This is a genomic window from Polynucleobacter sp. 31A-FELB (genome assembly GCF_018882405.1).
Taxonomy (GTDB): Bacteria; Pseudomonadota; Gammaproteobacteria; order Burkholderiales; family Burkholderiaceae; genus Polynucleobacter.
Window position 1 is genome coordinate 168,642 of sequence record NZ_JACVOO010000002.1, and the last position, 50,035, is coordinate 218,676.

The following is a 50,035-nucleotide window of genomic DNA, read 5'->3' on the forward strand; positions in this document are numbered from 1 at the left end:
GGCGACGCCAATCATCCGCATGCGGCTCAACAGCCAAAAGCGTTAGAGATTTAAGGAAACCAAATGGCTATTAATTACGGAAATTGGAATTACGGTACAGGTCGTCGCAAGAGCTCTGTAGCACGTGTATTCATTAAATCTGGCAAAGGTGAGATTATCGTTAACGGTAAACCTATCGATGCTTACTTTGCTCGCGAAACATCACGCATGATCGCTCGTCAGCCTTTGGCTCTCACAGCCCACCTAACAACCTTTGATATCAAAGTAAACGTTAGTGGTGGCGGTGAAACTGGCCAAGCTGGTGCAGTTCGTCACGGTGTTACTCGTGCATTGATCGACTACGACAACGCATTGAAGCCAACTCTGTCTAAAGCAGGTTTGGTAACTCGCGATGCTCGTGAAGTTGAGCGTAAAAAAGTTGGTCTGCATGGCGCGCGTCGTCGTAAGCAGTTCAGCAAGCGCTAATTCTTTCAGTCGCTTAAGTTTTATCGAAAGGGTCGCGCAAGCGGCCCTTTTTGTTTCTACAATCTAGGTATTAAAGAAATAAAATTCATCAGTCAGTATTTTGGAGAATGGCATGATTAAAGTTGGCATCGTAGGTGGCACTGGATATACCGGAGTGGAATTGTTGCGTCTATTGGCTCAGCATCCTGAGGTAAAAATTCAGGCAATTACTTCTCGGACAGAAGCTGGCATGCCAGTGGCTGAGATGTTTCCATCTTTACGTGGCCGCATTGATCTGAAATTCACGACACCGGATGAAGCCAAGTTAAATGAATGCGACGTGGTGTTCTTTGCAACACCACATGGCGTAGCAATGGCGCAAGCCAAAGAGTTACTTGCTAACAATGTGAAGATTTTGGATCTCGCTGCTGATTTCCGTTTGAAAGACGTTAAAGAATTTGCTAAGTGGTATGGCATGGAGCATGGCTGCCCAGAAATTTTGGCTGAAGCAGTTTATGGTTTGGCAGAAATTAATCGTGAAGAAATTAAAAAAGCACGCGTAGTAGGTTTAGCTGGTTGCTACCCAACTTCTGTGCAGCTTGGGCTTGCCCCATTGCTTTCACCAAAGTCTACTGGTGGCAAGCAACTGATTGATGGCACGCATATTATTTCTGACTCAAAGTCAGGTACATCTGGTGCTGGACGTAAAGCAGAGATTGGAACCTTGCTGTCAGAGTCTAGCGATAACTTCAAAGCCTACGGTGTTAAAGGTCATCGCCATCTTCCTGAAATCGTCCAAGGCTTGAAAGCGATCGCTGGTCACGATCAGATTGGTTTAACATTTGTGCCGCACTTGACGCCAATGATTAGAGGGATCCATTCAACCTTGTATGTTCGCTTAACTGAAGCTGGCATGAAAGTGGATTTCCAAAAGCTGTATGAGGACTTCTACAAAGGAGAGCCTTTTGTAGATGTAATGCCGGCTGGCAGCCATCCAGAAACGCGCTCTGTGCGGGGGAGCAATGGATTGCGGATTGCAATCCATCGTCCTGGCGATGGTGATACTTTGGTTATTTTGGTGGTTGAGGATAACTTGGTGAAGGGTGCCTCAGGCCAGGGTGTTCAGTGTATGAACCTCATGTTTGGCTTACCTGAGACCACTGGATTAACCCAGATTGCTGTTTCACCATAATCAGGCGTGCTGGAAAGACCCTTCAGCACACTTGGAATTAAAAGCCTAAAATAGATTATTGCCTTTTGAATTAGGAGTAAATCATGACCCAACTAGCTACACAAGAAACTGCGCAACCAGCACAAGACTTAGCCGAACCACCAACTCCTTTGGTGTTTACGGATAGCGCTGCTGCAAAAGTGGCTGACTTGATTGCTGAGGAAGGCAATCCTGAATTAAAACTGCGTGTGTTTGTTCAAGGCGGCGGTTGCTCAGGATTTCAATACGGTTTCACATTTGATGATGCTGTGAATGAAGATGACACACTCTTTGAAAAGAACGGCGTTACTTTGTTGGTTGATTCAATGAGCTTCCAATACTTAGTTGGCGCTGAGATTGATTACAAAGAAGATATCAATGGTTCACAGTTCGTGATTAAGAATCCAAATGCCCAAACTACTTGTGGTTGCGGATCTTCTTTCTCTGCTTAAAGAGAGAAAGCAATTTAATTACGCAGGATAGCAAGCACCTAGAATTCTAGGACCCTTCGCTCCCGTAACGGCTGGCAAATTTGCTGGCCGTTTTTCTTTATGGGCCCAAGCAAGCCATGCGAACGCGAGGCCTTCTACGAGTTGTGGATCAATGCCAAGTGCATCGCTAGTCACAATCTCCAGTGATTTTTTGAATAGGGCTTCAGCTCTGGTTTTAAATAAATCCAGTAAGGCAATATTGCGCGCACCACCACCGCAGATAATCAGGGTCTGGGTTTGCGGGGCATAGCGCTCTAAAGCTTGCAAGGCTGAGTCCACAGTTAATTGCAATAGTGTGGCTTGTACATCTTCGGCGTTGATGTTGTCTGAGCCAATTTGCTTTTGCAACCACTCTAGATGAAAGTCATCACGCCCTGTGCTCTTTGGTGGCGCTTTTGCGAAAAATGCATCACCCATCATTCTTGATAATAGCGCTTGATTGACTTTACCTTGTGATGCCCAAGTACCGTTCTCATCAAAGGCATGACCTTGCTGATCTGCAATCCAAGCATCCATCAGCATATTGCCGGGCCCGCAATCAAATCCTTTTACTTCACCATCTTTGGGTAATAGGGTCAGGTTAGCAATACCGCCAAGGTTGAGTACAGCGATGTTTTTATCTGTAGAAAACTGTTGCGCATGAAAGGCCGGTACTAGAGGTGCGCCATGACCACCAGCAGCAAGGTCACGACTTCTAAAGTCTGCGATGACATCAATCCCAGTCAACTCTGCAAGAAGTGCTGGATTGAGAGTTTGATGGGTATAGGCAAGGTGATGAGCAAGATCAGCTTGGTGACGAATAGTCTGGCCGTGAGCGCCAATCGCGCTGATATCTGTTGCAGAAAGCTTAGCCTGAGTAAGTAATTGCTTGACCGCATCCGCATAGGCTGCGGCTAAGGAGTTGCCAGCTTGGTTTTCCCGGTGAATCTCGTTTGGCCCAGGGGTCTGGAGGTCCAGTAAGGCTTTACGTAATTCGGGGCTAAAGGCGATGCTTACGGAGTCTAGAAGGCATGCCTCCCCTGAGGCTTCAATTTTTGCCAGCACGGCATCTATCCCATCTAGGCTAGTGCCAGACATCAGGCCAATATAGAGAGATTGAGGCTTATTCATGCGGTATCAGGACTTTGTTCTCAGGAATGCGACAATTATGCTTTAGCAATCTAAATACTAATTTAACCGAATCAGTTACCCAATTTCGCATGACGGCTAAACCAGAACAAAAATACCCGCTGACCCCTGAAGTTTTTGCAGCCCTTGAAGTAACTAAAAGGGGTTGTGATGAGTTATTGGTCGAGGCGGATTGGATTCAGAAGCTGGCTAAGAGCCAGGCGACAGGCACGCCTTTGCGTATTAAATTGGGTTTAGATCCAACTGCGCCTGATATTCACTTGGGCCATACGGTTGTTTTAAACAAGTTACGTCAACTGCAAGATTTGGGCCACACTGTCATTTTCTTGATTGGTGACTTCACCAGCATGATTGGCGATCCTTCTGGACGCAATGCAACACGTCCCCCACTGACTGCTGAAGAAATTGCCGTGAATGCACAGACTTATTATCGTCAAGCGAGCATGGTGCTTGATCCTGCTAAAACTGAAGTGCGCTACAACAGTGAGTGGTGCGATCCTCTAGGTGCCCGCGGCATGATTCAGTTGGCGGCACGGTATACCGTTGCGCAAATGTTAGAGCGAGATGACTTTACAAAGCGCTACCGTAGTGGCGTACCGATCTCTGTACATGAGTTCTTATATCCATTGATGCAGGGCTATGACTCTGTTGCCTTGAAGAGTGACCTAGAGCTCGGCGGTACGGATCAGAAATTTAATCTTTTAGTTGGGCGCGAGCTCCAACGTGAGTATGGCCAAGAGCCGCAATGTATTTTGACTATGCCTCTCCTTGTTGGTTTGGATGGCGTAGACAAGATGAGTAAGTCCAAAGGCAATTACATTGGCATCAGCGAGCCTGCTGGCGAGATGTTTGGCAAGCTCTTGAGCATCTCCGATGAATTAATGTGGGATTACTTCACCTTACTCTCATTCCGCCCGATGGCTGAAATTGATTTAATGAAACAAGAAGTGGCTGCCGGCAGAAATCCAAAAGATTGCAAAGTCCTGCTCGCACAAGAAATCGTCGCGCGTTTCCATTCACAAGCTGCTGCAGAAAAAGCATTAGAAGACTTTAATCATCGTGCAAAAGGCGGCATTCCAGATGACATCCCAGAGGTGAATCTCACTGGCGCCCCAATGGGAATTGCTGGTCTTCTGAAAGCTGCTGGTCTGGCGCCATCTACGTCTGAAGCAATGCGCAACATTGAGCAAAACGGTGTGAAGATTGATGGCGTAACCATTACTGATAAGCAATTGAAAGTTGAAGCTGGCGCTTATGTAGTGCAAGTTGGCAAACGTAAGTTCGCTAAGGTAACTCTGAATTAAGTCTTAGGACTCTATTGCGGAGTTGTTTGGTGGAGTAAGTCCAAAGTGCTCGTAAGCTAGCCTTGTAGCCATTCTTCCTCTGGAGGTTCTTTGTAGATAGCCTTGTTGAATCAGGTAAGGCTCTAAGACATCCTCAATGGTGTCACGCTCTTCACCAATCGCTGCAGCCAAGTTATCAATACCTACTGGGCCACCATCAAACTTATGCAAGATGGCTTCAAGTAGTTTTCTGTCCATCACATCAAAACCACTTGGGTCTACATCAAGCATCTTCAATGCTGCATCGGCCATGGCTTTAGTAATAGTGCCAGTGCCTTTAACTTCAGCATAGTCACGTACGCGACGTAATAGGCGATTGGCGATACGTGGAGTGCCTCTAGCACGCTTCGCAATCTCAATTGATCCCTCTGGGTCAATATCGGCCTTGAGTAGGCTGGCAGAGCGCGTAATGATTTTGGTGAGCTCTTCTGTGGTGTAGAACTCGAGTCTTGCCACAATGCCAAAGCGGTCACGTAGAGGATTGGTGAGCATGCCGGCACGAGTGGTTGCGCCAATCAAAGTAAATGGCTTGAGATCAATTTTGACGCTACGTGCTGCGGGACCTTCGCCAATCATGATGTCTAAGCTGTAGTCCTCTAGTGCTGGATACAGAATTTCTTCGACCACAGGAGAGAGGCGATGAATCTCATCAATAAAGAGCACATCGTTTGCTTCTAAATTGGTCAGTAAGGCAGCCAGGTCACCAGGTCTATCGAGAACGGGGCCGCTAGTTTGGCGCAAGTTCACACCAAGCTCTCTAGCAATGATGTGGGCTAAGGTAGTTTTGCCAAGACCGGGAGGACCAAACAAGAGAACGTGATCTAGAGCTTCTTGACGAGCACGAGTTGCAGTAATAAAGATTTCTAGTTGGGCGCGTGCCTTAGTTTGACCAACATACTCATCAAGTTGCTTTGGGCGCAGAGCTCTTTCGAAGACGGCTTCCGAGTTTCCGGCTGCACCGCTAACAATGCGGTCATTGCCTTCCGGTAAATCTTCAGGAATTGAGCTGAGGTCTTCTGTGTGGATTGCCATACTGCAAGTGTAGTGGTGTTTGGGTGACTAGTTATGAAGACTTTGAGAGGTACTTTAGGCCCATGCGGATGCCGTCTGAAACTGTGGTGTCAGGCGGTATTTGTTTGAGGGCAAGATGCGCTTCTTTTTCTGAATAACCCAGTGCCAAGAGGGCCTGCAATACTTCGCTGCTTGCTTCAATCGCCTGTGGTTTGCCACCCACAATTCCTAAATCTGGAGCCAACTTGCCTTTGAGTTCAAGGCAAAGGCGTTCAGCAGTCTTTTTGCCAATGCCAGGGACTTGAGTCAGACTTCCTGCTTCTTGCATAGCAATGGCTTGGGCCAATTCATTGACGCTCATGCCAGAAAGTACGGCAAGGGCAGTGCGTGAACCGACGCCACTAATCTTGATGAGCTGTCTAAATGCCTCACGCTCTGTTTCAGTGGCAAAGCCAAAGAGTTGTTGTGCATCTTCACGAACTTGGAAGTGCGTGAGAAGTGTAATTTTTTGATTGGTCTCTGGAAGTTGATACAAGGTGCTCATTGGCACATCGATCTCATAGCCAACGCCTTGGCAATCTACCAAGAGGCGAGGAGGGTGAACTGAAACGAGAATGCCTTGTATGCGACCAATCATGTAAAGATCTTAACCTGTTTGTATTGTTATTTCTTGCTAGTCTTTTTGGGTGCAAGGGCAGCAGTAATTGCTTTTGGTATTTGGGCGTGATGCGCAGCGCAAATCGCTACTCCCAAAGCATCGGCTGCATCTGCTCCAGGTGCACGGCTTAGACGCAGTAAACGCTTCACCATTTCTTGAACTTGAGGCTTAGTAGCTCTACCAGTTCCCACGATAGACTGCTTCACCCTGAGTGCGCTGAACTCCGCAACGGGAAGATTGTCTGATACCAGGGCTGCAATCACTGCGCCTCGAGCCTGCCCTAGCATCAGGGTAGAGCGAGGATTGACGTTCAGAAATACTTCTTCAATGGCTGCTTGCTCTGGTTGGTAGGTCTCCAGCACTTCTTTAATGCCGGCGTACAAGATTCCCAATCTAACGGGAAGGCCTTGGTCTGGATCACCACTTTCAATCGTCCCAGAGGCTACGTAGCTCAGTTTTTGGCCATCAACATCAATGACACCAAAACCCGTTGTTCGTAGACCTGGGTCGATTCCTATCCAGCGCATGGTTGCTTAGTGACGGAAGTGACGTGTGCCAGTGAAGATCATGGCAATGCCGTGCTCATTAGCTGCTGCGATGATTTCATCATCACGCATGCTGCCACCAGGCTGGATAGCGCAGCTTGCACCACCATTCACAACGACATCTAAACCATCGCGGAATGGGAAGAAGGCATCACTTGCCACTGCAGAACCTTTGAGGCTTAAACCTGCATTCTCGGCCTTAATGCTTGCCATGCGAGCAGAGTCTACGCGGCTCATTTGGCCAGCACCAATGCCGAGAGTCATTCCGTTAGCGCAATACACAATCGCATTGGACTTCACAAACTTGGCAACGCGCCATGCAAACATCATGTCGTGCATTTCGCTTGGGGTCGGAAGACGCTTGCTCACAACACGCATTTCATTTTCAAGGACGTTCTTCGCATCAGGGGACTGAACGAGTAAGCCGCCACCAACACGTTTGAAGTCAAAAGTATTAAATGCGGTGCCTAGAGGAATTTCTAAGAGGCGCACATTTTGCTTGGCAGCAAAAATCGCTTTTGCTTCAGCGCTAAAGCTTGGCGCAATCAATACTTCCACGAACTGCTTAGAAATCGCTTCAGCTGCGGCGCCATCACATGGCACGTTGAAGGCAATAATGCCGCCAAAGGCTGAACTCGGATCTGTTTTGAATGCCTTTTGATACGCCTCGAGGGCGTTGGCAGCAACCGCTACACCGCAAGGGTTTGCATGTTTGATGATGACGCAAGCTGCGGCACCGCCAGCATTACCAGTAAAGCTCTTGACGCATTCCCAAGCAGAGTCAGCATCAGCAATGTTGTTGTAGGAGAGCTCTTTGCCTTGTAATTGTTTGTAGTTGGCAAGCGCACCATCAACTGGATAAATGTCTTTGTAGAAAGCTGCCGATTGGTGTGGGTTCTCGCCATAACGCATCTCTTGTACTTTTTCAAAGGCAAGGTGCAGTGTTTCTGGATAAGCGGAACGCTTCTTGTGATCGAGGTCATCACCTAATGCAGATAAGTAATTTGCAATTGCGCCGTCGTATTGGGCAGTATGCGCAAATACCTTTTTAGCTAGACCCAAATTGGTCTTATAAGAAACTACGTTCTTATTGGCTTTCATTTCTTCGAGTACGGGTGCGTAGTCTTCTGGAGAAATGAGTACTGTCACATCTTGATGATTCTTGGCAGCAGCACGCAACATTGCTGGACCGCCGATATCAATGTTCTCAACCGCATCTTCAAATGAGCAATCTGCTTTAGCAACTGTCTCATTAAATGGGTAGAGGTTAATCACGAGCATATCGATCGTATCGATACCATGCTCTTTTAAAGCAGCCATGTGCTCAGGAAGATCCCTACGAGCCAATAAACCGCCATGCACCATTGGGTGCAATGTCTTTACACGACCATCCAGCATCTCTGGAAACTTAGTGAGTGAAGACACTTCCACTACAGGCAAATTGTTTTCAGCTAAGAGTTTTGCGGTACCGCCAGTAGAGATCAGCTTGACGCCTTGCTCATGAAGGGATTTGGCGAACGGCACAATGCCATTTTTATCGGAAACAGAGAGTAGGGCTGTACGGATCATATTTTTCAGAAGGATTAATTAATAAGGAATGTGTAAATAGGGTCTGGCTTATTTCAGTAACTGGTGTTCAGCCAATTTCTTGTGCAGCGTGTTGCGGTTGATACCCAGGTACTGGGCAGCCAATGATTGATTTTGCTTCGCATGCTGCATCACTAATTCGAGCATCGGCTTTTCGACTACTGCGAGAACCATTTGGTACAAGTCAGATGGGGGTGTTCCTTTGAGATCATCCAAATAACGTTGGAGTTGGGTCTCAATACATTCAGTGATGGGGTGCTTATTGGTCATGGATAAATTAAATAACTAAAAACTAAATTTAGGCTGCTTCTAAAAATAACAAACGATCAGAGTGGGATTTCATTTCATTGAAAAAATCATTCACCATCTGTAATTGGGTTTTGCAATCATCGGCAGTATTCATTCTTTGGCGGAAGGCATGTGAGTCACGTAAGCCTTTGCAATACCAACCGATATGCTTACGCGCTGTGCGCAAGCCGACATATTCGCCATAGAACTCATAGTGATCAATCAGATGGGCGTTCATGATCTCTTGAATCTCATTAATCTGCGGTGTTGGTAATTTGCCGCCCGTTTCCAGAAAGTGATTGATCTCACGAAAGATCCAAGGACGTCCTTGAGCGGCACGGCCAATCATGATGGCATCGGCACCAGTTTCTTTTAAAACAAATTCTGCTTTTTCTGGAGTGGTGATATCACCGTTAGCAACCACCGGAATAGCAACACTGTTCTTTACTGCGGTAATGGTTTCATATTCTGCTTCGCCGTGATACAGGTCAGCTCGCGTGCGACCATGAACAGTCAACATGGAGATGCCTGATTTCTCAGCTAGGCGGGCAATGTCAATTGCATTTTTATGTTCGCGATCCCAGCCTGTCCGAATCTTTAATGTCACCGGAACTGCATCGGGCCCTACACCTACAGCCTGAACTATGGCCTCTAAAATTTGTTGCACTAAGGGCTCGTCTCGCAATAGCGCAGAACCGGCTGCAACATTGCAAACCTTTTTGGCTGGGCAACCCATATTGATATCAATGATCTGGGCACCATGATCGACATTCAGTTTGGCTGCGGCAGCCATCATCTGTGGATCAGCCCCTGCGATTTGCACTGCGATTGGCTTAAATTCACCTTGGTGATTAGCGCGACGCTGGGTTTTTTCACTCTTCCACAGCAATGCGTTCGAGGCAATCATTTCAGATACGGCATAACCAGCACCTAGCTTTTTACAAAGCTGACGAAATGGACGATCTGTTACCCCAGCCATCGGGGCAACAAATAATCTATTTGCGAGCAGGTGTGGGCCAATCTTCATCTGTTTCGGGCTGGGTTCTGGAGGGCTGTAAGCGCTTGGGAAAGGGTGTCACTTTAGCACAAGTCAGCCCAAATCTGCCTAAAAAATAGGCAGATTACGTGATTTAGATCAAACGGGGAATGCTTGTATTTAGAAGGCTATTTAAGCCCCTTAGCGCCTGCCAAACATCATCTGGCGAGCTAAGGCTGTTTTGACTGATGGGACCCATTGGAGGGCCGATAAAGCCAATCCACGACCGATCACAATAGGCAGTAGATTGGAGGTGAAGATTCTGGCCATGAAGTCGGTTAAGCCAATGGTGGCAGACCGGTCAGCCTTACGGCTTTGGGCGTAGTCCTGCAGGGTATTTTCAATGGCTAAAGGGGTTTTTTGATCTTCAGGCTTCGAGAATAAGGCGCTCAGTTTTTCGGCCAAGAGGTAGGCATCCCTCAATCCAAGGTTTAGACCCTGTCCTGCAACGGGATGCAAAGTCTGAGCAGCATTGCCAATCCAAACTTCATTTCCCTGAGTAATTTCTTTGCGGTAATTGAGCCCCAGCTCATAGAGGCGGCGATCTTGGATTTTGAGGAATTGACCAATACGCGAGCCAAACTCGGCTTGCAGGCTTTTCAGAAATTCGGAATCACTTAATGCGAGACGTGCTTGTGAAGAACTTGGGGTTACACACCAAACTAGATTCAGAATATTGGGGCCATAGTGACTTGGCAAAACTGCCAAAGGTCCTTCGGATGTAAATCGCTCCCATGCTTGGTAGGGCGCTGCATTCTCAACCTCAACCAAACCAACTAAAGCGGATTGCTCATAGTCTCTACCAGACTCTACCCAATCCTGAGTTTTAAATAAACCACCTTCAGCATGAACTACACATTTGGCTTGAATATTTAATGCATCTGCTTGCGCATCAATATGCTTCCAAACAAAATTCGGACTTTTTGTTTGGATAGCTCTTAAAGCTTTGCGCAATGTCAGGTGAATATCGCGATAGCGAATGATGTGACCTAAAGCATCTTGTTTCAATTCTTCGCGAGTCATGAGAGCGCGGCCAAAACGACCTGCTTGTGACACGTGCACCCGATGAATATCTGCACACTCAGTGGGCCATGCATTAATAGTGTCGAGCAAGAGTTTGCTACCGTGCGATAAAGCAATTCCTCTGCTATCAGCAGCGGCTAAATCGGCATCGTCTACAGGATTGCGATCGAGTAATACGATTTTGGCTTCTGGAAATTTTTGCAGACACCATGCTGCGCAGGCTAAACCAACTGGCCCGCCACCCTGAATCGCAATATCAAAATTTGTTGCTGACATGCTTGGCAATTTAATTATTCTTCATCAGTGCTTCGATTTCATCGGCTTTGACTGGTACGCCGCGAGAAATCAATTCACATCCAGAGTCGTTGATAACGGCATCATCTTCAATACGAATGCCGATATTCCAAAAGCGTTCATCTACATCGTCTGCTGGACGAACATATAGACCTGGCTCAATAGTGAGAACCATGCCGGCCTTGAGAAGGCGCCAGGGCTTTTCTGAAGAGTCTGTTGATGTGCTTAGTGGTTCGCGATAGGAGCCAACATCATGTACATCCATACCCAACCAGTGTGAGGTGCGGTGCATGTAGAAGCGACGATATGCACCAGTCTCAATTGCATTATCTAGTGAGCCCAATTCAGATAGCTTGAGAAGCTTTTCATCAAGCAATCCTTGAGTCAGGACTTTGAGTGCAGCTTCATGTGGCTGCATAAAAGTATTACCGGGCTTAGTTGCTGCAATAGCTGCCTCTTGCGAAGCCAGCGTGATGTCGTAGAGTGCGCGTTGCGCCCCTGTGAACTTGCCATTCACTGGGAATGTGCGAGTAATGTCGGAGGCATAGCCATCTAGTTCGCAGCCTGCATCTATTAAGCAAAGTTCGCCGCTTCGCAGTTCAGTATCACCAGCGCGGTAATGCAGAATGCAGGAGTTGGCACCACTAGCCACAATGCTGTTGTATGCAACGCTTTGAGCACCGCTATAGCGGAACTCATGAAGAAGTTCGGCTTCGAGATGATATTCACGCATGCCAGGTTTGCAGACTTGCATTGCACGAATATGGGCGCGCGCAGAAATTTGAGCAGCGCGACGCATGATGTCAATTTCATGTGCATCTTTAAAGAGACGCATTTCATGAATCAAGCTCTCTACATCATGAAACTCTGAAGGTGGGTTAACGCCGGTACGGGCCTGAGTTCGCACTTGCTTCATCCAATGACGTAGGCGACGATCTGTCTCTGCACTTTCTGAGAGGCGAATATAGACAGCATCTTGATCCGCCAATAATTGACCCAGCTTCTTGTCTAATTCATGATTGCTATGCGCATACTCCACACCTAAGATTGAAGGTGCTGCATCTGGCCCTAGGCGAATACCATCCCAGATTTCACGCTCTGCGTCTTTGGGTCTGCAAAAAAGATGGGACTCCAGTTGAGCTTGGGATGCTGATCCAGCAATCTTGAGTACCAATGTTGCGCCCGGCTCTTCAAAACCGGTGAGGTAGAAAAAATCACTATCGTGACGATAAGGAAATTCGCTATCTCGATTGCGGGAAGTCTCTGGCGCCGTAGTAATGATGGCAATGCCCCCACCAGTTTTGGCGCAGACCAGTTTTGCTAATTCAATCCGACGTTGTTGGTAAATATTGGACTTATTCATGCGCTGCATTGAGCTCTTGTAATCGTTGGGGCGTACCTACATCGTGCCACGGACCGGTATATTTTTCACCGGACACTCTATTGTCGGACATCGCCTCCCTGAGGAGCGGGGCTAACTTAGTAGGTACATCCCACTCTACATCTTTAAAGAGGTCTCGGTGATATAGCCCAATACCGGAAAAAGTGAGTTTTTCAGCTCCATCAAGCGATTCATTGGCCACTTTGGAGTCCTTGAGATAAAAGTCCCCCTCAGGGTGCTGAACCGGGTTGGGAACCATCAAAAGATGTGCCAAAGGCTGATTTGGCATGCTTCGCAAACTGGAGACTTGTTCCAAAAGCTGCTCAATCGGCAGATTTGGGCTAAAAACATCCCCGTTTATGACTAGGAAGTAATCGCTAGGGTTGAGCAAAGGTAGTGCCTTGCGAATCCCGCCTGCCGTTTCTAGGGCGCTAGTTTCTGGGGAGTAGGTGATGCTGAGATCGAATTGGCTGCCGTTGCCCAAAGCCTTCTCAATCTTGTGGCCAAGCCAGGCATGGTTAATGACGACCTCCTTAATGCCAGCCGCACTCAAGGCTTCTAAATGCCAAGCTAGTAAGGATTTGTTTTTAATGGTGAGGAGTGGCTTAGGTAATTCATCCGTCAGTGGACGCATGCGCTCGCCTCGACCAGCGGCCAGTAAAAAGCACGGAATGAGATTGCGCTTATTCATGACAGTTTGCTGTTATTCCTTAGTAGGGCGCGTCGACTCTAATAAGCGTGCCAAGGGCTTTAATTCGATATAGCGATTTGCAGTGGCAATCGCATACTCCAGCACCAATGGGATATCTTTGAGATAGCCATCTTTGCCATCGCGATGAAACAGCCTTGCAAAAATACCTAAGACTTTGAGATGGCGTTGTAAACCCATCCACTCAAAGTCACGATAGAACTGACCAAAATCATCGGGCATTGGCAATCCTTCTTTGCGGCCAGCTTCCCAAAATTTAATCACCCAATCAATTACGCGTTCTTCTGGCCATGCAATGTAAGCATCACGCCAGAGTGAAGATGCATCATAAGTGATGGGGCCATAAACCGCATCTTGAAAATCGATCACTCCAGGATTATTTTTTGCAGTCACCATCAAGTTGCGTGAGTGATAGTCACGATGAACATAAACTTTTGCTTGTGCAAGATTGTTTTGAATAATGAGTTCAAATGCTTGCTTAACTTGAGAATGTTGAAGTTCAGTTAATTCGATGTGCAAATGTTTCTTGAGATACCACTCAGGAAATAAATCTAACTCACGTTGTAAGAGTGCTTCATCATAGTTTGGCAATACATCTGGCTTGCTAGCTAATTGCATTTGCACTAAAGCATGAGTTGCATCTTTGTACAGATGATCTGCGCTCTCAGAATTGAGTTCTGCAAGATATGTTTTGGTGCCAAGATCGTTGAGTAAAAGAAAGCCTTCGGCTACATTTTTTTCTAAAATTTTCGGGACGTTTAGGCCGGCATTTTCGAGCAATAAATCGACCTTAATGAAGTCATCTAAGGGTTCATGTTGGGGTGGGGCGTCCATCACGATCAAAGTCGGAAAATCCGGGTTTTTGGACTCAATCCGGAAATACCGCCGAAAGCTGGCATCTGCCGAGGCGGGGGCCAAAGTGGGGTGATCTAATTGCCAGCTAGGTTCAAGGCCTTTTAGCCAGTTACGGAGGGTGTTTAAGCGAGAGTCAGTCATGGTCGATTCGTATAATAAGGCGGGTCTGGATCTATGAGTCATTATCGCCGTCGCGCCGGCCTTTGCGCCCCTCTTTTTTTAGCTGTCACCCTGCGCGTAATGATGGGGGTTGGATTGTCACAATTTGCGCTTCCAGGCGCCGCTCAAGCACCCGCACCTTTACCCCCTTCCTCGCAGTCTTTAGGTAGCTCTGCTAACTCCGTTTTAATTCCTGATCGTGGTGATGTCACCGTCTTAAAGTTGGATGATCAATTGCGGGTTGGTAAACCTATCGCTGACGGTAATGCTTTGACTTTTACCTCTAGCGATTCGATTGATGGAATCATCGATCGTGAAATGCGTTTAAAAGGCCGTGCGCAAATTCGTCGTAATGGCGCAGTGATTAAAGCAGATGAAATTAAATACGATCCCGATTCTGATGTGGCGAATTTATCAGGCAATACTGAGTTTTCAAAAGGCAATGCTTCGTTCAAGGGACCAAAAGCGCGCTTCAGAGTGGATGCTCGCGAAGGCGAAATGGAATCTCCGAATTATAAATTGCGTGATAACCGGGCCAGCGGCAATGCAAAAAAATTAACAATCGAAACATCAGATGTATTTGTATTTGATAAAGCAACCTACACAACCTGTACCCCTGAAAATTTGGATTGGTATTTCACAGCAAGCACGCTCGAGATTGATAACGAACAAAAAGAAATGGTGGGTACGCACGGTGTCATGCGCTTCTTTGATGTGCCTATTGCTTATGTCCCTTACTTTACTGCGCCAACATCAAATCAACGCCGCTCTGGAATATTGGCTCCTGTAGCGGGTTACAACTCTAATAATGGTATTGATGTGACGCAGCCTTACTACGTCAACATCGCCCCGAATCGCGATTTGTTGTTGATACCGCGAGTGATGGGTCAACGGGGTGTTCAGATGGGCGCTAAATATCAATTTTTGGATCAGCAATACGCTGGTAGTTTGGGCGGAGACTATCTCCCTTATGACCGTAAAACTGGTACCGATCGCTGGCGCTATGACTGGCAGCAAAGACAGAACTTTAGCGGAGACTTATTGGGGATGGGTGGCATCCCAATTGCTGGCGCATGGACGGGCTATGCCAACGTTGCGCGTGTTTCAGACAGTCTCTACCCCACAGATTTTTCTCAAAGCATTGCGGGTGCTGTAACTAATCAGTTTCGTCAGGAGCTTGGAACAACCAAGAACTTAACCGGGAGTCTGAGTAATTGGATTGTTTCCGCAAAGGCAGTGACTTTTCAGACCTTGCAGCCAGACCTGACTGCACCGGTTCAGTCGCCGTACAACGTATTGCCAAATATCAATGCATCCTACACCAATCGATTAACTCCAACGGTTTCAGATGCTAGTGGTAAGTACCTGACATTGCCCTCTGGGCCAATCACTACGTTCTCAACGGATTACACCCGCTTTGCCTATAACGTAAATAGTAATCTTGCTTATGCTCCAGCAGGCTACCTCTATAGCCAAGCGGATCGCACTGTAATTAAAGGTGCAATGTCTTTGCCACAGATTACTCCTGGCTATTACGTCACCCCTAAGGTGAGCTTCCAGTCGAATACCTATGCTGCTACCGCAGCTGTGACTAGTAATAACCCCTTGGGTGCCGCACCTCCGCCGCAGGGGTTCACTATCCCCACTTTTAGTCTTGACTCAGGTCTTGCTTTTGAAAGAGATGCAGCAGAATTAAAAGGCTTCTTTGGGCGAGATATGCTCCTCACCATGGAGCCGAGAGCCTTTTATGTCTATACCCCTTATCAAAGCCAGGCTATGACGCCTTTGTTCGATACGGCTGATGCAGGCTTTGGTGTAACTCAGATCTTTAGCGAAAATACATTTATTGGTAATGACCGTATTGCCGATAACAATAAATTAACCGGTGGTTTAACTAGCCGCATGATTGAGGCAAGTACTGGTGCTGAGCGTGCAAACGTAACTGTTGCTCAACGTCAGTCTTTTACGGGGCAAAAGGTAGGTCTCAATGGCAATATCGCTAATCCAACAACCTATTCAGACACATTGGGGTCAGCCTCGGTCCGTCTGCTTGGAAACTTTAGCGCCGACATGTTTGGTCAGTACAACACGCAGTTAAATAAATTTGTGCAGACTACAGTTGGTGGAAGTTGGCGCCCTACGCCAGGTAGAAGCTTGAACTTTGGGTATCGAAACGTCTGGTCTCCGCCAACGCAAGCATTTGGTCCCACTCCAGCAACCTTGGCGCAGACGACAACTGACCAATACAACGTTTCAGGCCAGTGGCCAATTACTCGTGAGGTGTCGGTCTTGGGTCGTTGGGGTTATGACGCATTAACTACCAAAACACTCAATACTCTGGTGGCTTTGGAGTGGATGCGGGACTGCTGGACTTTTAGAGGGGCCTACACGCAAATGCTCAATACCTCACAAATAACCACCACTCAGATTTTATTCCAAATAGAATTTAGGGGCTTTGGTAGTGCTGGTAGCAATCCAGTTGATATCATGAAGCTTAATGTTCCCGGATATATGCCTACTTCCAAGCCTATACCACCTTCAACATATGAGAACTATCAATGATGCGTAGGAATCGATTTAACCAAGCCCTTGCAGCCATGATTTTGGCTGGCGCTGCTTTTATGTCTCAATTTGCATTTGCGCAAGATAGCTCAAAAACTTCGGGCGATAGCAAAATTCGTAATATTGATGGTGTTGCAGCAGTCGTTAATACTGGTTACGTAACGCGTAAAGAGATTGATGATCGTATTGCTGCATTGCAAAAGCAGGGTACTAAATTGCCCGATCCCGTCACTTTGCGTAAGACCATTCTCGAGCGCCTCATCATTGAAAAGATTCAACTGCAAAATGCCGCACAAGAGGGAGTGGTTGTTAGTAGTAAAGAGCTCGACAAAATTATTGCTGATATTGCCGCTAAGAATAAATTAACTTTAGCTGAGCTAAAGGTAAAAATCGCTGCAACTGGAAGTAGCTATGAGCGCTATCGTCAGATGTTGCATGATGACGTAGTTATTAGCCGTTATCGTGAGCGCGAAGTAGAAGGCAAGATTAAGATCTCTGATGCGGAAATTGATAACTTCATTACTGATCGTAATCGTGCGGTAGCTGGTGGAGGAAAGCCAACACGTTCTACCCCAGCTGCAAAAGGTGAGCCAGAGGAAATCGATGTGGCGCAGATTTTCATACCAGCTGATGCGGGTGCAGGTGCCCAAGCTGATGCAAAGAGAAAAGCAGAATCATTGTTGCGTGAAGCGCGTGGCGACGTTGATTTCTTGCAATTGGGTGCAATGGCTGCAAAAGAGAATCCAAAGATTAAGTTTCAAGAGATGGGATATCGAACGCCAGATCGCTTACCGCAATTGTTTTACGAGGCCATTAGAAATACCGGTGGCGGACAGGTTGCGAATGCAGTTGTTAAGAGCCCTGCTGGTTATCACGTACTCAAGGTTCTTGACAGACGTGCGCTAGTGGCTGGTGCGCCTGAGCCACAGCAGGCTGCGGCTCAAGAGACTTCATCTACCCCGCAAAATATTATGGTAACGCAGACTTTGTCACGCCACATTTTGTTGCGAAGTCGTGCAGGCCTGACGGATCAGGATGCTGAAAGACGCCTAGCGGGTTACCGTGATCAGGTTCGTGCAAAGACTGCTGATTTTAGTGAGCTGGCTAAAAAGTACTCTGAAGATGGATCTGCTGCAAACGGTGGCGATCTTGGTTGGATGGGCCCTGGCGATCTAGTTCCTGAATTTGATCAGGCTATGAATCGTTTGCAAATTGGCGAGGTGAGCAATCCAGTGAAGTCGGAGTTTGGTTGGCATTTAATTCAAGTGCTGGAGCGTCGTGAAGCTCAGTTGACTGTAGAGAAGCAACGTCAATTTGCTCGTGCGGCAATTCGTGAGCGCAAGTTTGAGCAGGCTTATCAAGATTGGTTGCGTGAGCTACGCGACACGGCTACGGTGAAGATCATTAACGCAGATGATCCAGCAGCCAGCCCTCGTTAACCTAGTCATCAGCTCTGGAGAACCTGCAGGGGTTGGTCCAGAGGTCTCTATTGCAGCTGCACTCGCTTTTTTGCAAGAGCAACCTGCAAGCACGATTACTGTGCTTGGGGATTCAAATTTATTTTCAGCAGTTGATATCCCTAAAGAACTGTCTGCCCGATTGATTGTGGAAGTCATCCCACTTGCTGCCCCGGTAGTTGCTGGTCAGCTAAATCCCGCCAATGCGCAGTATGTGCTCAATATTCTCGATACCGCTGTTAAGGGGTGTCTAGATGGTCGCTTTGATGCCATGGTGACTGCGCCAATACAAAAGAGTGTTATCAACGAGGGGTCAACATCAAGCGATACCTTGTTTACTGGCCATACTGAATACCTAGCGAAGCTTTGCCATCAAGAGCATGTTGTCATGATGTTGTGTGCGACATTGCCAGCAGGATTTTTAGATCTAAACAAAAGCCACGACCTTCGGGTGGCTTTAGTAACAACACACCTGCCTCTAAGCGCAGTTCCAGAGGTGCTCAATTATCAGCATATTCTGGAAACCATTCAGATTGTTGATCAGGATTTGCGGACAAAATTTGGTATTGCTAAACCCGTGATTCGGGTGGCGGGCCTAAACCCACATGCAGGTGAATCCGGTTATCTTGGGCGCGAAGAAATCGATGTGATTGCGCCAGCTATTGAAGCGGCTAAAAATTTAGGTATTCAGGTAAATGGACCCTATCCAGGTGACACGATGTTTGATGCCAAGGTCTTGGATAGCGTGGATGCGTTCATTGCGATGTATCACGATCAAGGTCTTGCGCCATTCAAGTTTGTGAGCTTTGGTGGGGGCGTCAATGTCACCTTAGGTTTGCCGATTATTCGCACCTCGGTGGATCATGGCACAGCGTTAGACATCGCTGGTAAAGGGCTTGCAGACCCAGGCAGCATGTTAGAAGCTTTGCGACTGGCATATCAATTGGTAGAAAATATAAAGAACGTAAAGAATCTCAAGATATGACGCATCGCGCCCGTAAACGATTTGGCCAAAACTTTTTGCAAGACTCTGGAGTAATTTATTCCATCGTTGCAGCCATCAATCCTAGTGAAAATATGCACGTGATTGAAATTGGTCCGGGCCTTGGCGCTTTAACAAAGCCTTTATTAAGCAATCTAGATCACTTAGATCTTTTAGAGATTGATCGAGATTTGGTGGCGTATTGGAATCAAGAGAATCTTAAGGGTTTGAATGTTATCGAGGGTGATGCTCTTAAGTTTGATTTCTTAGAATGGGCAAATGCACGTCCAGCCAATAGTGGGCTATGTAAGGTAGTTGGTAACTTGCCTTACAACATATCTTCGCCATTGCTCTTTCATCTTGTTTCCGCTGCGCATGCGATTGATGAGCAGGTATTTATGCTCCAGGCTGAAGTTGTCGAGCGCATGGTCTCCAAGGCTGGTGGTTCTGAATTCAGCAGACTTTCTGTCATGTTGCAGGCTCGCTATGACATGGAGCAAGTTTTAGAAGTTCCGCCCGAAGCCTTTGATCCGCAGCCTAAGGTCAATTCTGCTGTAGTGCGAATGATTCCGCGACGAGATTTCAGTCTAAGTGATGCTCAGTGGCATGCTTTGGAAAAGGTAGTAGCTGCAGCGTTTTCTCAAAGAAGAAAAATGCTGCGCACTAACTTGTCAGCCTTTGCTGATCGACTTTCTTTATCTGAATCAGAATTAAAAGCGCGTGCCCAAGATATTCCGGTGGAGCGCTATATTGAGTGGGCCAAAACTTTAGCCCAGTAAGCCCGCGGGTCTACTGGTAAGCAGTAGGGTCAATCACTCGCATTTCAGCTTCAATCCACTTTTCTACTTCTTGATGCAGTTGCCCACCGGTTTTTCCGACAGAGGTAATGGCAGGGCCGATTGAGAAGATGATTGTTCCAGGTTGCTTTAGAAAGCTATTCTTGGGCCAGCAACGACCTGCGTTGTGGGCGATTGGGATAACCAGTGCTTCAGTAGCGCTTGCAAGCCTTGCGCCACCCTTGCTGTAAGGCTTATGTGATCCAGTGGGAGTTCTAGTGCCTTCCGGAAACAATAAAATCCATTTACCTTCACTTAAGCGTTTTTTGCCTTGTCCGACTACTGAGAGGGCGGCGGTTTCTTTGCTATTGCGATTAATGTGAATCATCTTGAGTAAAGCCAAAGCCCAGCCAAAGAAAGGAATCCAAAGCAATTCTCTTTTGAAAACGAAGCAGACTTGCTTTGGAAGCTTGGCGATATAAAAAATGGTTTCGTAGGCAGATTGATGTTTACTCAGCACAACAACGGGCTTATCCAATACTGCCATCATGTTTTCCATTCCGCGAATCTCGTAACGAATGCCGCAGAGGGGTTGCAAGATCCAAATTACCACCTTATTCCAGAGTCCGATAAAGCGATAGCGATTCTCGGGATTGAGGAACGGAAATACCAGTATGCAAAGTACCGACCAGATCGGGGTGAATACCAGCAAGAAGAGGGTAAACAGAGCTGAGCGAATAAAAGTCATAGTTGCATTAAACCTTATCTTGTAAGAGTGCATTCGCAAATGCCATCAAATCCGCATGAATCTGGGTACCTTCTGGGAGGCCGCCTTTATCCAAGGTTTTACTACCTTTGCCGGTCAATACTAAATGTGGGCTAGCGCCAAGAGCAACGCCTGCTTGCAGGTCGCGTAAGGAGTCACCCACAATTGGTACTCCCAATAACGGTGTGGCACTCTGATTCTTTTTGTAGCGTAGGGCAATCTCTTTCATCATCCCTGGCAGTGGCTTGCGGCAATCGCATGCATTGGCGTCGGTATGTGGGCAGAAGAAAATACTGTCGATGTGACCACCCAAAGGCTTGAGTAGTTTATCCATCTTGCCATGCATGGCATGAAGATCGTTGATATTGAAATAACCCCGCGCCAAACCAGACTGGTTAGTGGCTATGGCGATTTGGTAACCCGCTTGATTGAGTAGTGCGATTGCTTCAAGGCTGCCGGGTAGCGGAATCCACTCATCGCTCGACTTCACATAATCATCTCGATCTTCATTAATCACGCCATCGCGATCAAGAATAATCAGTTTAGAAGAGCTGATGCTCATGCTAATTTGCCGAGGTCGGCAATGAGATTCATTTTCTGGTGAAGTTGTTGCAGGAGGGCTAAGCGGTTATCGCGTAACTCTGGATTTGGATCCATCACCATGACGTCGGCAAAGAACTGATCAATTGGGGCGCTGAGAGCAACGAGTGCTTTCAGGAGATCCACGAACTGACGTTTTTCGTACGCCGTTGTCAGTGTTGGGGTCAGCTTCTCAAGTGCTTGATGTAGTGCGATTTCAGCAGGAAGCTGCAAGAGTGTGCTGGAGCAATTCGCCGGAATAGCAGTAGCATTCTTTTTCAAGATATTGCTGATGCGCTTATTGGCAGCAGCTAACTGAGCTGCTTCTGCTAAGGCATTAAATTCACGCAAGGCAGTTAAGCGATCAATTAAATCATTGAGCTGGGCTGGTGACTGACTTAATACGGCATCAATCTCTTCGGTAGTAAATGGCTTACCTGCAACGGCTTGGTCGCGCAAGTAAGCGCGTAGACGATCAATAATGAAGGCGTAAATATCTTCCGCCTTAGCTTTTTCTTGAACGTCTTTTTGCGGAAATTGTTTGCGTGCTAGTTCAATTAAGTCAGGCAGGCTTAGGCTAAGATTCTTTTCTAGCAAGAGACGGCAGATTCCGAGAGCATGACGACGTAGAGCATAGGGATCTTTATCACCAGTAGGCGCAAGACCAACACCCCAAATACCGACGAGAGTCTCAAGCTTGTCTGCAATCGCTAGGATGGTACCAGTTTGACTTTGAGGCAAAGCATCACCAGCAAAGCGTGGCATGTAATGTTCGCTGCAAGCGGATGCTACTTCCGCGTTTTCGCCATCATGCGTTGCATAGTAGCGACCCATGATTCCCTGGAGCTCTGGGAACTCGCCAACCATATCGGTTAACAAATCAGTTTTAGCAATTTCAGCAGCACGACTGGCTAGCGCCTCATCAGCTGATAGGGCTTTAGCAATGCCCGCGGCAATTCCTTGAACACGCTTGGTACGGTCCAGTTGATTACCGAGCTGATTGTGATAAACCACTTTTCCAAGATCAGCTACACGGGACGCCAGTGGACGCTTTTGATCTTGTTGAAAGAAGAAGCGTGCATCGGATAGACGTGGGCGAACTACACGCTCGTTACCGGAAATAATTGCTTCTGGTTTATCAGTCTCAATATTAGAAACAATGAGGAAACGATTGCGTAACTTACCTTGCTTATCAGTCAAAGCAAAGTATTTTTGATTAGTCTGCATTGTCAGAATCAAGCATTCTTGTGGAACCTCTAAGAATTCTTGATCAAAATGACACTCATATATTGCTGGCCACTCAACTAAAGCGGTCACTTCATCTAACAGGCTATCTGGCATCAACACTAAATCAGTACCAGCAGCTTTTAATAATGCGGACTCGATAAATTCACGACGTTTGTTAAAGCTTGGCAATACTTTTGCTTTGGTGCTGAGATCGGATTCATATTGATCTGCAGAGGCAATCGTAATGACGCCAGGAGCTAGAAAACGATGACCTTCTGTTTGGTTTTCTGCGTCAATGCCCAGTGCGCTGATATGTAATGTTTGCTTGCCATGCAGGGCGATGATACGGTGTGCAGGACGTGCAAATTCAACGTCTGCCAATTCACCATTTTTCTGCAGCACTTGGTAGTGCATCATTTTGGCAATGGGCAATTTACTCAGCGTCTGCTCGAGCGCTTGTTGTGCCGTTTGTTCTAATGCTGCACCTTTGGCAATGACATTGAGATATAGCGCTTCATTTTTTCCTTCACCAGCTTTTTCTAAGGTGGAGAGGTCGATATCAGCGTAACCCAAGGAAGCTAATTTCTTTTGTAGTGGCGCAGTCGGTTTTCCATCAGCATCAAAAGCAATGCTGGTCGGTAGTAATTTTTCACGTACCGGATAGTCTGGGGCTTGGCTTAAGACATTAGTTACTTGAACAGCAAGGCGACGCGGTGTAGCAAAGCTAGCAGCAACGGAGTTTTCGCTCAAGAGTCCTGCGGACTTCAGTGTGGAAAAAATACCTTCACTAAAAGCATCACCTAAGCGACGCAAAGATTTCGGTGGAAGCTCTTCGGTAAATACTTCAATCAGAAGATTGTCTGATTGAGAGGGGGAATTCGGTGTACTCATAATTAGATCGAGCTACTTAGGCTTTGGATTGACGTTGGCACATCGGGAATCCCAACTTCTCTCGGGACTCAAAGTAAGCCTGTGCTACCGCGCGAGATAAATTGCGGATGCGACCGATATAGGCGGCACGTTCGGTCACTGAGATGGCGCCACGGGCATCCAGTAAATTAAAAGTATGTCCAGCCTTGAGTACCATTTCATAGGCAGGCAAGGCTAATGGCACTTCCATCAAACGTTTGGCTTCACTTTCGTAATTAGTGAAGTTTGCAAACAATAGGTCAGTATTGGAGTGTTCAAAGTTGTAGCAAGACTGCTCCACTTCATTCTGGTGGTACACATCACCATAAGAGATGCCATCCGCCCAAACGAGGTCATATACGTTGGAGCAATTTTGGATGTACATCGCTAGGCGCTCGATACCGTAAGTGATCTCTCCTAAAACTGGTTTGCAGTCAATGCCGCCAACTTGCTGGAAATAGGTGAACTGCGTCACTTCCATGCCGTTAAGCCAGACTTCCCAGCCCAAGCCCCATGCACCCAGGGTTGGGTTTTCCCAGTCGTCCTCAACAAAACGCACATCGTTCTTTTGGAGATCGAGACCTAAAGCAGCAAGTGAGCCTAAGTAAAGCTCAAGAATGTTTTCTGGTGCAGGCTTAAGCACTACCTGGTACTGGTAGTAGTGCTGTAAACGATTCGGGTTCTCTCCATAGCGACCATCTTTTGGTCTGCGTGAAGGTTGAACGTAAGCAGCTTTCCATGGCTCAGGGCCAATGGCCCTCAAGAAAGTGGCTGTATGAGATGTACCGGCACCGACCTCAAGGTCAATAGGTTGCAATAGGGCGCAACCTTGTTGGTCCCAGTAATCTTGGAGTTTGAGAATGATTTGCTGAAAAGTAAGCATGATTTACCTGGCTAAGCCTTTGATTTTACATGGCTAAGCTAGCGAACCATGAAATAGCGATTAGATTCGTTTTTGGCGAATAAGACCTAAGATAAGCAAGAGACAAGAAAGGCTCAAAATGGGTGCATTTCCCCAAATCACATAAGGAGTTGTGCCTGAGTGGGCTTGAATCTTGAGGCTGAGTACGCCCTGGGTAAATTCGCCCAACTGAGACAGTACCTTACCGTCTGGCCCAAGCGCTGCCGTAATACCCGTATTTGTGGCGCGTAGCGCTGGCAGGCCGGTCTCCAGAGATCGAAGTTGGGACAGTCTTAATTGCTGCGCCGGTGCTTGGGAATCTCCAAACCAAGCCAAATTAGTCATATTAATCAATAGGTTGACTGGTTTACTGCTGTGATGAATGCGGGAGGCTAATTCCCCGCCAAAGACATCTTCATAGCAAATAGTGATCGCCGCCTGAATTGCATCTTTGCCTGGGCGAACAATGCTGAAAGGGGCTTGATCTAACTCGCCACGTGCAAAGTCACTCATGGGGACATGAAAGGCATTCACAAACCAATGAAATCCAGGTGGAATAAATTCCCCAAAAGGCACCAAGTGAGACTTGTCATATTGATAGCTCGGCACATTGGGAGAAAGCCCAAGCGCACGATTGGTGTATTTCACTTCGACGGAGTCGTGCGATTCCCCAATGACACCTAGCAAGACATTGCTGGAGGTATTCGTGGAAAACTGTTGGAGAGATCCCAGTAGGCCAGCTGGAAGATTGCTCTGCGGCCAAGGGTAAGCAGTCTCTGGGGTGATGATGAGATCGGCCGATTGACTCTCAATAGCATTGGTATAAAAACTAAATTGTTCTTCAATAGCTTTGGGGTTGAACTTCAGGCTTTGCTCAAAATTGCCTTGAATTATGCGAACACTGAGTGGCTCGCCAATCGGTTTTGTGAAAGTCCAAAAGCTCGCAAGTTGCACAAGTGCGACAGCGGAAATAATGCAGGTAGAGCTAAAGACAATATTTTTCCTTAGCTGAGTAATCTCCCAAGAAATCCACACCACTAAAAATGTGCAGGCTAAGCCGCCGAAGAATGGTGCCGCTGGTGCGAAGGGGCCGTTGAATTGCGCTTCAGCAAATCCCATCCAAGGAAAACCAGTTAGCACCACACTACGTAAATATTCAATGAGCACCCAGGAGGCTGCTAGCACTAGACCTGTTAGATATCTTCTTCTAGGCAGACAAAGGGAAAGTGAGGCGCTTGAGAAAAATAAAGCCATACCAGCGGCCAGTAAAAATACCGCTAAGCAAGAAACCACAGCATGCATTCCACCTACGTCATGCAGGCTAATGTAGATCCACCATAGCCCCAGAATAAAGTAGCCTAGACCAAATGCCATTCCAGAAATAAATTGATTTTTAATCGAGAGAATAGATTGCTGGCTCATTCGCCACCAAATCAAACTTAAGACAGGGATTTGTATCCAGCCACCATAGGGCAGTTCTGCGGCAGCAGCTAGCAATGCCCCCAGAAAAAATAGCGCCAATAAATTGACGCTATTACTTAGCTTTGCTGATTGCTGATCAATCAAGGTAATTCTCAGGAAGATTTTTTCGGGAGTTGGCGTGCGAGCAGAATATGTATCTGTCTTGGGTCAGCGCGCTGAACCTCAAATTCAATTCCGTCGATCTCAATCAACTCACCCATCTTAGGCACCCGGCCAAGGTGTTGAATGACTAAGCCCGCAACTGTTTCAATATCGTCATCATGAAATTGGGTGCCTAGTGCCTCGTTAAATTGTTCGAGCTCAGTAATGCCTTTAACCCGAATATCGCCATTGTCTAAAGAGATGAGATTATCTGCCTCTTCATCAACATCATGCTCGTCTTCAATATCGCCAACAATTTGTTCCAGCACGTCTTCAATCGTAATTACACCAGCAACACCGCTGTATTCATCTACAACAATCGCTAAGTGATTGCGGTTATCTTTGAAGTCACGCAGCAAAACGCTTAAACGTTTAGATTCTGGAATAAATACTGCGGGGCGGAGCCAATCACGCACTTGAAAATCTTTTTCAGTGGAGTGACGCAATAAGTCTTTTGCTAGCAAGGTACCAATGACGTTGTCACGGCTACCCTCAAATACAGGAAAGCGTGAGTGAGCGGCAGTAATCACGCTCTTAATAATTTCTGACAGGGGTTGATTGATATCAATCCAGTCAATCTGAGCCCTGGGAATCAAAATATCACGAGCACACAATTGACCCACTTGGAATACGCCCTCAATCATGGAGAGGGCATCTGCATCAATTAAGCCTTCTGTCTGGGCTTCTCTGAGGGTATCAATCAGTTCTTGGCGACGCTCTGCTGGACTGGTTGGCTGTGGCGTTAAAAATTCAGCCAAGCGTTCTAAAAGGGATTTATTGGGGTCAGGCATATAGCAAGAATATCGCAGAAATCAGTAAATTCAGTGAAGGAAGTCTTAAAGATGCATTAAATAGGCGCGTAGGGATTGGTAAAGCCCAGGGATTTTAGGAGGATGATTTCCTGACCTTCCATCTTCGTCGCTTCTTTATCGTTCTCATGGTCAAAGCCTTGAGCATGCAGGCAGCCATGAATAATCAGGTGAGCCAAATGAGCCTTAACGGCTTTGCTTTGGTCGGACGCCTCTTTTTGAATTACGGGGAGACAAAAAATAATATCGGCAGCTATAGCCTTTTTGCTGAGCTCGTATGGAAAGGTGAGCACATTAGTCGCATAGTCTTTATTGCGAAAAGCAAAGTTCAGTTTTTTACCTTCGGCTGCATTAACAAAGCGTAGGGTGATGAGCCCGTTCAATTGAACTGCTGATTTCACCCATTTTTTAATTAGCGCTAAAGATGCGATCGCAAGAACTTTATCTTCAATAGTGGCGCTAGCAAATTGAATATCGATCTCTAATTTAGAGGGGGATGCTTGCTTAGTTGTCATCTTAATGGGCATGAGTGAGGGTGGATTCACTAATCAGATCGCCTCGGAGGGTGTAGTTCAGTACTTCGGTAATGCGGATATCTACCATTTGGCCGATGAGTAATTCAATATCTTGATCTGGCGCAGTAAAGTGAATGACGCGATTATTGGCAGCGCGACCCTGCAAATTCACGCCATCCTTTGCCAGTCCTTCAACAAGCACTCGTTCAATATTGCCCAACATATTTTTGCTAATCTGATTTGCTTGTGATTCCACTAGAGCTAGCAGTGTTTGCAGGCGCTTGAGTTTGACCTCATAAGGAGTGTCATCACTCAGGTTGGCTGCGGGGGTGCCAGGGCGCGCACTGAAAATAAAGCAAAAGCTGTTATCAAAATTGAGTTCTTCAACCATCTTGAGTAGTTTTGCAAAGTCCTCATCAGTCTCGCCCGGAAAGCCCACAATGAAGTCGCTGGAGAGCGTTAGGTCGGGTCTCACAGCGCGCATTTTGCGAATAATGCTCTTGTATTCTAGGGCGGTATAGCCGCGCTTCATCGCAGACAAAACGGAGTCGGATGCATGCTGTACTGGCAAGTGCAAATGACTTACTAATTTAGGAACTTTTGCATAGACATCTATTAAGCGCTGGGTAAATTCTTTTGGATGGCTAGTAGTAAAACGAATTCTCTCTACGCCGGGGATTTCAGCAATGTATTCGATGAGCAGGGCAAAGTCTGCAATCTCTTCGCTATCACCCATCTTTCCAAGATAAGCATTCACATTCTGACCAAGCAAGACAATTTCTTTGACGCCTTGAGCTGCAAGACCAGCCACTTCAGTCAAAACATCATCAAAAGGGCGCGACACTTCTTCGCCTCGAGTGTACGGAACTACACAGTAGCTGCAATATTTTGAGCAGCCTTCCATGATGGAGACGTAAGCAGAGCCTCGAGTTTGACGTGAGGCAGGAAGGTGGTCAAACTTTTCAATTTCAGGAAAAGAGATGTCTACCTGAGATCTACCGGTCTCGCGACGTTGTGCAATGAGGTCAGATAGGCGATGTAAGGTTTGCGGTCCGAAGACAACATCAACATACGGCGCTCTGCTAATAATTTGTTGACCCTCTTGGCTGGCAACGCACCCACCCACACCAATCAATAAATTGGGTTTAGTTTTCTTGAGCTCCCGCAGACGTCCCAAATCAGAAAATACTTTGTCTTCGGCTTTTTCACGAATAGAGCAGGTGTTCAGAAGAACCACATCTGCATCTTCAGGGGTATCAGTCATGACCATGCCTTCATCGGCATGTAAGAGGTCGGCCATCTTGCCCGAGTCGTACTCGTTCATTTGACAGCCAAAGGTTTTGATATAGAGCTTTTTCATATGCCGTTCTCAGGTTTATAGCTGGGGGCGAAGCTCAGATTTTACGGGATAAGGCTTTTAGAGTAGACGAAGAGCCAGAATTGCAACAATGGTTGGTGGAATGGCAGCGACAAACAGTAATCCTGCAGAAACGGCTGCATTCGGGAAATAACTGCGCAAAATAGCTAGTCCAGCCGGGTTTGGGGCGTTGGCAATGACGGTTAAGCCGCCGCCTGCCACCGCACCGCCAACCAAGGCTAGCTTGAATTCTGGTGAAGTACCTTGTACAAGTGACCCCAAATACGTGAGCGCCGCATTATCTGTAATTGCTGTTAAGGCCAGGCTGCCATAGAAAACCGCAGTAGGGCTCATAGTTTCAAGAATCGGTTGTAGCCACCATCCTTGCAGTGCGCCCAGAACAACCAATCCACCCAAGAAGAATCCCACTAGCAAAGCTTCGCGCAAAATGAGTGGGCTTTGATGTTTTGGATAAGCAGTCGTGTAGCCAATGAAAAATAGCAATAGCCACATGAAGATCACTGGGTCATGTGCGAAGGCCACAATGCCCAGCAAAAAGAGTAAATGAATGGCTGTAATCGTCAGCGGAATGCGAGCCTGATCAGACTTGTCTGTAGGTTCAATGAGTTGCTTATGAAAGAGTAGCGTTGCAATCGTTGCATTGACAAAAATAGCAATCGTTGCTTCGTGCCCAAAGTTGGCAAACATGAATGCGCTATCCCAGCCCCAGGTTGAAGCCACCATCAGTACCGGCGGCGCAGCAAAATTAGTTAGCGTGCCACCAATGGAGATGTTGACGAACAACACCCCTAAAGTACCAAACAAAAGTGGGGTGGAGCATTTATGGCGATAGACCAAGTCTCGCAATAAGAATGCCGCCAGTGTCATTGCTGCAGGCTCAGTAATGAGTGAGCCTAGTAAAGGGGTGATGCTAAGGGTTAGGAAATACAGTGTTGGAGCTTGCTTGGTACGGAATACCAATTGCAATCCCTGGCCTAACTTGTGAAGAATTTGGGTGGCGAAATGCAAAATGGGTTTGCTACCCGCAACAACCATGATGGCAAAAACAAATAGCGGCTCCGTGAAGTTTCGCTTGTTGGCGTACTCTTTTGCTGTGGCTAAATCATTTGCAAGCCACATAAAAATAATCAGTATTGCCGCCCAAAATCCAAAGACGATTTCTACTTCGCCCAGGAGGTGCCATAGACCAGCATGCCTTGGAGATTTTTTGGCAAGCGTTTCAAAATAGGCAGTACAAAAAGTATGCAGTACTGCGACGGCAAAAATAATGCTGGCACCAAGCTCTGTAGGGGTAAAGTTCATGCAGACATATTATCAGGACAAGCCTGTCAGAATATGCATAAAGCTAATTCGGTAGAAGTGTTAGCAATTTAGGAGATTTTGATGAAATTGAAATTAGGGTATCAAGAATTAATTGCAAATGCGATGGCTCAAATTGAGACCATTCCATTAGACCAAGCGCAAAAACTCTTAGATGATGAAAACACGGTTTTCGTGGATATTCGGGATGTGAGGGAGTTGGAGCGTGATGGCATGATCCCCAATGCAATTCATGCACCTCGTGGCATGCTGGAATTTTGGGTTGACCCAGATAGCCCTTATTACAAGCCGGTTTTCGGGGAAGGTAAGCGTTTAGTGCTCTATTGCGCATCCGCATGGCGCTCCGCCCTAGCAACAGAAACCCTCCAAAGGATGGGGGTCCCCGGGATTTGCCATCTAGAGGGCGGCTTTAGCGCTTGGAAAAACGCTGAATTACCTGTGGCGGAGAAGCATTCAAAAGCACATACCGGTTAAATTCCCCATTTCCTGGATCTTGAAATCCATTAAATAGCCCCCAATTACTGGAGGTTATGTTCATTCATTAAGAGGGAATACGCATGTCTGTAGCCAGTAAAGAAACGTTAGGCTTTCAAGCCGAGGTAAAGCAACTTTTACAACTGATGATTCATTCCTTGTATTCCAACAAGGAAATTTTTCTCCGTGAGTTGATCTCTAATGCGTCTGACGCTGCAGATAAGCTCCGCTTTGAGGGAATCGAGCATCCCGATTGGTATGGCGATGATCCTGAACTGAAGATCAAAGTCAGTTTTGATAAGGCCGCCAGAACTATCACCATTTCTGATAATGGGATTGGTATGAGTCGTGATGAAGTAATTTCTAATTTAGGAACTATCGCTCGCTCTGGTACCAAAGAATTTTTCTCTAAGCTCTCTGGCGACCAGCAAAAAGATGCTGCTCTAATTGGGCAGTTTGGCGTGGGTTTTTATTCAGCATTTATTGTGGCTGACCGCATTACCGTTGAGACTCGCCGAGCAGGCTTGCCAGCTGCTGATGGAGTTCGCTGGGAGTCTGATGGCTCTGGTGAATTTACAGTAGAAAGCATTGATCGCCCACAGCGTGGGACATCCATCACGATGCATCTTCGTGAAGGTGAGGATGATTTTCTCTCCACTCATAAACTCAAGTCAATTATTCGCAAGTATTCCGACCACATCTCTTTGCCTATTCAGATGAATAAAGAAGAGTGGGATGCGGATAAAAAAGAGCAAGTTATCAAAGATGAGCTCGAGAGTATTAATCAATCCAGCGCTTTATGGGCTCGCTCAAAGTCTGAAATCACTGAAGAGCAGTACGACGAGTTTTATAAGCACCTGTCACATGACTATGAAAACCCTCTTTGTTACTCGCTAAATCGAGTTGAGGGGCGTAGTGAGTTTACGCAACTATTATATGTACCAGCACGCGCACCATTTGATTTGTGGGATCGCAACAAACGCGGAGGTATCAAGTTATACGTGAAGCGGGTATTCATCATGGATGATGCCGAGCAATTAATGCCGATGTATCTTCGTTTTGTTACTGGTGTGATTGATTCGACAGACTTGCCTTTAAATGTCTCTCGTGAAATTTTGCAGGAATCACGTGATGTCAAAATCATTCGCGAGAGCTCTACCAAGCGTGTGTTGAGCATGCTGGAAGAGTTGGCCAATAGTGATGATGAGGCTAAGATAGAAAAATACCGCACCTTCTGGACTCAGTTTGGACAAGTGCTTAAAGAGGGTGTTGGTGAGGATCAAGCAAATCAAGAGCGCATCTTAAAACTCTTACGTTTTGCGAGTACGCACACTGACTCTGCGGATCAAACCGTTTCCTTGGCTGAATATATTTCTCGTATGAAAGAGGGTCAGGATAAGATTTACTACGTCACTGGCGATACTTTTAATGCTGCTAAAAACAGCCCGCATTTAGAAATCTTCCGCAAGAAGGGTGTTGAAGTCTTGTTACTGTCCGATCGAGTGGACGAGTGGATGCTTTCCTTCTTCACCGAGTTTGATGGCAAGCAAATGACCTCGGTGGCAAAGGGCGGGCTTGATCTTGGCAATCTCAGTGATGAGAAAGAAAAGAAAGAGCATGAAGAGACTGAGAAGAATTTCAAGGACTTGCTTGATCGCATGAAAGCGGCACTGGAAGACAAGGTTAAGGATGTGCGCGTGACTTTCCGCCTAACGGATTCGCCAGCGTGTTTGGTTTCCGATGAGAATGAGCTCTCTGGAAATTTATTGCGGATGCTAAAGGCTGCCGGTCAACAAGCGCCTGATACCAAGCCTATTTTGGAGATCAATCCTGAGCATCCTTTGCTGCAGAAGTTGAAATCAGATGACCAGCATTTTGATGAGTGGGCTCAAGTTTTATTTGATCAGGCTCTTTTGGCTGAGGGCGGACAATTAAATGATCCAGCCGCTTATGTGAAACGCATTAATCAACTCTTACTCTCTTAATTTTCAAGAGCCCAAAGAAAAACCCGACTTGCATGACGCAGGTCGGGTTTTTTATTATTCAGCCGCTAGTGCAGCATCAATGCGCCTGGGGCGCTAGAGATGATTAGTTAGGGGCTTGATTCTTTTGATTGTTTTTTCCAGCGTTGTAACCAGAGTTGTACTCAGAAGCCTGCTCTTTTTTGTAGGCGTCGTATGCGTAACCAGAGGCTGCACCAACTGCTGCGCCACCAACTGCACCCCAGATTGGGTTGCCGTGGAAAATGGCCGTACCAATTGCACCAGCGGCCGCACCGATACCAGCACCCGATAAAGTGCGCTGTTCTGTATTACTCATGTTGGAGCAACCTGCGATTGCTAAAGTTGCAGCGGTAATAGCGATAATTTTTTTCATATCAACCGTTCCTTATGTCTATAGATGATTTAGATAAATAGCTTTGATTATTTTCTGGCGCAAGGAAAGCGTGCCGCCAAGAAGCCCAAGAAAACACCTGCCGCTGGTTTATCTGAAACTTGTTGATTACTTTGTCCAAACTTAACAAATTCACCAATTACTTCGTCACGTGATGGCGCGGGTTGCTTTACGCAGATGTATGGCTTTGCGCGTTGTGGATGGCGTGTAGTCAAATAGGTATCGTAAGCAGCGGTTGTATAACCAATACAAAAGCTACGTGACTCAGGGCTTGCTGGCAATTTACAAACGTTCACGAGCTCTTGTGTGCTCAGTACTTGAACTTTTTCTTGAGCTTGTACTAAGCCAGAAAATGCGCCTAAAGCGGCCAATAGAACTAAAACTTTTTTCATGGGTTCTCCCTTGGGTGTGTGTAAATTTGATAATAAACCATATTAGTGGCATTAAATTGCACTAAATGGGTGCATTTATGCTCAAATTCGGTCTTTACATTCCCCATAATGACGCAAAAAACATAGGGGGTATTTCAGTGGAAACTTTGAAATCAGGCAGCGATGTCTTATTTATTTTGCTCGGCGCCATTATGGTTCTGGCAATGCATGCGGGGTTTGCATTTCTAGAGCTTGGGACCGTTCGTAAAAAGAACCAAGTCAATGCCTTGGTCAAAATCCTGGTCGACTTTGCGGTGTCAACTATTGCGTATTTCTTTATTGGCTACAGCATTGCCTACGGCGTAGACTTTTTCTCGGGTGCAGAATTATTGGCTGAGAAAAATGGCTATGAACTAGTTAAATTCTTTTTCTTACTGACCTTTGCTGCTGCTATTCCAGCAATCATCTCTGGCGGTATTGCTGAGCGTGCGAAGTTCAATCCTCAATTAATTGCCACTTTCATTCTGGTCGGCTTCACCTACCCCTTCTTTGAGGGTATCGCCTGGAATCAACATTACGGTATCCAAGCATGGATCAAATCACTGACTGGTGAAGAGTTTCATGACTTCGCGGGATCGGTTGTAGTGCATGCGGTTGGCGGTTGGATCGCATTGCCAGCAGTCATTCTTTTGGGTGCACGTCGCGGTCGCTATACCAAGGATGGCAACGTTGCAGCCCATCCGCCTTCAAGCATTCCGTTCTTGGCATTGGGTGCTTGGATTTTGGCGGTAGGTTGGTTTGGATTTAACGTCATGAGTGCGCAGACTATCGATAAGGTCAGTGGATTGGTGGCGATGAATTCTTTGATGGCGATGGTTGGCGGCACTTTGGCTGCCTGGGTCATCGGTCGCAACGATCCGGGCTTTACTTATAACGGCCCTTTAGCTGGTTTAGTTGCGGTTTGTGCGGGGTCAGATTTAATGCACCCCATGGGCGCCTTAGCGGTTGGCTTAATTGCTGGCGCTCTCTTTGTATATATGTTTACCTTGGTGCAAAACCGCTGGAAGATTGATGATGTATTGGGTGTGTGGCCTTTGCATGGTCTATGCGGTTTATGGGGTGGACTGGCTGCGGGTATCTTTGGTACCAAGGCGCTCGGCGGTATTGGTGGTGTAACTTTCTTAGGCCAGTTAATTGGAAGTGGCTTGGGAGTTGCTATCGCGCTTGTTAGTGGCTTTGTGGTCTATGGATTGCTTAAGGCTGTTTTAGGTATCCGCATGTCACAAGAGGAAGAGTTTGAAGGTGCTGATTTGAGTATTCACCGGATTTCCTCTACTCCTGATCGTGAGCCTAACTGGTAGGCTTTATTAAATATAGCCATTACCTATAATGGGTCATGGCTATATTTGAACTAGATGGAAATGTGCCCCGCTTAGACGAGGGTGCCTGGGTTGCCGAGAGCGCAGAAGTTATCGGCAGGGTCGAGCTACATAAAAATGCGAGCGTATGGCCCAAGGTAGTTATCCGTGGCGATAACGATCTGATTCAAATTGGCGAGGGCAGTAATGTGCAAGACGCTTCAATTTTGCACACAGACCCTGGCTACCCACTCATCATTGGCAAGAATGTTACCGTTGGTCACCAAGTCATGCTGCATGGTTGTCATGTCGGCGATGGTAGTTTGATTGGTATTGGCGCTGTGATTTTGAATGGGGCCAAAATCGGCAAGAACTGCTTAGTAGGTGCTGGTGCATTGGTTACCGAGGGTAAAGAATTTCCAGATGGCTCAATGATTTTGGGTTCACCCGCTAAGGCGGTGAAGACGCTAAGCCCAGAGCAGATTGCTGGCATTGAAGATATCGCAGGTCGTTATGTCAACAACGCACAGCGCTACCAGCAGACTCTGAAGAAAATTGCTTGATCTAAAAAAGCACCCTTAAATTGTTCTACGTCTTCAACGTTGTCTTTCCAGTATTTGCTCTCATTCTGATTGGCTATGTTTGTGGGCGAACAGGTAAATTAGGCGAAAGTGCATCCGTTGAATTGAATCGCTTTGTGGTGTGGCTCGCCTTGCCTGCGCAACTATTTCAGTTTGCCTCTAGCAGTAGTTGGCAAACACTGTGGCAGCCTGGCTTTATTGCCGCTTTTTTTCTGAGTTGCGTGGCAGTATTTATTCTTGTATTGATACTTACTTGGGTGCGCAGTCGAGATTTAGTGGCTGCAAGTTTTTCTGGCTTGAGTGCGTCTTACTCCAACACGGGGTATATGGGTATTCCGCTCTGTGTTCTAGCGCTTGGTCAGGATGGTTTGGCACCAGCAATTATTTCTACTTTTATTGTGTTTGTGATGTTTGCTATAGCAACCGTCCTGATTGAGGTCGGTATACAGTCTCACAAAAAATCTCATGAAATTGTTCGGAGCGTACTGAAGTCGCTGTGTACCAATCCATTATTACTTGCACCTGTAGCGGGTTTGCTATGGTCATCTACGGATTTGGTTTTGTATGATCCATTGGCACAAGTCATTTCTTTTTTAGCCGCCGCTGCAACACCTTGCGCCTTGGTTTCTATTGGACTTTTTTTGATGCAAAAGGAAAAGTCTGTACCGCAAGAGGCTTGGGGTATTAGTTTTGCAAAATTGATTATTCAGCCTCTAGTTGCCTGGTTGGTAGCTGGGCCAATCTTGGGTCTACCTGCATTGTGGGTAAGTGCAGCGGTAATGCTGGCAGCGCTTCCCACTGGTACGGGGCCATTTATGCTGGCGCAGTACTACAGTGCAGATAGCAGAATAATTTCTCGGGTAGTACTTTTAACCACAATCGGTTCTTTGTTAACGCTGTCTTTATTCTTGTGGTGGAGCAAGGGGGTTTGATCCCTCGGCGTCAATTTGCTTTTCCCAAGAGGCATCAATAAATGCTGGTAGCTTCATGCACTCATTAAATATTTTCATCAGTGTTGGATAGGCTTTCATGTCGAGCTTTGCACTGAGTGCATTAAAAATTTGCGGCACCAAGCAAATATCAATTAAGCCGGGTTGGTTGCCACAGGCAAAGCGACCCAGTCTGGTGTCCGAGCTTAATTGTTTTTCTAAGCTGGTTAAGCCTAAAGTAATCCAGTGTTGGTTCCAATCATCTTTTGCCTCCATGCTGAGACCTAATTGCCTGATTAAGTAGCGCAACACTCTTACATTGCCAAGCGGGTGAACATCAATCGCGATATCCATCGCTAATGAACGTACCCAGGCTCGATCAATTGCGGTCTGGGGTAATAGCGGGGGATTGGGTTGAACCTCTTCGAGATATTCAATGATGGCAAGAGATTGGTGAATGTTGTGAGTGCCATCGGAAAAGAGTGGTACTAAGCGATTGGGATTTTTGTTAGCGTATTCGCCAGCAGTTTGGACGCCTCCACTTTTAACGATATTGACTGGGATCACATCGTAATCAAGCCCTTTTAAGTTAAGAGCAATACGCACCCGAAAGGCTGCCGAGCTGCGCCAAAAACTATAGAGCTGAGTTTTCATGAAGGGTTCCTTAATGAGATTGCCCTCAGTATATTGAGGACTTGATTGATTGGCTGGTGTCGGTGATTTAGACTAGACGCTATGGATCAAATTAATTTCTGGATTGGCATTATTGCCACCATCGCATTTGCGGTAACGGGTGTTCTCGCTATTGCCGATCGAGGCGTGGATCTCTTTGGTGTACTGGTTTTGGGAGTGATTACTGCGATTGGCGGTGGAACCGTGCGTGACATCATCCTAGATGTGCCTGCGTTTTGGTCGATTGCGCAAATTTATATCTGGGTAGCGCTGGGGGCGTGCATTGTTACTTTCGTAGCCGAATCTTTTTTTACACAGCCGCAGATTTATCGCTGGATGCTCTACATCGACGGCCTGGGCGCCGCTTTGTTTGGAATTCAGGGTGCTGATAAGGCCTGGAACATAGGATTTGGGTTGCCTGTAGCTCCAGTGATTTTAGGTGTTATTACTGCGATTGGTGGCGGCTTGTTGCGCGATATTTTGGCAGGTAGAAAAACCTTACTGATGTCGCATGAGCTCTATGCGATCCCAGTGACTTTGGGCTGCTGCATTTACATTTTGATTTTGAATTTCTTTCCCGAGTTCACACTCGAGGGGTCAGTGATTTGCATGCTCGCTATTTTTGGATTACGCGCAGCTGCCATTTACTGGGATCTGCGCGTACCCAAATTATTTATTACTAAAACGCGCTAACGGCACCATCGCTGCGGGGATCCCAGCCACCATGTAGTGTGCCGGATGGATCACGAATAATGCAGCCTGCGTGCCCAACGGTTTCATCAAAGGCATCAAGCATTTCAATTTCATGGCCTAGGGCATAGAGTTCCTTTGCCACCCATGGACTAAAGCGTGACTCTAATTTTAGGCTGTCACTAGTTTGCCCCCAAGTTCTACCTAAGAGCCAGCGTGGTCGACTAATGGCATCTTGTGGATCAAGTCCGTATGTCGCTGTACGCGTGAAGACTGCGCACTGTGTTTGAGGTTGGCCATCACCACCCATCGTGCCGTACACCATGGAGCGACCGTCCTTAAATAAAGCCATTGCTGGGTTCAGTGTATGGAATGGTTTGCGATAGGGCTCAAGGTGATTGAGTGTTTTCGGATCAAGCGAGAAGCTACAGCCTCGGTTCTGCCAGTTCACGCCAGACTTGGGTAGAACAATGCCAGCGCCAAACTCGTGATAAATACTTTGAATGAATGAAACGCAATTTCCATTGCCATCAATCACACCCATCCAAATCGTATCGGCTGGTCCTTTGCCCTGACCCCAAGGCAAAGCTTTTTGAGGGTCAATATTTTTTGCCAACTTCTTTAAGAAGGCGGGGGATAAGAATGATTGCGCATTTCTTTTCATGTAAGCGGGATCGGTCACATATTTATCCCTGACCATGAAGGCTTGCTTGGTAGCTTCAACGCAGTGGTGAACATATTCTGCGCTATCGACTTTGAAGCGCTTGAGATTGAGTTGATCCAGTATTCCGATGATCATTAAAGACACGACACCTTGAGTTGGCGGTGTCATGTTGTAAACATTGCCCATGCTGTGTTTAAGTTCAAGCGGGTCAATCAGTTTTGCTTGGTGACGATGTAGATCTTCGATTCTGAGTGGACTGCCGATATAGGTGAGTTCTTGTGCAATGAGTTCAGCCAAGTCGCCACGGTAGTAATCTTCCGTTCCTTTGCGAGAAATTTGGCGCAAGGTTTTTGCAAGGCGACCTTGTTTAAAGATGCTGCCCACTTCCGGTGCTTTTCCATCCGCCAAGAATGTTTCGGCAAATCCTGGGATGTCTTGCAACTCACCCTGTTTTTTAGCAGTGAGACTCGATTGGCTAAATGTCACGGGTACGCCCGCTTCAGCATAGTGAATCGCATCTGCCAATAAGCGGGAGAGCGGGAGCCTCCCTCCTAAACCTTGTTTTGAAAGTTGTTGTGCTGCACCCCAGCCAGAAATGGTGCCCGCAACTGTATTGGCCGCAACGGCACCTCTGAAGGGAATGGCGGAGGTAATGCCGCGCTCGGCGTACCACTGTTTAGTTGCTAGGCCAGCTGCTGCCCCACAGGCATCAATCCCGCCCATGGCTTTACCAGGAGAGTGAATAACCCAAAAGGAGTCACCACCAATGGAATTCATATGCGGATAGACAACTGCGATTGTTGCGGCAGCAGCGATCATTGCCTCCAATGCATTGCCACCTTCGCGGAGCACTGCTAATGCTGATTCAGATGCGAGTGAGTGGGGCGCTACCGCCATCCCTCGAATTCCCCATTTTTGTTGCATGGTTATTAGTTCCAAATAATGAATGTGTGATGTTGTGTGATGTTTCTATTAGACGCTAGGCCAATAAATGTTGCTTTATCGCCTCTAGTTTGCAGTTTTCTCGGGAAAACCCCGATCCGATTTGATGGGGAATTACCCTAACTAGTGGATTTCTTTGATTTTTTTCAAAGCATAATCGACCCGTTGTTTTTTATTTCAATAAAAATAGTTAGGAGCTACTGATGTCAACATCAACTAAAGCAGCCCCAATGACCGCTGAAGAACGCAAAGTTATTTTTGCTTCATCTTTAGGTACGGTTTTTGAGTGGTACGACTTTTATCTTTACGGTTCATTGGCTGCCGTTATCGCCAAGCAATTCTTCTCAGGTCTAGATGCAGGTTCAGCCTTCATTTTCGCCTTGCTTGCGTTCGCCGCCGGTTTTATCGTTCGCCCATTCGGCGCTTTGGTATTCGGTCGCTTAGGTGACTTGATTGGTCGTAAATACACCTTCTTGGTGACGATCCTGTTGATGGGTGGTGCAACATTCATCGTAGGTATTCTGCCTAACTACGCCACTATCGGTGTTGCTGCTCCTGTGATCTTGATCGCATTGCGTATGCTTCAAGGTTTGGCATTGGGCGGTGAGTACGGTGGTGCTGCAACTTACGTTGCTGAGCATGCTCCTCACGGTCGTCGCGGCGCATACACAGCTTGGATTCAGACAACAGCTACTCTTGGTTTGTTCTTATCCTTGTTAGTGATTTTGTTCACACGTGAATTCACTGGCGCAGACTTTGACGTTTGGGGCTGGCGTGTTCCGTTCATCGTTTCTATCGCTTTGTTGGCTATTTCTGTTTGGATCCGTTTATCAATGAACGAATCCCCAGCTTTCAAGAAGATGAAAGATGAAGGCAAATTGTCTAAAGCTCCTTTGACAGAGTCATTCGGTCAATGGAAGAACTTGAAGATTGTTATCTTGGCATTGTTTGGTCTGGTTGCAGGTCAAGCGGTGGTTTGGTACACAGGTCAGTTCTACGCTTTGTTCTACCTCACACAAGTGTTGAAGGTAGATGCTAAGACTGCGAACTTGTTGATTGCTGCTTCATTAGTAATCGGCACACCATTCTTCGTGATCTTTGGCGCTTGGTCTGACAAGATCGGCCGTAAGGTCATCATCATGGGTGGCTTGTTATTGGCTGTTATTACATACATTCCAAATACACCAGTTTCTGTATTTAATGCCTTGACCCACTTTGCTAACCCAGCGTTAGAAAAGGCAATGGCAACATCACCAGCAACTATTACTGCTGATGTGAATGAATGTACATTCCAGTTCAACCCAACAGGTACAGCTAAGTTCACAAGTTCTTGCGATATCGCAAAACAAGTGATGGCTTCCAACTCTGCTAGCTATAGCACTGTTGCTGGTCCTGCTGGCGGTACAGCTGTTGTGAAGATTGGTGATACAGAAATCACTGGTTACTCTGCAAAAGGCTTGGCACCTGCTGATGCAAAAGCAAAAGATGCTGAGTTCAAAAAGCAAATCCGTGACGCATTGAATGCTGCTGGTTACCCAGCTAAAGCAAACCCAGCTGACATTAACTATGTTGCTGTGTTGCTCTTGTTGGTGTACTTGGTGATTTTGGTAACCATGGTTTATGGCCCAATCGCTGCGATGTTAGTTGAGATGTTCCCAACTCGCATTCGTTACACATCTATGTCCTTGCCATACCACATTGGTAACGGTTGGTTCGGTGGCTTGTTGCCAACGATCTCCTTCGCCTTGGTAGCGCAAAACGGTAATATTTACTACGGTCTCTGGTACCCAATCATCATCGCTGCGATGACATTGGTAATCGGTGTACTGTTTGTTAAAGAAACTAAAGACGTAGATATCTACGCTAAAGACTAAGTTTTACTAGTCTGTTTCAAAAACTAAACCCGACCACTATGTGGTCGGGTTTTTTATTGCTAGAAATTAATTGCAGTGATTAATTAGAGTGATTAATCCCAAAGATTTTTCTGATTACCGCGATTAAAGTGCGCTTGATTTTGATCGGCGATAGATGTGATTCTTTGGCCTGGCAGCACCTGGATTTCAGCGCCTGCTGAAAGCGCGCCAGTTTGATTGACGCGAAGATACCACCCACTAAAGCCCGACTGCAGCATGGCTTTGGCTGCGCCTTTGTAGCCCATCTTGGCATTGAACTTAAAGCAGGGCTCACGTAGCTTGACCACGGTAAATTGAAGATCGCCAATCTGCATTTGATCCCCAACAAATATTTCGGTTTCAAGCAAACCTTCGATCGTGAAGTTTTCACCGAATGCGCCCAAGGGGAGCTCAACTGATTTTTTAGTTTCTCGAGTGAGTAGTTCGCTCCAAAAAGCGTAGTGCTCTATTGGGTAGACGTAAATTGCTTTCTCTATTCCGCCGTGTACCGATGGATCCGCTTGCTCATCGCCTGCAACTCCCAGTCGTGTGATTTCCACAGGTGCGGGGGAGGCAAGGGTACTAATAGCTTGCTTGTTAATTGCTGAGGCTACTGTTGAGTAGTTCGGGTGATGAGACCCAAACAGTGGCATTACTTTGCCTGAAGAGATAGAGAGAAGTCGCATAGGTCCAGATGACTGATAAGATGAAATGGTCGAACTAGGAAAGTAAATGATGCATCTTTATAGATTATTGGTGGTAGCAATTCTTTGTGCGCTTGCCAGCCCAACTGCATTTGCTAAGTGGGATGAGGAGCGGGATGTCACCACCAATGGTAAAGATGAGCTGGTTTACTACTTTAAGACCAATGAACAAGGGCAAAAGCTGGTTTTAGATAAGTACGTGAAACGTCTGATTTTCATTCAGCCCGACCGGTTATATAAGCGCACCATTCGTCTCATTAAGGTGGATGGCCAGTCTATCGAGGTGATGAGCGACCCCTTTTCCCGCTTTCCTGAGCAAACGGCCATTATTTTTGAAAACAAGGATGAGGTTCTGAAAAAGCTCTTTCTAGCTAAGAAAATTGAGGTTTTTGTTCGCTACAACCGTGATGAGGCTGTGAGCGTGTTTCAGATTAAGTAGTTCGAGCCCCTTTGCTTTAGACAGATGACGCCTGATCATTTACAATTACGAGTTCGGCGAATTAGCTCAGCTGGTTAGAGCGACGGAATCATAATCCGCAGGTCCGGGGTTCAAATCCCTGATTCGCCACCATATCAAGAGGCCATTGCCCACCGGCAGTGGCCTTTTTCTTAGGTAATGTGGCTTGGATTCGATCGATGGCTAAATTCTGGAATTTCGTCTTTTTCCAAGCCGGTTGGTTTGCATGTGTTTTGGGTGCAGCCAACAAGCAGGTCTTCTGGGCCGTTTTGGTTACATTGGCTTATATCGCCTTCACTATTTGGCGTGACCACGCTCCCAAGTTAGTACTGAAGCTCCTTGGCAAAGTCTTGGTTTATGGAATAGTTGCCGACACCATCATCATGCACTTGGGATATCTAAATTTTCAGGATGATTGGCCCTCCCCGTACTTATCGCCCCTTTGGATGTGGGTTTTATGGGTGTTGGTTGGCGGCACAATTAATGGCTCCCTGTCATGGTTGAGGGGTAGACCTGTTTTGGGCTTCATTTTGGGGGCTATCTGCGGACCAATGTCCTATGAGGCTGGTATTCGTATGGGTGCTGGGGGCTGGGGTGCTGGCAATCAGACCATGGGTTTTATCTTGGTTGGGCTTATTTGGGGCATCGCCATCCCCCTCTTTTTCTACTGGGATCGCACCTCAATCAATGGTGGCCTAGTAAAAAATCCGTAAATTCCTTTAAAAAGCCGCTTGCAAATAGTACTGTTTTTATATACAGTAACTTCTGAGTTGTTGAAAAGCACGAAAACTACGGGAAATAGCCCAATACATAGCGAAAAGGAATTAAAAAATGGCCTTGGATGATAAGAAAAAATCAGCCTCATCAGAGTTTGACGGCATGAGCGGAGACAAGCAAAAGGCATTAACTGCAGCCTTGGCGCAAATTGAGAAGCAATTTGGCAAGGGCTCAATCATGAGATTGGGCGATGCAGAGATTCATCAAGATATTCAGGTGGTGTCTAGTGGTTCATTGGGTTTAGACATTGCCCTCGGGGTTGGTGGTTTGGCACGTGGGCGCGTGATTGAGATTTACGGCCCAGAGTCTTCAGGCAAGACAACATTAACTTTGCATGCGATTGCAGAGATGCAAAAGATTGGTGGAACTTGCGCCTTTATCGATGCTGAGCACGCTTTAGATGTTCAGTACGCTTCACGCTTGGGTGTAGACGTTAATAACTTGCTGATCTCTCAGCCGGATACCGGTGAGCAAGCTTTGGAAATTGCTGATGCTTTAGTGCGTTCAGGCTCTATTGATTTAATCGTCATTGACTCTGTAGCAGCCTTGGTTCCAAGGGCTGAGATCGAAGGCGATATGGGTGATTCATTGCCAGGCTTACAAGCTCGATTGATGAGTCAAGCTTTGCGTAAGTTGACTGGTGCGATCAAGCGCACCAATACAACCGTGATCTTTATTAATCAAATTCGCATGAAGATTGGTGTGATGTTTGGTTCGCCTGAAACCACTACCGGCGGTAATGCGCTCAAGTTCTATGCTTCTATGCGTTTAGATATTCGTCGTATCGGTAGTATTAAGAAGGGTGATGAAGTTGTTGGTAACGAGACTCGCGTGAAGGTTGTGAAGAACAAGGTATCCCCGCCATTCCGCGAAGCAATTTTTGACATCATGTACGGCGCTGGAATTTCACGAGAGGGTGAAATTATTGATATGGGTGTTGAAGCCGATATCGTTGAAAAATCAGGTTCTTGGTACGCTTACAACGGCGATCGTATTGGCCAAGGAAAAGACAATGTGCGTGAGTTCTTAAAAGAAAATCCTGCCATTGCCCAAGATATTGAAGCCAAGATTCGTGCGAAATTGGGTGTGAAGGCTGGTACAGCGGTAGTGAGCGACGTTTTGAGCGAAGAAGAGGAAGCGTAATTCTTCGATGTCAGAATTAGGCAGCACCATTAAAAAAAGCAAGAAACAAAGCCCGAGTCTCAAAGCTCGGGCTTTGCGCCTTTTATCGATGCGTGAGTACAGCCGTAAGGGTTTGGCAGCAAAGCTCGAAGAATCAGCTGCAAGGATGCTCAAGTTCCAGGCAGTCAATGAGGATTCCGAGGAAGTTATCCCAGCAACTCCGCTGGCTATCGAAATTGAGGCTGTTTTAGATGATTTTGAGGCTCGCGGATGGCTTTCTGATCAGCGCTTTGCAGAGGCGCTGGTACGGCGCCGTAGTGAGCGGTTTGGAACCCGAAAAATACAGGATGAGCTTGCTCAGGCTGGGGTCGATAGCTCAAAGACGGCAGATTTACTCAAAAATCTCAAAGAAACTGAATATCAACGTGCTCACGAGCTGTGGCTGCGCAAGTTTGGTGCACTGGCAACAGAGCAAAAGGAGCGAGCACGTCAATACCGGTTTTTGGCCTCCAAGGGCTTCAGTTCAGATGTCGTATCTAAGGTGGTGGCTGGGCGTCCTGACTAGGGCAATTACGGAGCCAATAGGCGATGTTGCCGCATTGCAGCATGATAGACTTATGGAGTCGGCTAAACCGCTCCCATTTATTCAGATGAACTCCTTTAAGTTGTCCATTGAGTAGATAGGTGATTAAGGTCAAACCGGTTTTACTAATCCTCATCGCTTGCTAAAAAAGATACTGTTTCGGGAGTAATAATGAAAATTCACGAGTACCAAGGCAAAGAATTACTACGCCAATTTAATGTGCCTGTTCCAAATGGCATTCCTGCATTTAGTGTTGATGAGGCAATTAAAGCTGCCGAAAAGCTAGGTGGCCCGGTATGGGTTGTTAAGGCGCAAATTCATGCGGGTGGTCGCGGTAAAGGCGGCGGCGTGAAATTAGCTCGTAGCATGGACGAAGTGAAAAAGTACGCTTCTGAAATTTTGGGCATGCAGTTGAAGACGCATCAAACTGGTCCAGAAGGTCAAAAAGTAAATCGCCTCTTAATCGAAGACGGCGCTGACATCAAAAAAGAGTACTACTTCAGTATCGTTACCGACCGTGGCACACAAAAGAATGTGATCATGGCGTCCAGCGAAGGTGGTATGGACATTGAAGAGGTTGCAGAATCTCACCCAGAAAAAATTATTAAAGTATTTGTTGATCCATTGATTGGTTTGACAGATGCTGATTGCCAGATCATTGCGAAAGGCATTGGAGTTCCAGATGCTTCTATTCCAATGGCAAGTGATGTGTTCAAGAACTTGTACAAGACCTATTGGGAAACTGATGCGTCATTGGTTGAGATCAATCCATTGATTCTTGAAGGCAACGGCAAGATCAAAGCGCTTGATGCTAAATTTAATTTCGATCCAAATGCCCTGTACCGTCATCCAGAAATCGTGGCTTACCGTGATATCGATGAAGAAGATGCCGCTGAAATCGAAGCTTCTAAATTTGACTTGGCTTACATCTCACTCGACGGCAATATTGGTTGCTTGGTGAATGGTGCTGGCTTAGCAATGGCTACGATGGATACCATTAAGTTGTTCGGCGGTGAGCCAGCAAACTTCTTGGACGTTGGTGGTGGTGCAACTGCAGAAAAAGTAACAGAAGCATTCAAGATCATGCTCAAGAACAAGAGTGTTGAAGCGATTTTGGTCAATATTTTCGGCGGCATCATGCGTTGCGACGTGATCGCTGATGGCGTAGTTACTGCATGTAAAGCGGTGAACTTGACTGTACCTTTGGTTGTGCGCATGAAGGGTACCAATGAGGAGTTGGGCAAGAAGATTCTTGCAGACTCTGGCTTGCCAATCATTAGCGCCGATTCAATGGCAGAAGCTGCTACTAAGGTAGTTGCCGCTGTTGCGAAAAACAAATAATCAAGGAACTTCAATATGTCTATTTTGGTAAATAAAAATACTAAAGTAATTACTCAAGGTATTACTGGTAAGACTGGCCAATTCCACACTGAGAAGTGCCAGGAATACGCAAATGGTAAGAACTGCTTTGTAGCTGGTGTAAATCCTAAAAAAGCGGGCGAGTCTATTTTCAATATTCCAATTTATGGAACTGTTAAAGAGGCTGCTCAGCAAACTGGTGCCACCACTTCTGTAATTTATGTTCCGCCTCCTGGCGCTGCTGCTGCGATTTGGGAGGCTGTTGAAGCTGACCTCGATTTTGTGATCTGTATTACTGAAGGCATTCCAGTCAAGGACATGCTGGAAGTACGCAACAAGATGACTGCCAAAGAAGCTGCTGGTGGTAAGAAGACTTTATTGCTTGGCCCAAATTGCCCCGGAATCATTACTCCAGATGAAATTAAGATTGGCATCATGCCTGGCCATATTCATAAAAAGGGTCGTATCGGTGTAGTTAGCCGTTCTGGCACCCTGACTTATGAGGCGGTTGGTCAGTTGACATCAATTGGTCTAGGTCAGTCCACAGCAGTTGGTATTGGTGGCGATCCAATTAATGGCTTGAAGCACATTGATGTGATGCGTATGTTTAACGAAGATCCTGAGACTGATGCAGTCATCATGATTGGTGAAATTGGTGGGCCGGATGAAGCTGAAGCCGCTCGCTGGTGTAAAGACAATATGAAGAAGCCAGTTGTTGGCTTTATCGCTGGTGTAACAGCGCCTCCTGGAAAACGTATGGGCCATGCTGGCGCATTGATTTCTGGTGGTGCTGATACAGCCGATGCCAAGCTTGCCGTTATGGAAGAGTGTGGCTTTAAAGTAACAAGAAATCCTTCAGAAATGGCGGCTTTGCTCAAAGCCATGTTGTAATTACGCTTTAAGAAAAGGATGCCTGATAGCATCCTTTTCTGTAGTACCTGTGGTTAAAACATAAAAATATAAGAGGATGACATGGAGTTTTTAACAATGCTAGATTGGTCTGTCGTTGCGCAGATCATCTTGATCGATATTCTGTTGGGCGGCGATAACGCGGTAGTCATTGCCTTAGCTTGCAGAAATTTACACCCTAATCAGCGCCGTAAGGGCATCTTATGGGGAACAGCTGGCGCAATTATTTTGCGTATTGTGCTGGTTGCCTTCGCAGTCACTTTGCTGCAAATTCCTTTCTTGAAGTTTGTTGGCGCTCTTGCGCTGCTGTGGATTGGTTACAAGCTCATGGTGGACACTGGTGGCGAAGAGGGTCACGACCTTCAAGCGCCTGATAAGTTATTTGCAGCCATTAAGACCATCATCATTGCAGATATCGTCATGAGTCTAGACAACGTTCTAGCGATCGCAGGTGCTGCCGGTCAGGTGGATGATCAAGCTCATCAGCTTGGCTACATCGTTTTCGGTTTATTGGTTTCTGTACCACTCATCATTGGTGGCAGCCGCATCGTTTTGTATCTCATCGATCGTTTCCCAATCATTGTTACAGCAGGTGCTGGCTTACTAGGCTGGATAGCTGGCGGCATGATGCTTTCCGACCCTGGCGTGATTAAGTTCTTTGGGGCTGGAGTGGAGTCTTATAGCTTGTTAGCAGGTGCTGTAGGCGCTATTGGTGTGATGGCTCTTGGAGAGATTGCAAAGCGGAGCAGTAAAAAAGCCTAATTATTCTCTCTCGCATTAATCAGAAAAGCCGGCCTTTAACGCCGGCTTTTCTTACATTTGGACATCTTGAGTGTGTTGGGTATAGACTGGATGATGAGGGATTTAACCCTCAGGAGCCAATCAATATGTCTACACAAGATCAGCAGCAAGAATCTGGATTTACCTTAATTGAGGTGATGGTTGTGGTTGCCATCATTGGTATTTTGGTGGCAGTCGCCGTTCCTCAATATCAAGATTACATTGCACGTAGCCGCATCGTAGAGGGTATGAATTTATCCTCCAGTGCTAAGCTGGCAGTGACCGAGGCTTTTGCTAGCGGAGGCACGGTGCCAATGGATAAAGCAACTAGTGGTTCATTTACCTTTGTACCAACACGCAGTGTAAAGTTAATTGAGATCACGCCTTCTGGTGCTATTGCCATAGACTTTCAGAATAACGTTGCGCCGGAAGATAAAAACACATTGCATCTCATTCCGACGAATGACCCAGACGCCAATGTACCTAAAGCGATTGATTTATCCAAGCCCGAGGGATCAACCTGGGCTGGCGGTTGGTCTTGCCGTTCTACTGAAACCAATCTATTGCCTCAGTTACTTCCCTCAGAGTGTCGGATTGCTAAATAAGCAGTAAAAATTCATTCTTTTGCTTGGGGTAAGAAGGGGGTTAAGTTTCTGAACATGTTGGGCTTAATCCCCGTGGCTTTATATAGCAACAGTTTTGGTGATCGATGTGCTTAGGTTGGCGCCAATTAAATCCTGAAATGATGATATTTCATTTATATGCTTATGCTTTTTCAACTCTTCTGATTTTGGCTCTATCGCAAAAGCCTTGTCAGCCAAAAGTAACATACCTAAGTCATTCAAGTTATCACCAATAGCCCAAATCTCTTTAAATCTTGGATTATTGGATTTAGATAAAAATCGACTAATGACGTTGCTTTTGCATGGTTGAGCACTGGATTGATTGGAATCGGGATAAAAGTCAGGACTAATTTTTAGCTCCCCAATGCAAATATCATTTTGAAATTTCAAGGTGTGGGCGATCGCAAAATCTGCAAATATCCTTTTTCTCAAAACTTCTGCTGCTATGAAATAGCTATCGGATATGAGGCCAACCATGAATCCATCCCGCTTCATTTGATTTACAAACTCTACGACTCCATCTCTGATTGGCATAGACATAGCAACCTTTTCAAAGTGACTTCGGTGAGTGAATTTAAAAATTTCAGCAATTTTCTGACTACGGGTCGCTGCATCGTTTAGGTGGGATTCCAAAAGAGCATGCAATGTTTCTTCTGTATGTGTGAATCGAGCCAAATCGGTGACAAAGCGATTGGGGGTAACTGTTCCGTCCATGTCCAAAAGGACAACTTTGTGACGGTTTTTCTGTCTATTGATGATGTAGTCAAAGGAAGCTGTTGCAAGACGCTGCTCTTCATACATCTCTGAGATTTGCTCTACATGTAATCGTCCTGCTTGGCGGGAGTAGTGGTGAATTACTCTAGCAACTTCATTTGCCATTGTGGTCAAATCGATCAATGGTTGGCTGTCATGCTCTAGAGTGCCAATATCCACTTCACAAATACGCGCTCCTTTTAGATGGGCATCAATCAATAAGCCCACATCGACGCCATAACCTGGCTCAAAAGTTAATTTTTTTAAAAGCGATGTCTTGCACGCTAGGATGCCACCCAAAGGCTGCGATATGCTTGCTAGCTCAGGAAAAAAGACTTTAAGCATAGGTTTAGCGGTTAATTCAGTGACTCTGCCGCCACCCCTACCAAATTTCGCCTTAACGAAATCCGCACTATTGTTAATTAACGGTGCAACTAATTTTGAAATGATCCCACTCTGTAAACCTGATAAATCACCATCTAAAAAAACAATATATTCAAACTTAGCAAGTAGTGCACCATCCTGCATAGACGCGCCTTTGCCAAGCATTGAGCTTGTGATGACTCTTGCACCAACTTTCCTAGAAATGTTTGCCGTTTCGTCAATTGAGCTGTCATCAACGACAATTACTTCACCAGTTGAAGCGTCATTTTGCGCATATTGAATAACCGATCCAATGGCTTTCTCTTCATTAAGAGCCGGAATGATTACGGAACATAAGCCTGAATCATGACCGCCATCTTTTAGATCAGCAGAATTCTTCCGAAAAAGCTCTTTACTCGATTGTGTGGCGGCTTTTGATTTAATGCGAAGAAAGTGTTTTATTTTTCTCCATAGACGCATCAGTAGAGTCTGCATGCTTTTCTCCTTGGGGAGATGGGTGAAGCAAAAGTATACCTATGGTGAAGTGACCTCCTCCCAATAAATTGGACACCCTAAATTAGAAAAAATCGGCGATATTATCCCTAAGGAGGGGTGCGCCATGAAGAGGTCAAAGTTCACAGAAGAGCAGATTGCTTTTGCATTGCATCAAGT

The 50,035-nt window shown here is 46.4% G+C and carries 50 protein-coding genes and 1 tRNA gene (1 of these 51 running past the window's edge); 25 read left to right on the forward strand and 26 right to left on the reverse strand.

Annotated elements, in window-relative coordinates; all coding sequences use genetic code 11:
- The 4 genes from rplM to erpA all read left to right on the forward strand — a co-directional run.
- Positions 1–54, forward strand: partial view of a 50S ribosomal protein L13 gene (gene rplM, locus ICN30_RS02450; protein ID WP_011903721.1) — the end only. Its footprint begins 375 nt before the window's first position; only the last 54 of its 429 coding nucleotides appear in the window; its start codon lies off the left edge, out of view; the stop codon is at positions 52–54.
- Positions 55–63: 9 nt separating this feature from the next.
- Complete coding sequence (gene rpsI, locus ICN30_RS02455; protein WP_071466175.1) at positions 64–465, forward strand: 30S ribosomal protein S9; 402 nt, start codon at positions 64–66, stop codon at positions 463–465.
- A 112-nt stretch (positions 466–577) separates the two neighbouring features.
- Complete coding sequence (gene argC / locus ICN30_RS02460; RefSeq protein ID WP_216178562.1) at positions 578–1,636, forward strand: N-acetyl-gamma-glutamyl-phosphate reductase; 1,059 nt, start codon at positions 578–580, stop codon at positions 1,634–1,636.
- An 83-nt stretch (positions 1,637–1,719) separates the two neighbouring features.
- Complete coding sequence (erpA, locus tag ICN30_RS02465) at positions 1,720–2,106, forward strand: iron-sulfur cluster insertion protein ErpA (RefSeq protein WP_012358423.1); 387 nt, start codon at positions 1,720–1,722, stop codon at positions 2,104–2,106.
- Positions 2,107–2,124: 18 nt separating this feature from the next.
- Here the strand turns inward: erpA and ICN30_RS02470 are convergent, their stop codons facing one another.
- A complete protein-coding gene (locus ICN30_RS02470; protein WP_216272981.1) occupies positions 2,125–3,255 on the reverse strand; it encodes an anhydro-N-acetylmuramic acid kinase in 1,131 nt (376 codons plus the stop codon).
- Positions 3,256–3,344: 89 nt separating this feature from the next.
- Here ICN30_RS02470 and tyrS point away from each other — a divergent pair, with 89 nt between their 5' ends.
- On the forward strand, positions 3,345–4,577 hold the full coding sequence (tyrS, locus tag ICN30_RS02475; RefSeq protein WP_216272983.1) for a tyrosine--tRNA ligase: 1,233 nt from the start codon (positions 3,345–3,347) through the stop codon (positions 4,575–4,577).
- A 3-nt stretch (positions 4,578–4,580) separates the two neighbouring features.
- Here tyrS and ruvB read toward each other — a convergent pair whose 3' ends face one another.
- The 10 genes from ruvB to ICN30_RS02525 all read right to left on the reverse strand — a co-directional run bounded on the left by ruvB (position 4,581) and on the right by ICN30_RS02525 (position 14,144).
- Positions 4,581–5,648, reverse strand: coding sequence for a Holliday junction branch migration DNA helicase RuvB (gene ruvB / locus ICN30_RS02480; protein ID WP_216178559.1), 1,068 nt, complete (start codon positions 5,646–5,648; stop codon positions 4,581–4,583).
- 31 nt (positions 5,649–5,679) lie between these two features.
- On the reverse strand, positions 5,680–6,264 hold the full coding sequence (gene ruvA / locus ICN30_RS02485) for a Holliday junction branch migration protein RuvA (RefSeq protein ID WP_216272985.1): 585 nt from the start codon (positions 6,262–6,264) through the stop codon (positions 5,680–5,682).
- A gap of 26 nt (positions 6,265–6,290) precedes the next feature.
- Entirely contained in the window at positions 6,291–6,812 is a 522-nt protein-coding gene (gene ruvC / locus ICN30_RS02490) for a crossover junction endodeoxyribonuclease RuvC (protein WP_216272988.1), read from the reverse strand.
- A 6-nt stretch (positions 6,813–6,818) separates the two neighbouring features.
- Positions 6,819–8,399 (reverse strand): bifunctional phosphoribosylaminoimidazolecarboxamide formyltransferase/IMP cyclohydrolase, encoded by a 1,581-nt coding sequence (gene purH / locus ICN30_RS02495; RefSeq protein WP_216272990.1) that lies wholly within the window; start codon positions 8,397–8,399, stop codon positions 6,819–6,821.
- A gap of 48 nt (positions 8,400–8,447) precedes the next feature.
- Entirely contained in the window at positions 8,448–8,687 is a 240-nt protein-coding gene (locus tag ICN30_RS02500; protein WP_216229794.1) for a helix-turn-helix domain-containing protein, read from the reverse strand.
- Between the two features lie 28 nt (positions 8,688–8,715).
- Positions 8,716–9,732 (reverse strand): tRNA dihydrouridine synthase DusB, encoded by a 1,017-nt coding sequence (gene dusB / locus ICN30_RS02505; protein ID WP_216272992.1) that lies wholly within the window; start codon positions 9,730–9,732, stop codon positions 8,716–8,718.
- Positions 9,733–9,882: 150 nt separating this feature from the next.
- On the reverse strand, positions 9,883–11,040 hold the full coding sequence (locus tag ICN30_RS02510; RefSeq protein WP_216272994.1) for an FAD-dependent monooxygenase: 1,158 nt from the start codon (positions 11,038–11,040) through the stop codon (positions 9,883–9,885).
- A gap of 10 nt (positions 11,041–11,050) precedes the next feature.
- Positions 11,051–12,421 (reverse strand): Xaa-Pro aminopeptidase, encoded by a 1,371-nt coding sequence (gene pepP, locus ICN30_RS02515; RefSeq protein WP_370626574.1) that lies wholly within the window; start codon positions 12,419–12,421, stop codon positions 11,051–11,053.
- Positions 12,414–13,130 (reverse strand): N-acetylmuramate alpha-1-phosphate uridylyltransferase MurU, encoded by a 717-nt coding sequence (murU, locus tag ICN30_RS02520; RefSeq protein WP_216272999.1) that lies wholly within the window; start codon positions 13,128–13,130, stop codon positions 12,414–12,416. The genes pepP and murU overlap by 8 nt, the downstream gene beginning before the upstream one ends.
- Before the next feature lie 12 nt (positions 13,131–13,142).
- Entirely contained in the window at positions 13,143–14,144 is a 1,002-nt protein-coding gene (locus tag ICN30_RS02525; RefSeq protein WP_216273000.1) for an aminoglycoside phosphotransferase family protein, read from the reverse strand.
- A 33-nt stretch (positions 14,145–14,177) separates the two neighbouring features.
- On the opposite strand from ICN30_RS02525, the gene ICN30_RS02530 reads away from it, so the two are divergent.
- From ICN30_RS02530 to rsmA, 4 genes are read left to right on the forward strand one after another with little or no spacing between them, the layout of a single operon-like run.
- A complete protein-coding gene (locus ICN30_RS02530) occupies positions 14,178–16,724 on the forward strand; it encodes an LPS-assembly protein LptD (protein WP_216273002.1) in 2,547 nt (848 codons plus the stop codon).
- On the forward strand, positions 16,724–18,163 hold the full coding sequence (locus ICN30_RS02535) for a peptidylprolyl isomerase (RefSeq protein WP_255533063.1): 1,440 nt from the start codon (positions 16,724–16,726) through the stop codon (positions 18,161–18,163). Before ICN30_RS02530 ends, ICN30_RS02535 begins: the two co-directional genes overlap by 1 nt.
- On the forward strand, positions 18,138–19,166 hold the full coding sequence (gene pdxA / locus ICN30_RS02540; protein ID WP_216273006.1) for a 4-hydroxythreonine-4-phosphate dehydrogenase PdxA: 1,029 nt from the start codon (positions 18,138–18,140) through the stop codon (positions 19,164–19,166). Before ICN30_RS02535 ends, pdxA begins: the two co-directional genes overlap by 26 nt.
- Positions 19,163–19,942, forward strand: coding sequence for a 16S rRNA (adenine(1518)-N(6)/adenine(1519)-N(6))-dimethyltransferase RsmA (gene rsmA, locus ICN30_RS02545; protein WP_216273008.1), 780 nt, complete (start codon positions 19,163–19,165; stop codon positions 19,940–19,942). Before pdxA ends, rsmA begins: the two co-directional genes overlap by 4 nt.
- A gap of 10 nt (positions 19,943–19,952) precedes the next feature.
- Here the strand turns inward: rsmA and ICN30_RS02550 are convergent, their stop codons facing one another.
- The 9 genes from ICN30_RS02550 to ICN30_RS02590 are packed head-to-tail and all read right to left on the reverse strand — an operon-like array spanning position 19,953 to position 29,948.
- Positions 19,953–20,687, reverse strand: coding sequence for a 1-acyl-sn-glycerol-3-phosphate acyltransferase (locus tag ICN30_RS02550; RefSeq protein WP_216273010.1), 735 nt, complete (start codon positions 20,685–20,687; stop codon positions 19,953–19,955).
- A 7-nt stretch (positions 20,688–20,694) separates the two neighbouring features.
- Positions 20,695–21,267, reverse strand: a complete 573-nt coding sequence (gene gmhB / locus ICN30_RS02555) for a D-glycero-beta-D-manno-heptose 1,7-bisphosphate 7-phosphatase (RefSeq protein WP_216273012.1) — start codon at positions 21,265–21,267, stop codon at positions 20,695–20,697.
- Positions 21,264–23,402, reverse strand: a complete 2,139-nt coding sequence (glyS, locus tag ICN30_RS02560; RefSeq protein WP_216273014.1) for a glycine--tRNA ligase subunit beta — start codon at positions 23,400–23,402, stop codon at positions 21,264–21,266. Before glyS ends, gmhB begins: the two co-directional genes overlap by 4 nt.
- A gap of 16 nt (positions 23,403–23,418) precedes the next feature.
- Positions 23,419–24,303, reverse strand: a complete 885-nt coding sequence (gene glyQ, locus ICN30_RS02565; protein ID WP_015422011.1) for a glycine--tRNA ligase subunit alpha — start codon at positions 24,301–24,303, stop codon at positions 23,419–23,421.
- A gap of 60 nt (positions 24,304–24,363) precedes the next feature.
- Positions 24,364–25,887 (reverse strand): apolipoprotein N-acyltransferase, encoded by a 1,524-nt coding sequence (lnt, locus tag ICN30_RS02570; protein ID WP_216863376.1) that lies wholly within the window; start codon positions 25,885–25,887, stop codon positions 24,364–24,366.
- Positions 25,888–25,895: 8 nt separating this feature from the next.
- Positions 25,896–26,735, reverse strand: a complete 840-nt coding sequence (locus ICN30_RS02575; protein ID WP_216273017.1) for an HlyC/CorC family transporter — start codon at positions 26,733–26,735, stop codon at positions 25,896–25,898.
- Between the two features lie 56 nt (positions 26,736–26,791).
- Positions 26,792–27,268, reverse strand: coding sequence for an rRNA maturation RNase YbeY (gene ybeY / locus ICN30_RS02580; protein ID WP_216273019.1), 477 nt, complete (start codon positions 27,266–27,268; stop codon positions 26,792–26,794).
- A gap of 1 nt (position 27,269) precedes the next feature.
- Complete coding sequence (gene miaB, locus ICN30_RS02585) at positions 27,270–28,628, reverse strand: tRNA (N6-isopentenyl adenosine(37)-C2)-methylthiotransferase MiaB (RefSeq protein ID WP_216273020.1); 1,359 nt, start codon at positions 28,626–28,628, stop codon at positions 27,270–27,272.
- Between the two features lie 57 nt (positions 28,629–28,685).
- A complete protein-coding gene (locus ICN30_RS02590) occupies positions 28,686–29,948 on the reverse strand; it encodes a putative Na+/H+ antiporter (protein WP_216273021.1) in 1,263 nt (420 codons plus the stop codon).
- Between the two features lie 81 nt (positions 29,949–30,029).
- On the opposite strand from ICN30_RS02590, the gene ICN30_RS02595 reads away from it, so the two are divergent.
- The gene (locus tag ICN30_RS02595; protein WP_216273022.1) at positions 30,030–30,440 is read left to right on the forward strand and encodes a rhodanese-like domain-containing protein; all 411 of its coding nucleotides are present in this window, start codon (positions 30,030–30,032) and stop codon (positions 30,438–30,440) included.
- Between the two features lie 83 nt (positions 30,441–30,523).
- Complete coding sequence (gene htpG, locus ICN30_RS02600) at positions 30,524–32,425, forward strand: molecular chaperone HtpG (protein ID WP_216273023.1); 1,902 nt, start codon at positions 30,524–30,526, stop codon at positions 32,423–32,425.
- A gap of 103 nt (positions 32,426–32,528) precedes the next feature.
- On the opposite strand, the gene ICN30_RS02605 is transcribed toward htpG, so the two are convergent.
- Both ICN30_RS02605 and ICN30_RS02610 read right to left on the reverse strand, forming a co-directional pair.
- Positions 32,529–32,816 (reverse strand): glycine zipper domain-containing protein, encoded by a 288-nt coding sequence (locus ICN30_RS02605; RefSeq protein ID WP_216273024.1) that lies wholly within the window; start codon positions 32,814–32,816, stop codon positions 32,529–32,531.
- A 47-nt stretch (positions 32,817–32,863) separates the two neighbouring features.
- Positions 32,864–33,226: a Rap1a/Tai family immunity protein gene (locus tag ICN30_RS02610; protein ID WP_216273025.1), complete on the reverse strand. Its 363-nt coding sequence runs from the start codon at positions 33,224–33,226 to the stop codon at positions 32,864–32,866.
- A gap of 137 nt (positions 33,227–33,363) precedes the next feature.
- Here ICN30_RS02610 and ICN30_RS02615 point away from each other — a divergent pair, with 137 nt between their 5' ends.
- The 3 genes from ICN30_RS02615 to ICN30_RS02625 are packed head-to-tail and all read left to right on the forward strand — an operon-like array spanning position 33,364 to position 36,076.
- A complete protein-coding gene (locus ICN30_RS02615) occupies positions 33,364–34,566 on the forward strand; it encodes an ammonium transporter (RefSeq protein WP_216273026.1) in 1,203 nt (400 codons plus the stop codon).
- Between the two features lie 35 nt (positions 34,567–34,601).
- The gene (locus tag ICN30_RS02620) at positions 34,602–35,126 is read left to right on the forward strand and encodes a gamma carbonic anhydrase family protein (protein ID WP_216273027.1); all 525 of its coding nucleotides are present in this window, start codon (positions 34,602–34,604) and stop codon (positions 35,124–35,126) included.
- A 20-nt stretch (positions 35,127–35,146) separates the two neighbouring features.
- Complete coding sequence (locus tag ICN30_RS02625; RefSeq protein ID WP_216273028.1) at positions 35,147–36,076, forward strand: AEC family transporter; 930 nt, start codon at positions 35,147–35,149, stop codon at positions 36,074–36,076.
- Here ICN30_RS02625 and maiA read toward each other — a convergent pair.
- Positions 36,047–36,727 (reverse strand): maleylacetoacetate isomerase, encoded by a 681-nt coding sequence (maiA, locus tag ICN30_RS02630; protein WP_216273031.1) that lies wholly within the window; start codon positions 36,725–36,727, stop codon positions 36,047–36,049. The two genes, ICN30_RS02625 and maiA, sit on opposite strands and share 30 nt — an antisense overlap.
- An 81-nt stretch (positions 36,728–36,808) precedes the next feature.
- On the opposite strand from maiA, the gene ICN30_RS02635 reads away from it, so the two are divergent.
- Positions 36,809–37,438: a trimeric intracellular cation channel family protein gene (locus tag ICN30_RS02635; RefSeq protein WP_216273033.1), complete on the forward strand. Its 630-nt coding sequence runs from the start codon at positions 36,809–36,811 to the stop codon at positions 37,436–37,438.
- Here the strand turns inward: ICN30_RS02635 and ICN30_RS02640 are convergent.
- The gene (locus tag ICN30_RS02640; protein ID WP_216273035.1) at positions 37,425–39,023 is read right to left on the reverse strand and encodes a gamma-glutamyltransferase family protein; all 1,599 of its coding nucleotides are present in this window, start codon (positions 39,021–39,023) and stop codon (positions 37,425–37,427) included. The genes ICN30_RS02635 and ICN30_RS02640 overlap by 14 nt on opposite strands.
- A 221-nt stretch (positions 39,024–39,244) precedes the next feature.
- Here ICN30_RS02640 and ICN30_RS02645 point away from each other — a divergent pair, with 221 nt between their 5' ends.
- On the forward strand, positions 39,245–40,915 hold the full coding sequence (locus ICN30_RS02645) for an MFS transporter (RefSeq protein ID WP_216273037.1): 1,671 nt from the start codon (positions 39,245–39,247) through the stop codon (positions 40,913–40,915).
- 92 nt (positions 40,916–41,007) lie between these two features.
- On the opposite strand, the gene ICN30_RS02650 is transcribed toward ICN30_RS02645, so the two are convergent.
- Positions 41,008–41,619, reverse strand: a complete 612-nt coding sequence (locus ICN30_RS02650) for an MOSC domain-containing protein (protein ID WP_216273039.1) — start codon at positions 41,617–41,619, stop codon at positions 41,008–41,010.
- 46 nt (positions 41,620–41,665) lie between these two features.
- Between ICN30_RS02650 and ICN30_RS02655 the strand changes: the two genes are divergently transcribed.
- From ICN30_RS02655 to ICN30_RS02695, 9 genes are all read left to right on the forward strand, one after another.
- Positions 41,666–42,076 carry a hypothetical protein gene (locus ICN30_RS02655; protein WP_216273041.1) on the forward strand — a complete coding sequence of 137 codons (411 nt, stop codon included), beginning with the start codon at positions 41,666–41,668 and terminating at the stop codon, positions 42,074–42,076.
- Between the two features lie 55 nt (positions 42,077–42,131).
- A tRNA-Met gene (locus ICN30_RS02660) sits at positions 42,132–42,208 on the forward strand.
- Between the two features lie 65 nt (positions 42,209–42,273).
- The gene (locus tag ICN30_RS02665; protein WP_216273043.1) at positions 42,274–42,807 is read left to right on the forward strand and encodes a DUF2878 domain-containing protein; all 534 of its coding nucleotides are present in this window, start codon (positions 42,274–42,276) and stop codon (positions 42,805–42,807) included.
- 124 nt (positions 42,808–42,931) lie between these two features.
- Positions 42,932–44,014 carry a recombinase RecA gene (gene recA / locus ICN30_RS02670; RefSeq protein WP_370624697.1) on the forward strand — a complete coding sequence of 361 codons (1,083 nt, stop codon included), beginning with the start codon at positions 42,932–42,934 and terminating at the stop codon, positions 44,012–44,014.
- 7 nt (positions 44,015–44,021) lie between these two features.
- The gene (locus ICN30_RS02675) at positions 44,022–44,558 is read left to right on the forward strand and encodes a regulatory protein RecX (protein ID WP_216273046.1); all 537 of its coding nucleotides are present in this window, start codon (positions 44,022–44,024) and stop codon (positions 44,556–44,558) included.
- A gap of 189 nt (positions 44,559–44,747) precedes the next feature.
- A complete protein-coding gene (sucC, locus tag ICN30_RS02680; RefSeq protein WP_215354929.1) occupies positions 44,748–45,917 on the forward strand; it encodes an ADP-forming succinate--CoA ligase subunit beta in 1,170 nt (389 codons plus the stop codon).
- A gap of 15 nt (positions 45,918–45,932) precedes the next feature.
- On the forward strand, positions 45,933–46,826 hold the full coding sequence (gene sucD, locus ICN30_RS02685; RefSeq protein ID WP_216273048.1) for a succinate--CoA ligase subunit alpha: 894 nt from the start codon (positions 45,933–45,935) through the stop codon (positions 46,824–46,826).
- A gap of 81 nt (positions 46,827–46,907) precedes the next feature.
- On the forward strand, positions 46,908–47,606 hold the full coding sequence (locus ICN30_RS02690; protein WP_216273050.1) for a TerC family protein: 699 nt from the start codon (positions 46,908–46,910) through the stop codon (positions 47,604–47,606).
- A 125-nt stretch (positions 47,607–47,731) separates the two neighbouring features.
- Positions 47,732–48,229, forward strand: a complete 498-nt coding sequence (locus ICN30_RS02695) for a pilin (RefSeq protein WP_216273052.1) — start codon at positions 47,732–47,734, stop codon at positions 48,227–48,229.
- Positions 48,230–48,307: 78 nt separating this feature from the next.
- On the opposite strand, the gene ICN30_RS02700 is transcribed toward ICN30_RS02695, so the two are convergent.
- Positions 48,308–49,858: an HAD-IB family phosphatase gene (locus ICN30_RS02700; RefSeq protein ID WP_216273054.1), complete on the reverse strand. Its 1,551-nt coding sequence runs from the start codon at positions 49,856–49,858 to the stop codon at positions 48,308–48,310.
- Positions 49,859–50,035 lie beyond the last annotated feature (177 nt).

Bases quoted from the DNA above. Each gene is read 5' to 3' on its own strand.
- rpsI (WP_071466175.1), top strand. From the start codon at position 64: ATGGCTATTAATTACGGAAATTGGAATTACGGTACAGGTCGTCGCAAG.
- argC (WP_216178562.1), top strand. From the start codon at position 578: ATGATTAAAGTTGGCATCGTAGGTGGCACTGGATATACCGGAGTGGAA.
- erpA (WP_012358423.1), top strand. From the start codon at position 1,720: ATGACCCAACTAGCTACACAAGAAACTGCGCAACCAGCACAAGACTTA.
- ICN30_RS02470 (WP_216272981.1), bottom strand. From the start codon at position 3,255: ATGAATAAGCCTCAATCTCTCTATATTGGCCTGATGTCTGGCACTAGC.
- tyrS (WP_216272983.1), top strand. From the start codon at position 3,345: ATGACGGCTAAACCAGAACAAAAATACCCGCTGACCCCTGAAGTTTTT.
- ruvB (WP_216178559.1), bottom strand. From the start codon at position 5,648: ATGGCAATCCACACAGAAGACCTCAGCTCAATTCCTGAAGATTTACCG.
- ruvA (WP_216272985.1), bottom strand. From the start codon at position 6,264: ATGATTGGTCGCATACAAGGCATTCTCGTTTCAGTTCACCCTCCTCGC.
- ruvC (WP_216272988.1), bottom strand. From the start codon at position 6,812: ATGCGCTGGATAGGAATCGACCCAGGTCTACGAACAACGGGTTTTGGT.
- purH (WP_216272990.1), bottom strand. From the start codon at position 8,399: ATGATCCGTACAGCCCTACTCTCTGTTTCCGATAAAAATGGCATTGTG.
- ICN30_RS02500 (WP_216229794.1), bottom strand. From the start codon at position 8,687: ATGACCAATAAGCACCCCATCACTGAATGTATTGAGACCCAACTCCAA.
- dusB (WP_216272992.1), bottom strand. From the start codon at position 9,732: ATGAAGATTGGCCCACACCTGCTCGCAAATAGATTATTTGTTGCCCCG.
- ICN30_RS02510 (WP_216272994.1), bottom strand. From the start codon at position 11,040: ATGTCAGCAACAAATTTTGATATTGCGATTCAGGGTGGCGGGCCAGTT.
- pepP (WP_370626574.1), bottom strand. From the start codon at position 12,421: ATGAATAAGTCCAATATTTACCAACAACGTCGGATTGAATTAGCAAAA.
- murU (WP_216272999.1), bottom strand. From the start codon at position 13,130: ATGAATAAGCGCAATCTCATTCCGTGCTTTTTACTGGCCGCTGGTCGA.
- ICN30_RS02525 (WP_216273000.1), bottom strand. From the start codon at position 14,144: ATGACTGACTCTCGCTTAAACACCCTCCGTAACTGGCTAAAAGGCCTT.
- ICN30_RS02530 (WP_216273002.1), top strand. From the start codon at position 14,178: ATGAGTCATTATCGCCGTCGCGCCGGCCTTTGCGCCCCTCTTTTTTTA.
- ICN30_RS02535 (WP_255533063.1), top strand. From the start codon at position 16,724: ATGCGTAGGAATCGATTTAACCAAGCCCTTGCAGCCATGATTTTGGCT.
- pdxA (WP_216273006.1), top strand. From the start codon at position 18,138: ATGATCCAGCAGCCAGCCCTCGTTAACCTAGTCATCAGCTCTGGAGAA.
- rsmA (WP_216273008.1), top strand. From the start codon at position 19,163: ATGACGCATCGCGCCCGTAAACGATTTGGCCAAAACTTTTTGCAAGAC.
- ICN30_RS02550 (WP_216273010.1), bottom strand. From the start codon at position 20,687: ATGACTTTTATTCGCTCAGCTCTGTTTACCCTCTTCTTGCTGGTATTC.
- gmhB (WP_216273012.1), bottom strand. From the start codon at position 21,267: ATGAGCATCAGCTCTTCTAAACTGATTATTCTTGATCGCGATGGCGTG.
- glyS (WP_216273014.1), bottom strand. From the start codon at position 23,402: ATGAGTACACCGAATTCCCCCTCTCAATCAGACAATCTTCTGATTGAA.
- glyQ (WP_015422011.1), bottom strand. From the start codon at position 24,303: ATGCTTACTTTTCAGCAAATCATTCTCAAACTCCAAGATTACTGGGAC.
- ICN30_RS02575 (WP_216273017.1), bottom strand. From the start codon at position 26,735: ATGCCTGACCCCAATAAATCCCTTTTAGAACGCTTGGCTGAATTTTTA.
- ybeY (WP_216273019.1), bottom strand. From the start codon at position 27,268: ATGACAACTAAGCAAGCATCCCCCTCTAAATTAGAGATCGATATTCAA.
- miaB (WP_216273020.1), bottom strand. From the start codon at position 28,628: ATGAAAAAGCTCTATATCAAAACCTTTGGCTGTCAAATGAACGAGTAC.
- ICN30_RS02590 (WP_216273021.1), bottom strand. From the start codon at position 29,948: ATGAACTTTACCCCTACAGAGCTTGGTGCCAGCATTATTTTTGCCGTC.
- ICN30_RS02595 (WP_216273022.1), top strand. From the start codon at position 30,030: ATGAAATTGAAATTAGGGTATCAAGAATTAATTGCAAATGCGATGGCT.
- htpG (WP_216273023.1), top strand. From the start codon at position 30,524: ATGTCTGTAGCCAGTAAAGAAACGTTAGGCTTTCAAGCCGAGGTAAAG.
- ICN30_RS02605 (WP_216273024.1), bottom strand. From the start codon at position 32,816: ATGAAAAAAATTATCGCTATTACCGCTGCAACTTTAGCAATCGCAGGT.
- ICN30_RS02610 (WP_216273025.1), bottom strand. From the start codon at position 33,226: ATGAAAAAAGTTTTAGTTCTATTGGCCGCTTTAGGCGCATTTTCTGGC.
- ICN30_RS02620 (WP_216273027.1), top strand. From the start codon at position 34,602: ATGGCTATATTTGAACTAGATGGAAATGTGCCCCGCTTAGACGAGGGT.
- maiA (WP_216273031.1), bottom strand. From the start codon at position 36,727: ATGAAAACTCAGCTCTATAGTTTTTGGCGCAGCTCGGCAGCCTTTCGG.
- ICN30_RS02635 (WP_216273033.1), top strand. From the start codon at position 36,809: ATGGATCAAATTAATTTCTGGATTGGCATTATTGCCACCATCGCATTT.
- ICN30_RS02640 (WP_216273035.1), bottom strand. From the start codon at position 39,023: ATGCAACAAAAATGGGGAATTCGAGGGATGGCGGTAGCGCCCCACTCA.
- ICN30_RS02645 (WP_216273037.1), top strand. From the start codon at position 39,245: ATGTCAACATCAACTAAAGCAGCCCCAATGACCGCTGAAGAACGCAAA.
- ICN30_RS02650 (WP_216273039.1), bottom strand. From the start codon at position 41,619: ATGCGACTTCTCTCTATCTCTTCAGGCAAAGTAATGCCACTGTTTGGG.
- ICN30_RS02655 (WP_216273041.1), top strand. From the start codon at position 41,666: ATGATGCATCTTTATAGATTATTGGTGGTAGCAATTCTTTGTGCGCTT.
- ICN30_RS02665 (WP_216273043.1), top strand. From the start codon at position 42,274: ATGGCTAAATTCTGGAATTTCGTCTTTTTCCAAGCCGGTTGGTTTGCA.
- ICN30_RS02675 (WP_216273046.1), top strand. From the start codon at position 44,022: ATGTCAGAATTAGGCAGCACCATTAAAAAAAGCAAGAAACAAAGCCCG.
- sucC (WP_215354929.1), top strand. From the start codon at position 44,748: ATGAAAATTCACGAGTACCAAGGCAAAGAATTACTACGCCAATTTAAT.
- sucD (WP_216273048.1), top strand. From the start codon at position 45,933: ATGTCTATTTTGGTAAATAAAAATACTAAAGTAATTACTCAAGGTATT.
- ICN30_RS02690 (WP_216273050.1), top strand. From the start codon at position 46,908: ATGGAGTTTTTAACAATGCTAGATTGGTCTGTCGTTGCGCAGATCATC.
- ICN30_RS02695 (WP_216273052.1), top strand. From the start codon at position 47,732: ATGTCTACACAAGATCAGCAGCAAGAATCTGGATTTACCTTAATTGAG.
- ICN30_RS02700 (WP_216273054.1), bottom strand. From the start codon at position 49,858: ATGCAGACTCTACTGATGCGTCTATGGAGAAAAATAAAACACTTTCTT.